This window comes from Mycobacterium mantenii, assembly GCF_001667865.1.
Taxonomy (GTDB): Bacteria; Actinomycetota; Actinomycetes; order Mycobacteriales; family Mycobacteriaceae; genus Mycobacterium; species Mycobacterium mantenii_A.
In genome coordinates this window covers 1-57,671 of the sequence record NZ_LZJP01000046.1, presented here as the reverse complement: position 1 = coordinate 57,671, position 57,671 = coordinate 1, and the positions used below count along the sequence as shown (strand labels likewise).

At 69.1% G+C, this 57,671-nt stretch carries 49 protein-coding genes (1 of these 49 running past the window's edge); 24 read left to right on the top strand and 25 right to left on the bottom strand.

All coding sequences use genetic code 11. The features are described from left to right. Both A5688_RS07970 and pstS (A5688_RS07965) read right to left on the bottom strand, forming a co-directional pair. On the bottom strand, nucleotides 1-1,083 hold the 5' portion of the coding sequence (locus A5688_RS07970) for a serine/threonine-protein kinase PknD (RefSeq protein ID WP_067914299.1). The gene continues 873 nt to the left of window position 1, outside the view; the window shows 1,083 of its 1,956 coding nt (coding positions 1-1,083); it begins with the start codon at nucleotides 1,081-1,083; its stop codon lies off the left edge, out of view. 21 nt (nucleotides 1,084-1,104) lie between these two features. Beyond that, complete coding sequence (gene pstS, locus A5688_RS07965) at nucleotides 1,105-2,145, bottom strand: phosphate ABC transporter substrate-binding protein PstS (RefSeq protein WP_431602696.1); 1,041 nt, start codon at nucleotides 2,143-2,145, stop codon at nucleotides 1,105-1,107. A gap of 291 nt (nucleotides 2,146-2,436) precedes the next feature. On the opposite strand from pstS (A5688_RS07965), the gene A5688_RS07960 reads away from it, so the two are divergent. The 4 genes from A5688_RS07960 to pstA all read left to right on the top strand — a co-directional run bounded on the left by A5688_RS07960 (nucleotide 2,437) and on the right by pstA (nucleotide 6,383). Next, nucleotides 2,437-3,285, top strand: a complete 849-nt coding sequence (locus A5688_RS07960; protein ID WP_120312499.1) for an ATP-binding cassette domain-containing protein — start codon at nucleotides 2,437-2,439, stop codon at nucleotides 3,283-3,285. 85 nt (nucleotides 3,286-3,370) lie between these two features. After that, the gene (gene pstS / locus A5688_RS07955; protein WP_120312505.1) at nucleotides 3,371-4,441 is read left to right on the top strand and encodes a phosphate ABC transporter substrate-binding protein PstS; all 1,071 of its coding nucleotides are present in this window, start codon (nucleotides 3,371-3,373) and stop codon (nucleotides 4,439-4,441) included. A gap of 51 nt (nucleotides 4,442-4,492) precedes the next feature. After that, a complete protein-coding gene (gene pstC / locus A5688_RS07950) occupies nucleotides 4,493-5,521 on the top strand; it encodes a phosphate ABC transporter permease subunit PstC (protein ID WP_082955200.1) in 1,029 nt (342 codons plus the stop codon). 1 nt (nucleotide 5,522) lies between these two features. After that, nucleotides 5,523-6,383: a phosphate ABC transporter permease PstA gene (gene pstA, locus A5688_RS07945; protein ID WP_067914290.1), complete on the top strand. Its 861-nt coding sequence runs from the start codon at nucleotides 5,523-5,525 to the stop codon at nucleotides 6,381-6,383. Here pstA and A5688_RS07940 read toward each other — a convergent pair. The 6 genes from A5688_RS07940 to A5688_RS07915 all read right to left on the bottom strand — a co-directional run bounded on the left by A5688_RS07940 (nucleotide 6,380) and on the right by A5688_RS07915 (nucleotide 12,790). Next, complete coding sequence (locus tag A5688_RS07940) at nucleotides 6,380-6,829, bottom strand: response regulator (protein ID WP_067832923.1); 450 nt, start codon at nucleotides 6,827-6,829, stop codon at nucleotides 6,380-6,382. The genes pstA and A5688_RS07940 overlap by 4 nt on opposite strands. Further along, nucleotides 6,826-8,427 (bottom strand): sensor histidine kinase, encoded by a 1,602-nt coding sequence (locus tag A5688_RS07935; RefSeq protein WP_067914287.1) that lies wholly within the window; start codon nucleotides 8,425-8,427, stop codon nucleotides 6,826-6,828. Before A5688_RS07935 ends, A5688_RS07940 begins: the two co-directional genes overlap by 4 nt. Then, complete coding sequence (locus tag A5688_RS07930; RefSeq protein ID WP_242660390.1) at nucleotides 8,424-9,569, bottom strand: PP2C family protein-serine/threonine phosphatase; 1,146 nt, start codon at nucleotides 9,567-9,569, stop codon at nucleotides 8,424-8,426. Before A5688_RS07930 ends, A5688_RS07935 begins: the two co-directional genes overlap by 4 nt. 244 nt (nucleotides 9,570-9,813) lie before the next feature. Beyond that, nucleotides 9,814-10,983 (bottom strand): acyl-CoA dehydrogenase, encoded by a 1,170-nt coding sequence (locus tag A5688_RS07925; RefSeq protein WP_067914283.1) that lies wholly within the window; start codon nucleotides 10,981-10,983, stop codon nucleotides 9,814-9,816. A 24-nt stretch (nucleotides 10,984-11,007) separates the two neighbouring features. After that, nucleotides 11,008-11,523: a 5-(carboxyamino)imidazole ribonucleotide mutase gene (gene purE / locus A5688_RS07920; RefSeq protein WP_067914281.1), complete on the bottom strand. Its 516-nt coding sequence runs from the start codon at nucleotides 11,521-11,523 to the stop codon at nucleotides 11,008-11,010. Then, nucleotides 11,516-12,790, bottom strand: a complete 1,275-nt coding sequence (locus A5688_RS07915) for a 5-(carboxyamino)imidazole ribonucleotide synthase (protein ID WP_082955198.1) — start codon at nucleotides 12,788-12,790, stop codon at nucleotides 11,516-11,518. Before A5688_RS07915 ends, purE begins: the two co-directional genes overlap by 8 nt. 110 nt (nucleotides 12,791-12,900) lie before the next feature. Between A5688_RS07915 and A5688_RS07910 the strand changes: the two genes are divergently transcribed. After that, the gene (locus A5688_RS07910) at nucleotides 12,901-13,560 is read left to right on the top strand and encodes a GtrA family protein (RefSeq protein WP_067832556.1); all 660 of its coding nucleotides are present in this window, start codon (nucleotides 12,901-12,903) and stop codon (nucleotides 13,558-13,560) included. Here the strand turns inward: A5688_RS07910 and A5688_RS07905 are convergent. The 3 genes from A5688_RS07905 to A5688_RS07895 form a co-directional block, all read right to left on the bottom strand. Then, nucleotides 13,515-14,033 (bottom strand): PH domain-containing protein, encoded by a 519-nt coding sequence (locus A5688_RS07905; protein ID WP_067914318.1) that lies wholly within the window; start codon nucleotides 14,031-14,033, stop codon nucleotides 13,515-13,517. The two genes, A5688_RS07910 and A5688_RS07905, sit on opposite strands and share 46 nt — an antisense overlap. Before the next feature lie 113 nt (nucleotides 14,034-14,146). Further along, entirely contained in the window at nucleotides 14,147-14,959 is an 813-nt protein-coding gene (locus A5688_RS07900) for a biotin--[acetyl-CoA-carboxylase] ligase (RefSeq protein WP_068268113.1), read from the bottom strand. 17 nt (nucleotides 14,960-14,976) lie between these two features. Next, nucleotides 14,977-16,545 carry an FAD-binding protein gene (locus A5688_RS07895; RefSeq protein ID WP_067914272.1) on the bottom strand — a complete coding sequence of 523 codons (1,569 nt, stop codon included), beginning with the start codon at nucleotides 16,543-16,545 and terminating at the stop codon, nucleotides 14,977-14,979. 35 nt (nucleotides 16,546-16,580) lie between these two features. On the opposite strand from A5688_RS07895, the gene A5688_RS07890 reads away from it, so the two are divergent. From A5688_RS07890 to A5688_RS07855, 8 genes are all read left to right on the top strand, one after another. Then, on the top strand, nucleotides 16,581-18,221 hold the full coding sequence (locus tag A5688_RS07890; protein WP_067832536.1) for an acyl-CoA carboxylase subunit beta: 1,641 nt from the start codon (nucleotides 16,581-16,583) through the stop codon (nucleotides 18,219-18,221). Nucleotides 18,222-18,277: 56 nt separating this feature from the next. Continuing rightward, a complete protein-coding gene (locus A5688_RS07885; RefSeq protein ID WP_067832532.1) occupies nucleotides 18,278-18,532 on the top strand; it encodes an acyl-CoA carboxylase subunit epsilon in 255 nt (84 codons plus the stop codon). Beyond that, a complete protein-coding gene (locus tag A5688_RS07880) occupies nucleotides 18,529-19,188 on the top strand; it encodes a Maf family protein (RefSeq protein ID WP_067914269.1) in 660 nt (219 codons plus the stop codon). The genes A5688_RS07885 and A5688_RS07880 overlap by 4 nt, the downstream gene beginning before the upstream one ends. Before the next feature lie 9 nt (nucleotides 19,189-19,197). After that, nucleotides 19,198-19,686 (top strand): pyridoxamine 5'-phosphate oxidase family protein, encoded by a 489-nt coding sequence (locus A5688_RS07875; protein ID WP_067832523.1) that lies wholly within the window; start codon nucleotides 19,198-19,200, stop codon nucleotides 19,684-19,686. Nucleotides 19,687-19,725: 39 nt separating this feature from the next. Next, entirely contained in the window at nucleotides 19,726-20,616 is an 891-nt protein-coding gene (locus A5688_RS07870; RefSeq protein WP_067832518.1) for a sulfurtransferase, read from the top strand. Nucleotides 20,617-20,626: 10 nt separating this feature from the next. Next, nucleotides 20,627-21,049 carry a SufE family protein gene (locus tag A5688_RS07865; RefSeq protein WP_067832512.1) on the top strand — a complete coding sequence of 141 codons (423 nt, stop codon included), beginning with the start codon at nucleotides 20,627-20,629 and terminating at the stop codon, nucleotides 21,047-21,049. A 131-nt stretch (nucleotides 21,050-21,180) separates the two neighbouring features. Continuing rightward, on the top strand, nucleotides 21,181-22,977 hold the full coding sequence (locus tag A5688_RS07860; RefSeq protein WP_067914266.1) for an acetyl/propionyl/methylcrotonyl-CoA carboxylase subunit alpha: 1,797 nt from the start codon (nucleotides 21,181-21,183) through the stop codon (nucleotides 22,975-22,977). A 184-nt stretch (nucleotides 22,978-23,161) separates the two neighbouring features. Beyond that, nucleotides 23,162-23,590 carry an STAS domain-containing protein gene (locus A5688_RS07855; protein ID WP_067914263.1) on the top strand — a complete coding sequence of 143 codons (429 nt, stop codon included), beginning with the start codon at nucleotides 23,162-23,164 and terminating at the stop codon, nucleotides 23,588-23,590. Here the strand turns inward: A5688_RS07855 and A5688_RS07850 are convergent. From A5688_RS07850 to A5688_RS07825, 6 genes are all read right to left on the bottom strand, one after another. Then, nucleotides 23,561-24,349 carry an RNA polymerase sigma factor SigF gene (locus A5688_RS07850; protein WP_067832501.1) on the bottom strand — a complete coding sequence of 263 codons (789 nt, stop codon included), beginning with the start codon at nucleotides 24,347-24,349 and terminating at the stop codon, nucleotides 23,561-23,563. The genes A5688_RS07855 and A5688_RS07850 overlap by 30 nt on opposite strands. Further along, nucleotides 24,346-24,783, bottom strand: coding sequence for an ATP-binding protein (locus tag A5688_RS07845; RefSeq protein ID WP_067914261.1), 438 nt, complete (start codon nucleotides 24,781-24,783; stop codon nucleotides 24,346-24,348). Before A5688_RS07845 ends, A5688_RS07850 begins: the two co-directional genes overlap by 4 nt. A 360-nt stretch (nucleotides 24,784-25,143) precedes the next feature. After that, the gene (gene usfY, locus A5688_RS07840; protein WP_067914258.1) at nucleotides 25,144-25,455 is read right to left on the bottom strand and encodes a protein UsfY; all 312 of its coding nucleotides are present in this window, start codon (nucleotides 25,453-25,455) and stop codon (nucleotides 25,144-25,146) included. Nucleotides 25,456-25,502: 47 nt separating this feature from the next. Then, a complete protein-coding gene (locus A5688_RS07835; RefSeq protein ID WP_067914315.1) occupies nucleotides 25,503-25,886 on the bottom strand; it encodes a hypothetical protein in 384 nt (127 codons plus the stop codon). Between the two features lie 157 nt (nucleotides 25,887-26,043). Beyond that, nucleotides 26,044-27,393 carry an L-lysine 6-transaminase gene (lat, locus tag A5688_RS07830; RefSeq protein WP_067914312.1) on the bottom strand — a complete coding sequence of 450 codons (1,350 nt, stop codon included), beginning with the start codon at nucleotides 27,391-27,393 and terminating at the stop codon, nucleotides 26,044-26,046. A gap of 52 nt (nucleotides 27,394-27,445) precedes the next feature. Then, a complete protein-coding gene (locus A5688_RS07825; RefSeq protein WP_067832494.1) occupies nucleotides 27,446-27,898 on the bottom strand; it encodes an Lrp/AsnC family transcriptional regulator in 453 nt (150 codons plus the stop codon). A 30-nt stretch (nucleotides 27,899-27,928) separates the two neighbouring features. On the opposite strand from A5688_RS07825, the gene hglS reads away from it, so the two are divergent. From hglS to nei2, 5 genes are read left to right on the top strand one after another with little or no spacing between them, the layout of a single operon-like run. After that, nucleotides 27,929-29,179, top strand: coding sequence for a 2-oxoadipate dioxygenase/decarboxylase (gene hglS / locus A5688_RS07820; protein WP_067914256.1), 1,251 nt, complete (start codon nucleotides 27,929-27,931; stop codon nucleotides 29,177-29,179). 56 nt (nucleotides 29,180-29,235) lie between these two features. Then, a complete protein-coding gene (gene amaB, locus A5688_RS07815; RefSeq protein WP_068268120.1) occupies nucleotides 29,236-30,759 on the top strand; it encodes an L-piperidine-6-carboxylate dehydrogenase in 1,524 nt (507 codons plus the stop codon). 46 nt (nucleotides 30,760-30,805) lie between these two features. Beyond that, the gene (locus tag A5688_RS07810; protein WP_067832489.1) at nucleotides 30,806-31,477 is read left to right on the top strand and encodes a TetR/AcrR family transcriptional regulator; all 672 of its coding nucleotides are present in this window, start codon (nucleotides 30,806-30,808) and stop codon (nucleotides 31,475-31,477) included. 37 nt (nucleotides 31,478-31,514) lie between these two features. Then, on the top strand, nucleotides 31,515-36,170 hold the full coding sequence (locus tag A5688_RS07805) for an ATP-dependent helicase (protein ID WP_067910208.1): 4,656 nt from the start codon (nucleotides 31,515-31,517) through the stop codon (nucleotides 36,168-36,170). A 1-nt stretch (nucleotide 36,171) separates the two neighbouring features. After that, complete coding sequence (nei2, locus tag A5688_RS07800; RefSeq protein WP_067910205.1) at nucleotides 36,172-36,927, top strand: endonuclease VIII Nei2; 756 nt, start codon at nucleotides 36,172-36,174, stop codon at nucleotides 36,925-36,927. A gap of 66 nt (nucleotides 36,928-36,993) precedes the next feature. Here the strand turns inward: nei2 and A5688_RS07795 are convergent, their stop codons facing one another. Then, nucleotides 36,994-37,911: an extracellular catalytic domain type 1 short-chain-length polyhydroxyalkanoate depolymerase gene (locus tag A5688_RS07795; RefSeq protein WP_067910202.1), complete on the bottom strand. Its 918-nt coding sequence runs from the start codon at nucleotides 37,909-37,911 to the stop codon at nucleotides 36,994-36,996. A gap of 191 nt (nucleotides 37,912-38,102) precedes the next feature. Here A5688_RS07795 and A5688_RS07790 point away from each other — a divergent pair, with 191 nt between their 5' ends. Next, complete coding sequence (locus A5688_RS07790; RefSeq protein WP_067832480.1) at nucleotides 38,103-38,462, top strand: DUF732 domain-containing protein; 360 nt, start codon at nucleotides 38,103-38,105, stop codon at nucleotides 38,460-38,462. Nucleotides 38,463-38,544: 82 nt separating this feature from the next. Next, entirely contained in the window at nucleotides 38,545-38,757 is a 213-nt protein-coding gene (locus tag A5688_RS26775) for a hypothetical protein (protein WP_082951169.1), read from the top strand. Nucleotides 38,758-38,769: 12 nt separating this feature from the next. Here the strand turns inward: A5688_RS26775 and A5688_RS07785 are convergent, their stop codons facing one another. After that, the gene (locus A5688_RS07785; protein ID WP_068268118.1) at nucleotides 38,770-39,768 is read right to left on the bottom strand and encodes a magnesium transporter CorA family protein; all 999 of its coding nucleotides are present in this window, start codon (nucleotides 39,766-39,768) and stop codon (nucleotides 38,770-38,772) included. Between the two features lie 141 nt (nucleotides 39,769-39,909). On the opposite strand from A5688_RS07785, the gene A5688_RS07780 reads away from it, so the two are divergent. After that, a complete protein-coding gene (locus A5688_RS07780) occupies nucleotides 39,910-40,569 on the top strand; it encodes a DUF5994 family protein (protein WP_082951168.1) in 660 nt (219 codons plus the stop codon). Here A5688_RS07780 and A5688_RS07775 read toward each other — a convergent pair. The 5 genes from A5688_RS07775 to phoU all read right to left on the bottom strand — a co-directional run bounded on the left by A5688_RS07775 (nucleotide 40,500) and on the right by phoU (nucleotide 48,101). After that, complete coding sequence (locus A5688_RS07775; RefSeq protein ID WP_067832475.1) at nucleotides 40,500-41,648, bottom strand: PPE family protein; 1,149 nt, start codon at nucleotides 41,646-41,648, stop codon at nucleotides 40,500-40,502. The two genes, A5688_RS07780 and A5688_RS07775, sit on opposite strands and share 70 nt — an antisense overlap. Nucleotides 41,649-41,816: 168 nt before the next feature. Further along, nucleotides 41,817-42,968, bottom strand: coding sequence for a PPE family protein (locus A5688_RS07770; RefSeq protein ID WP_067910199.1), 1,152 nt, complete (start codon nucleotides 42,966-42,968; stop codon nucleotides 41,817-41,819). 271 nt (nucleotides 42,969-43,239) lie between these two features. Next, on the bottom strand, nucleotides 43,240-44,754 hold the full coding sequence (locus A5688_RS07765; RefSeq protein ID WP_067910196.1) for an HNH endonuclease signature motif containing protein: 1,515 nt from the start codon (nucleotides 44,752-44,754) through the stop codon (nucleotides 43,240-43,242). Between the two features lie 61 nt (nucleotides 44,755-44,815). Then, on the bottom strand, nucleotides 44,816-47,413 hold the full coding sequence (mgtA, locus tag A5688_RS07760) for a magnesium-translocating P-type ATPase (RefSeq protein WP_068268111.1): 2,598 nt from the start codon (nucleotides 47,411-47,413) through the stop codon (nucleotides 44,816-44,818). A 22-nt stretch (nucleotides 47,414-47,435) separates the two neighbouring features. Continuing rightward, on the bottom strand, nucleotides 47,436-48,101 hold the full coding sequence (gene phoU / locus A5688_RS07755) for a phosphate signaling complex protein PhoU (RefSeq protein WP_067910190.1): 666 nt from the start codon (nucleotides 48,099-48,101) through the stop codon (nucleotides 47,436-47,438). A 275-nt stretch (nucleotides 48,102-48,376) separates the two neighbouring features. Between phoU and A5688_RS07750 the strand changes: the two genes are divergently transcribed. The 3 genes from A5688_RS07750 to A5688_RS07740 are packed head-to-tail and all read left to right on the top strand — an operon-like array spanning nucleotide 48,377 to nucleotide 55,980. Beyond that, the gene (locus A5688_RS07750) at nucleotides 48,377-52,735 is read left to right on the top strand and encodes a cation-translocating P-type ATPase (protein WP_242663198.1); all 4,359 of its coding nucleotides are present in this window, start codon (nucleotides 48,377-48,379) and stop codon (nucleotides 52,733-52,735) included. 3 nt (nucleotides 52,736-52,738) lie between these two features. Further along, on the top strand, nucleotides 52,739-53,326 hold the full coding sequence (locus A5688_RS07745) for a DUF5994 family protein (protein WP_120312407.1): 588 nt from the start codon (nucleotides 52,739-52,741) through the stop codon (nucleotides 53,324-53,326). Further along, on the top strand, nucleotides 53,323-55,980 hold the full coding sequence (locus tag A5688_RS07740) for a cation-translocating P-type ATPase (protein ID WP_067832455.1): 2,658 nt from the start codon (nucleotides 53,323-53,325) through the stop codon (nucleotides 55,978-55,980). The genes A5688_RS07745 and A5688_RS07740 overlap by 4 nt, the downstream gene beginning before the upstream one ends. On the opposite strand, the gene A5688_RS07735 is transcribed toward A5688_RS07740, so the two are convergent. After that, on the bottom strand, nucleotides 55,949-57,487 hold the full coding sequence (locus A5688_RS07735; protein WP_067832453.1) for an FMN-binding glutamate synthase family protein: 1,539 nt from the start codon (nucleotides 57,485-57,487) through the stop codon (nucleotides 55,949-55,951). The genes A5688_RS07740 and A5688_RS07735 overlap by 32 nt on opposite strands. Between the last annotated feature and the right edge of the window lie 184 nt (nucleotides 57,488-57,671).

Sequence of the window (57,671 nt, the reverse complement as noted above, 5' to 3'; positions counted from 1 at the left end):
GTCCGGCACAACGGGGCGCCCGAAATCCGGCCCGGGTCTATAGGCCTGGCCGGACGTCGTCGGGGCCGCGCGAATCATCGAAGGTCCCGGGCCCGATCGGTCGCTCCTGCTTGCACCGCCCCCACCCGCGGGCACCGGACCCGCCAGGGTGTCGGCAGCCGGCGACGGGGCCGGAGTTGCGTTCGGATGCATAGTCGCGCTTTCCCCGTCGCGCAGAATCGTGTTGGCCTGCAACTGCTGAGAGCCGGTCAGTGCGTCGTTGGCGGCTGCGGCAAGCTCGCCAGCGCTGCGATAGCGGGCCTCGGGGTTTTTGGCCATGCCCCGGGCTATCACCTCATCCAGCGCCGCCGGAATGCTTCCCGGCCGCAGCTGACTGGGCCGCGGGACGGGTTCCGTCAGATGCGCGGCAACCGCCCGTTCGATGCTGGTGGTCCGATACGGCGGCGACCCGGTCAAACACTCGAGCAACACGCATGTCAGCGAATAGATGTCAGCGCGATAGGTGACGTCGTGGTCGGTGAACCGCTCCGGGGCCATGTAGTGGTAACTGCCCATTGCGACGCCGGTCTGGGTCAGCTGGGGGTCGGCGGCGGCGCGGGCGATACCGAAATCCAGCAGATAGGCGAAATCATCGCGCGTGATGAGAATGTTTTCCGGCTTGACGTCCCGGTGGGTCACCCCGCTGGAGTGGGCAGCGTCCAGCGCGGCGGCGACCTGGCGCACGATGGCCACCGCGCGCGGCGGGCTCAACGCGCCGAAGCGTTTCAGCAGCGTCGACAGGTCGGTTCCGTCGATCAGACGCATGTCCAGATACAGCAGGCCGTCGATCTCGCCGTAGTCGTGGATGGGCACCACATGGGGCTCGGTCAGCCGCCCCGCCGCGTCTGCCTCGCGCTGCATCCTCGCTCGAAATACCGGGTCGCCGGAGAATTGCGCCGAGATGAGCTTCAACGCCACCACCCTGTGTTTTCGGGTGTCCTCCGCCTCGTAGACCTCGCCCATGCCACCGCGGCCCAGCAGCCGCAGCAGCCGATAGGGCCCGAACTGCGACCCCACCCGCGTATCCGACTCGCTTTGCCTCACGGTCGAGCCCCCTTCCCCTGATCAAGCAATCGCGTTCACCGCTGTCGACAGCTTCGATTGGAACGAGCTCGGCAGCGGAATGGATCCGTACTGGTCCAACCCGTCCTGGCCCGGGCCGACCGCGGCCTGCATGAAAGCCTTCACCGCCGCGCCGGTCGCAGAATCCGGGTACTTCGAGCAGACGATCTCGTACGTGGGCTCCACGATCGGGTACGCGCCCGACTGCGTCGGCTTGTAGAACGACGAAGTGTCCAGCACCAAGTCGTTGCCCTGGCCCTTGAACCGGGCCCCGGCGATCGTCTTGCCGACCGAGTCAGTGGTGATCGACACCGGATCCGGACCCGCTGACGTGATGATCTGGGCCATGCTCAACTGTTTGCCCACTGCGAACGACCACTCGTTGTAGGTGATCGACCCGTCGGTACTCTGCACCGCCCCCGACGAGCCCTCGTCCCCGACGGCCCCGTCACCGACACCGCCGTTGAACTTCTCGCCGTCGCCTTTGCCCCAGGCGCCGTTGGAAGCCGCGTCAAGATATTGCTGGAAGTTGGCCGAGTTCGCGGACTTGTCGCTGCGGTAGATGACGTGAATGGGTACTGACGGCAGGTTGACGTTCCCATTGAGCGCCTTGATCGCCGGGTCATCCCATTTGGTGATGCCGCCGTTGAAAATCTTTGCCAGTGTCTGCGCATCGAGCTTCAGCGGATTGACGCCATTGAGGTTGTAGGTGACCGCGATCGGTTCGAACACCGCCGGTAGGTCCCACGCCGGCGAGCCGCAGCGCGCCGTAGCCCGTTCGGGCTCACCCTTCGATGGGTCCAGCGCGACGCCGGATCCCGCGAGATCCGTCACGTTGCTGACGAAATCCTCAACGCCCTTGCCGGAGCCGTTTGCGTTGTAGTCCAGCGTGTAACCCGGGCAGGCGCGGACGTAGGCGTAGACGAATTGCGATACCGCGTTCTCCTGCGCGGTCGCTCCACTGGCGTGCAACAACTTCTTGCCGCCGCACTGCACCGCCGAGGCCGAGGTGTCGGAATCGCCACCGCACCCCGATAGCGCCATTGCGCCCACGGTCAGCAGGCCCAGCAGGCTCACACATCGGTCGAATCTCACGGAACTCCTCTGAAGATTCTCCGGACCCAATATTCACTCTGCCACCGAAGCGACCATCGAGGCGCGTTCCGCCACCCGATGCGTAGCGGTCAGTGAAAGAGTGAACAGAATGTGAATGTACAAACATAGCTGTACAAAATTCTTAGAGCTGAGAGCTCGTTGAGTGGCGCCTTGGAAGATTGACAGAGTCTGAATTGCGCCCGGCCTCGTAAGCCCAGACATCAGTAGCATCGGCTCTAGATGGACCGTTTACAGCTCAAAGCCGAACCCGGTGCCGTGGATGCCGATGTGGCCGCTCCGGTGATCGAGGCGGCGAATCTGACCCTGGGCTTCGGCACCAAAACCGTGCTCGAGAACGTGAGCCTGAAATTTCCGGCGCGCGCGGTGACGTCCCTGCTTGGCCCGACGGGTTCGGGCAAGACGACCTTCCTACGCACCCTGAACCGGATGAACGACAAGGTCTCGGGTTACCGCCATACCGGCGATGTCCGGTTGGGCGGGCGCAGCATCTTCAAAGACCGCGATCTGATGGAATTCCGCCGCAGGGTCGGCATGCTGTTCCAGCGTCCCAATCCGTTTCCGATGTCGATCATCGACAACGTGCTTGCCGGCGTGCGTGCCCACAAATTGGTGCCGCGCAAGGAATTCCGGACGGTCGCCGAGGCCCGGCTCACCGAGGTCGGCCTCTGGGGTGCGGTCAAAGACCGGCTCGGCGATTCTCCGTTCCGGCTCTCCGGCGGTCAGCAGCAGTTGTTGTGCCTGGCCCGCACCCTCGCGGTCAACCCGGAGGTGCTGCTGCTCGACGAGCCCACCTCCTCGCTGGACCCGTCCACGACTGAGAACATCGAAGGGCTCATTCGATCGCTCGCCAGCCGCCTGACCGTGGTCATGGTGACCCATGATCTCGCTCAGGCCGCCCGGATCGGCGACCGGACGGCCTTGTTTTTCGACGGCAGGCTGATCGAGGAGGGGCCCACCGAACAGCTGTTCCTGTCACCGAAGCACGCGGAGACCGTCCGCTACGTGTCCGGACTTTTCGGCGACCGCAGGCTCCTCGGTGTCGTGGTCGGGGCCGACAGCACCACCTGAGGGAGCCAAAAAGAAGAGAAGGGCAAGGACCGTGAGAAATCGTTTGCGAATATTGTTGGCTCTATCCGCCACCGTGCCGCTCGTCATGTTGGCGGCCGCCTGCGCTTCGAACAAACCGGGCGGTCAGTCGAGCCCCGGCGCCAACAACGGCAACCCCGCGACCGCGCCCGCTACCAACAACTTGACGTTGACGGAGACCGGTGCCACCGAGCTGTATCCGCTTATGAATCAATGGGTTTCGGCCTACCACTCGAAATACCCCAACATCACGATCACGACCGGTGCCACCGGCTCGGGCGCCGGCATCTCGCAGGCCGCGGCCCGCGCCGTCGACATTGGCGCCTCGGGCGCTTACCTGTCCGAGGGCGACATGAAGGCACACAAGGGGCTGATGAACATCGCGTTGGCCATTTCGGCCGAGCAGGTCAACTACAACCTGCCGGGTCTTAACGAGCACCTCAAACTGAACGGCAAAATTCTGGGGGCCATGTACCAGGGCAAGATCAAAACGTGGAACGACCCGCAGATCGCCGCGCTGAACCCGGGGGTGAACCTGCCGGCTACCCCGGTGGTTCCGCTGCACCGTTCCGACGGAGCCGGCGACACCTTCGTGTTCACCCAGTACCTGTCGAAGCAGGACCCCGACGGCTGGGGTAAATCGCCTGGCTTCGGCACCACCGTCGACTTCCCCGCGGTGCCGGGCGCCCTGGGCGAGAACGGCGCCGGCGGGATGGTGACCGGCTGCGCCGACACCCCCGGCTGCGTCGCCTACATCGGCAGCAGCTACCTCGACCAGGCCACCCAGAAGGGGCTGGGCGAAGCCCAGTTGGGCAATGCCTCCGGGAACTACCTGCTGCCCGACGCCCACGGCGTTCAGGCCGAAGCCACCGGCTTCGCCGCGCAGACCCCGGCGAACCAGGCGATCTCGCTGATCAACGGCCCGGCCGCGGACGGCTACCCGATCGTCTACTACGAGTACGCCGTCGTCTACAACAACCAGAAGGACGCCGCCACCGCGCAGACGCTGCAGGCGTTCCTGCACTGGGCGGTCACCGACGGGAGCAATGCCTCGTTCCTGAATCCGGTCCACTTCCAGCCGCTGCCGGCTTCGCTGGTCAAGTCGTCCGACGCCCAGATCGCCCAGATCAGCAGCTGAGTCGACGCGGTGACGACGTCCGTGCACCGGCGGGCGCCCGGGCGCCCGGCCATTTTCGCGCGCACCCGGAGCCGGGTCCGTAGCGTCACCCGCGGGGGCCTTGCCGTGCGGTGGGCCGGTGGGATAAGTGCGGTGCTCCCGCTGCTCGCCCTGGTGGCCGTGTTGGCCACGCTCGTCGTCGAGGCGGCGGGTGCGATCAGGGTCAACGGGCTGCACTTCTTGACCGGCACGGAATGGAACCCGGGCAATCTCTACGGCACGAATGCTGTGACCCACGGTGTCTCGCATCCACTCGGCGCCGAATACGGCGCTTTGCCGCTCATCGTCGGCACCCTGGCGAGCTCCGCGATCGCGTTGATCATCGCGGTGCCGGTGTCCATCGGCGCGGCGTTTGCGATCGTGGAAAGGCTCCCGAAACGTCTCGCCGCTACCGTCGGTATGGTGCTCGAATTGCTGGCAGGCATTCCCAGCGTCGTCGTCGGCCTTTGGGGCGCAATGACGTTCGGGCCTTTCATCGCCCACCACGTCGCCCCGGTGATCGCCCGCAACGCTCCAGATGTGCCGGTGCTGAACTACTTTCGCGGCAACACCGGCAACGGCGAGGGCATGCTGGTATCCGGTCTGGTGTTGGCGGTGATGATCATCCCCATCATCGCCAGCACCTGTCGCGACCTGTTCCGGGGAGTTCCGCTGCTGCCCCGCGAGGGCGCCGTCGCGCTGGGGATGTCCGACTGGGAGTGTGCGCGCCGGGTCACCCTGCCGTGGGTGTCCAGCGGCATCATCGGCTCCGTGGTGCTGGGACTCGGGCGCGCGCTCGGGGAGACGATGGCCGTCGCCATGGTGTCCGGCGCGGAGCTGGGTGCAATGCCGCGGAATATCTATTCGACCATGACCACCATCGCTGCTACCGTTGTCTCCCAACTAGATTCGGCGATGACCGACTCCACCAACTTCGCGGTGAAGACGCTTGCCGAGGTTTCCCTGGTGCTCCTGGTGATCACGTTGCTGACCAACGTGGCCGCCCGCGCGCTGGTGCGCCGGGCATCCGGTAGAGCGCTGCCGGTGGGGCGGGGGGTCTGACATGACCCCACTGCGGTCGGTGCGCGTTCGGCGCAAAACCACCAACGCGCTGTTCTGGGCGGCCTGCTTCTGTTGTCTGGCGGTGGTGATCGCCCCGACGTTGTGGATGCTGATCGGAGTCGTCGCCCGCGCGTTGCCGGTGTTCCACTTCAGCGTGCTGGTGCACGATACGCAAGGCAGCGGCGGCGGGCTGCGCAACGCGATCGTCGGGACGGTCGTCCTTTGCCTCGGGGTCACGTTGGTGGGCGGGACCGTGAGCGTGTTGACCGGGATCTATCTATCCGAATTTGCAACTGGCAGAAGGCGGTCGATCCTGCGCGGCGCCTACGAGGTGCTATCCGGCATCCCGTCGATCGTGCTCGGTTACGTCGGCTATCTGGCGCTGGTGGTGAGCTTCGACTGGGGGTTTTCCTTGGCGGCCGGGGTGTTGACGCTGTCGGTCCTGAGCATCCCGTACATCGCCAAGGCCACGGAGTCCGCGCTCGGTCAGGTGCCGACGGCGTACCGGGAAGCCGCGGAGGCACTCGGGCTGCCGGTCAGCTGGACCCTGCGCAAGATCGTGCTGAAGTCGGCGCTGCCTGGGATCGTCACCGGCTTGCTGCTGGCGATCGCGCTGGTGGTCGGTGAGACGGCGCCGATGCTGTACACCGCGGGATGGTCGAATTCCCTTCCGACGGGCCAGATCACCCACTCGCAGGTCGGTTACCTGACCTATCCGATTTGGACGTTCTACAACCTGCCGTCGAAGTCGGCGCAGGACCTGTCGTATGACGCGGCCTTCTTGCTGATCGTGTTCCTGCTGCTGCTGATCATGCTCGGGCGGTTGGTCACCTGGCTATCGGGACGCAAGTCGCGCGGCTAGCCCCCGGCGCCCGGCAGCCGCACCACCTGAACGAAGAACTCGTCGATCTGGCGGACCGCCTTCATGAATTGGTCCAGGTCAACGGGTTTGGTGACGTAGGCATTCGCGTGCAGGTTGTAGCTTCTCAGGATGTCTTCCTCCGCCGAGGAGGTGGTGAGCACCACGACCGGGATGCGGGCCAGGTCGGGGTCGGACTTGACCTTCTCCAGCAGCTGGCGGCCGTCGTATTTGGGCAGGTTCAGGTCGAGCAGGATCAGGTCGGGCCGCGGCGCGTCGGCGAACTTCCCCCGCCGGTAGAGGTAGTCGAGGCCTTCCTCGCCGTCGTGTGCGACGTGGAGCCGGTTCTTGAGCTTGTTGTGCTCGAACGCTTCTCGCGTGATGAGCTCGTCGCCCGGGTCGTCCTCGACGAGGAGGATGTCGATTGCTCTGCTTTCGGGTGTCGTCATTGATGCGCTCCTTCCAAAGCGACCGAGTCTTCTTCGTCGACGGGTCCGGAAATGGGCAAAGTGAATTCGAATCGGGTCCCATCGGTGTAGGACGTGTCGATCCGGACGGTGCCGCCGTGGTGTTCGATGATCTTCTTGACCAGTGCCAGGCCGACTCCGGTTCCGGCGTACACGTCCCGGCCGTGCAGTCGCTGGAAGATGACGAAGACCTTGTCGGAGAATTCCTCCGGGATGCCGATGCCGTTGTCCGCGACGCTCAGCATCCATTCGCCGTCATGCGTGCCGGTGCCCGGCGCGCATTCGACGACGATGCGGGGCCGACGATCCTTGTGCCGGAACTTGATCGCGTTGCCGATCAGGTTCTGCCACAGCATCGTCAGCAGCGTCGGATCCCCGACGATCTGCGGGAGCGGCTGCGCCGGGCGCACGATCTCGGCGTCGGCTTCCTCGATCGCGGCGGCCAGGTTCGACAGGCCGGCATCGAGCGTCGCGTCGAGCTGCACCTCGGTTTCGGTGGTGCCCAGCCGGCCGACCCGCGAGAAGGTGAGCAAGTCGTTGATCAGCGCCTGCATGCGCTTGGCGCCGTCGACCGCGAATCCGATGTACTCGATGCCGCGCTCGTCAAGCTTGTCGCCGTAGCGTTTTTCCAGCAGCTGACAGAAGGACGCGACCTTGCGCAGCGGCTCCTGCAGATCGTGCGATGCGACGTAGGCGAACTGCTCGAGTTCGGCATTGGATCGCCGCAATTCGGCGGCCTGTTCGTCCAGTTGCGCCTGCGCCGACTGCGACACCGCGAGCTCGTCGACGATGCGCTTGCGCATGTTCTCCACGTCGATGGCCATGTTCCGAATGTCCTTGGGCCGCCGGGGAGGTGAGATCGTCTCCTCGAAGTTGCCCTGGGTGATGCTCCGGCAGGCCGCGGCCAGCGCCGCGATCGGCCGGGTGATCGCCGCGCGACTGAGCAGCCCCAACAGCACTGCCGCCCCGATCACGATCAGCACCGTGGTACCCAACACCCAATCGCGCCAGCCGTTGATTTCGTTGAGCTCGTCGATGGCAGCCGTCCTGGCCGCCGACAGGTGCGTGTTCTGCGTGTCGAAAAGCTCACGGAGATGGTCGAATTTGATCTTGCCGATGTCGGCCGTGCGGGGGCTGACGTAGGCCGGCGTCTTGGGGGCGACATTGGCGATCAGTGGCTCGGCATAGGTTGTCCGCCAGTCGGCGGCGGCGGCTTCCACCGCGTCCAAATCGGCCATCAGCTCCGCGCGCCCGCCGACCAGACGCCGAGTCTCCTCGGCCGCAGCCTGTTCGGCGCGCTGCCCGTCGTAATAGGGCGCGAGGAACTGCCGGTCGGCGGCGATCAGGTAGCCGCGCATGCCCGTCTCCTGGTCGCGCAGCGCCGCCTGCAAGTGCGCAGCGGCGACGCGCGCCGGTTGGATGTTGTAGGCCATCTGGCGCGACACCTCGTCGGTGCGATGCAGCAACACCGCACCGACGATCGCCCCGACGAGCACCGTCGCCCCCATGACCCACAGCACCAACGCCAGCCATCCCCGCACGGTGAGCTCGGTGAGCCGAAGCGGGCGCGACGGGTTCACGTGGTGGTCCTCTCGACGCGCAGGACGGCGATGTCATCGGTCAGACCGCCGCGGGGCTGGGCGAGTTCCTGGGCGCCGTTGATCAGCGCGTCGACGAACGCGTGGCCGGGCCGATCCGCGTGCGCGCGGGCCAGGGCAAGCAGGCCGTCCTCGCCGAGGCGCTGCGCGCCCTGCCCCGAATATCCCTCGAAGAGCCCGTCGGTCAGCAAGAGCAGGCCGTGCCCCGCGGGCAGCTCCAGCTCTTCGCGCGGCCAGTCGCCGGCGCGCAGGCCCAGCGCCGGGCCGCCCGACGGTTCGATCCACTCCACGGTTCCCCCGGCCTGCAGCAACATCGGAGGATGGCCGGCGCGGATGACGTTGACCCGCGGGCTGTCGGGCACGATCTCGAGGCTGAGCACGGTCGCGAAGACCCCGGTGTCGGTTCGTTCCGAATACAGGACCCGCTCGAGTTGGCGCATCAGTTCGACGCCGTGCACACCGGCGAAGGTGAGCGCACGAAACGCGATCCTCAATGCCGCGCCCAGCGCCGCCTCGTGCGGACCGTGTCCGGCAACGTCACCGATCAGCACGTGCACGATCCGGTCGGGCGTCTGGACGACGTCATAGAAGTCGCCGCACAGCAACGCGTCTTCGCGGCTCGGCCGGTACCGGGCGACGATGTCGACGCCCGGGTTGTCCAACAGCAGCGGCGAGGGCAGCAGGCCGCGTTCCAGCAGTGCGTTCTCCCGGGCGCGCAGCTGCGTCGCGTGCAGATCGGCGGCGATGAGTTCGGCGCGCTTGCGCTCGATGGCGTACAGCAGCGCGCGGCGCAGCATCTCCGGCTCGACCCGGCCCTTGACCAAGTAGTCCTGGGCGCCGGCGGCGACGGCCGAAGCACCGAAGTACTCGTCGTTCAGTCCGGTCAGCACCACGATCGGGACGGTGCCGTCGACGTTGGCGATGCGGTTCAGCGCGTCGATTCCACTGGCGTCGGGCAGGTGCAGGTCCAGCAGCACGCAGTCGTGCCGGGCGGATTTCAGCTCGCGTTCGGCATCCGCCATCGACTGCGCCCACACCACCCGGATGTCGGTGACCGCATCGGTGATCAGATCTTCCACCAGCACCGCGTCGGCGCGGTCGTCCTCGACCAACAGCAACGACAAGGACTGCCAACTCGCCGTCGGAGTCACCGGGGCGCGCGTCGGAATCAATTCCCGGCCATCTGTAGACGGGCAGGGGCAGTCACGTGTTGCACCGCAGACCCCCTTGCCGCGATAAGACCCTTGCCTCGGCGGTCGGACGTGAGTCGGTGCCTGTTTACCGACCGTCAGTGCGGGCTTCACGCACCGAGTGGAGATCCTAGGCGGTGCGGCTCGGCTTTTCCCAACAGCATCGCCGGAAAGCGTGTCAGCGCAGCAACGCCCGCGACATCACCACGCGCTGAATCTGATTGGTGCCTTCGTAGATCTGAGTGATCTTGGCGTCGCGCATCATCCGCTCGACCGGGAAGTCGATGGTGTAGCCGGCGCCGCCGAACAGCTGCACCGCGTCGGTGGTCACCTCCATCGCGACGTCGGAAGCCAGGCACTTGGATGCCGCGGAGATGAAGCCCAGGTGGGATTCGCCCCGCTCGGCGCGGGCGGCCGCGTGGTACACCATCAGCCGGGCCGACTCCACCTTCATGGCCATGTCGGCGAGCATGAACTGCACACCCTGGTTGTCGCTGACCGGACGGCCGAACTGCTTGCGGTCCTTGGTGTAGGCGATGGCGGCGTCCAACGCGCCCTGGGCGATGCCGACGGCCTGGGCGCCGATGGTGGGCCGGGTGTGGTCCAGCGTGGCGAGCGCGGTCTTGAAGCCGGTGCCCGGCTCGCCGATGATCCGATCGCCCGGAATGCGGCAGTTCTCGAAGTACAGCTCGGTGGTCGGCGAGCCTTTGATGCCGAGCTTCTTCTCCTTCGGACCGACGCTGAAGCCCTCGTCGTCCTTGTGCACCATGAACGACGAGATGCCGTTGGCGCCCTTGTCCGGATCGGTCACGGCCATCACCGTGTACCAGCTCGACTTGCCGCCGTTGGTGATCCAGCACTTGGCGCCGTTGAGGATCCAGTCGTCCCCGTCGGCCTTGGCCCGGGTCCGCATCGACGCCGCGTCGCTGCCGGCCTCGCGCTCGCTCAGCGCGTAGGACGCCATCGCCGAGCCGTCCGCGATCGACGGCAGCACCTGCTTCTTGAGCTCGTCGGAGCCGCGCAGGATCAGCCCCATGGTGCCCAGCTTGTTGACCGCGGGGATCAGCGACGCCGACGTGTCGACGCGGGCGACCTCCTCGATCACGATGCACGCCGCCACCGAGTCCGCACCCTGTCCGCCGTACTCCTCGGGGACATGCACGGCGTTGAACCCGGAGGCGTTCAGCGCCTCCAGCGCCTCGTCGGGGAAGCGGGAATTCTCGTCCACGTCGGCGGCGTGCGGAGCGATCTCCTTCTCCGCCAGCGCGCGGATCGCCGCGCGCAGCTCCTGGTGCTCTGCGGGCAGTTGGAACAGATCGAAGTCGGGGTTTCCGGCCCAGCCAGCCATTGTGAGGGTCTCCTAGTCGTCTTGCTACTCGCCGGTAACTTTACCCTGACGCTGCTGCAGCGCCTCATCCTTGGCCCGCACGCTGCGCGCCAGCTCTTCCTGGAACTCGACGAGTCGCGCGCGCAGCGCCGGGTCCGACGACCCGAGGATGCGCACGGCGAGCAGGCCGGCGTTGCGGGCCCCGCCGATGGAGACCGTGGCCACCGGGACACCGGCGGGCATCTGCACGATCGACAGCAACGAGTCCAGGCCGTCGAGGCGGGCCAGCGGCACCGGCACTCCGATCACCGGCAGCGGCGTCGCGGACGCGACCATTCCGGGCAGGTGCGCGGCTCCCCCGGCCCCGGCGATGATCACCTCGAGGCCGCGCCCGGCCGCATCGCGGGCGTAGTCGAACATCACCTGCGGGGTGCGGTGCGCGGAGACGACCCGGACCTCGGTCGGCACGTCGAACTCGGCCAGCGCCGCCGCCGCGTCCTGCATCACCGACCAGTCGCTGTCGCTGCCCATGATCACCCCAACCCGGGGATTGCTACCCATGCGGATCCCATCCGTCCGTCCACTGCCCGTGTGACAACCAGTGTGCCGCCAGCTCGGCGCGTTCCCGCAGCTTCGTCACGTTTTCGGAATCCGCCGGCCCGGGGCCGACGAAGTTGATGTGCCCGACCTTGCGGCCGGGACGTTCTTCTTTGCCGTAGAGGTGGACCCGGGCGTCGGGCATCCGCGCGAACAGATGATGCAGCCGCTCGTCCACGCTCATCCGCGGGACTTCGGGGGCGCCCAGCACGTTCGCCATCACGGTGAGTGGCGCGAGGGCGTCGGTATCGCCGAGCGGATAGTCCAGCACGGCACGCACATGCTGTTCGAACTGACTGGTGCGCGACCCGTCCATGGTCCAGTGCCCGGAGTTGTGGGGCCGCATCGCCAGCTCGTTGACCAGCAGCGCACCGTCGACCGTTTCGAACAGCTCGACCGCGAGCACCCCGACCACGCCGAGTTCGGCCGCCAACCGCAACGCCAGCCGCTGCGCTCCGGCGGCCCGTTCGCCGGGCAGGTCCGGGGCGGGCGCGATGACCTGCACGCAGATCCCGTCGCGTTGCACCGTCTCGACGACCGGCCACGCCGCGCCCTGTCCGAACGGTGACCGCGCAACCAGTGCCGACAGTTCCCGGCGCAGGTTCACCTGCTCCTCGGCCATCACCGGCACGCCGTCGGCCAGGAACGCGGCCGCGATCTCGCTCGCGTGCGACGGGTCGCGCGCCATCCGCACCCCGCGCCCGTCGTAACCACCGCGCACCGCCTTCACGACCACGGGGCCGCCGATGCGCCGCGCGAAGGCGTCGAGTTCGTCGACGCTCCGGATCTCGGCGTAGCGGGGCACCGGGACCCCGAGGGCCTCGAGCCGCCTTCGCATGACGAGCTTGTCCTGCGCGTGCACCAGGGCCTGCGGCGGCGGCGCCACGTTGACGCCCTCGGCGACCAGCTTCTCCAGCAGTTCGTTCGGCACGTGCTCGTGGTCGAAGGTCAGCACGTCGGCGCCCGCGGCGACCCGGCGCAGGGCCTCGAGGTCGGTGTGTGAGCCGATCAACACGTCGGGTGCGACCAGGGCGGCCGGCTCGTCGGCGGCGGTGGCCAGCACCCGCAGCGTCTGTCCCAGCGCGATCGCCGCCTGGTGGGTCATCCGGGCGAGCTGACCGCCGCCGACCATCGCGACGACGGGGACGGCGCGGGGGACGGCCCGGGTGGCAGCGGGGGGCGTCTCGACGGGGGCGGCGCCCGGCGGGCGTGTACTCGGCACGGCCATCATGGTGTCACGGCGAAACAATGCGGCGCTAAAGGCGTGTTGACCGGGGCCGACACCGAATTGTTATGTAGTATTTTGCGTCGAATTTGTGTCCGTCCGTACACTGACGTGTTGTGTCCTTCGCCGAAGCCACGATCGCGCGTTTACCTAGGGTTATGCAGCCCTATTTGCTGCGCCACCACGAACTGATCAAATTCGCCATCGTCGGCGGAACCACATTCGTCATCGACTCGGCGATTTTCTACACGCTGAAGCTGACAATTCTGGAACCAAAACCGGTGACCGCGAAGGTGATCGCCGGCATTGTGGCGGTCATCGCCTCCTACGTGCTGAACCGGGAATGGAGCTTCCGTAATCGGGGTGGCCGCGAGCGCCACCACGAGGCGCTGCTGTTCTTCGCGTTCAGCGGCGTGGGGGTGCTGCTCTCCATGGCACCGCTGTGGTTCTCCAGCTATGTGTTGCAGCTGCGCGAGCCGACGGTGTCGCTGGCGGTGGAAAACGTCGCCGACTTCATCTCGGCCTACATCATCGGCAACTTGCTGCAGATGGCTTTCCGGTTCTGGGCGTTCCGCCGCTGGGTGTTCCCCGACCAGTTCGCCCGGGACCCCGAGAAGGCCCTGGAATCCGCGCTTACCGCCGGCGGCATCGCCGAAATCTTCGAGGACGAGATCGAGGGCGGCAACGTCACTTTGCTGCGCGCCTGGCGCAACCGGGCCGGCCGGCTGGGTCAGCTGGGCGATTCCTCCGAACCCAGGGTGTCGAAGACTTCGTGATACAGCAGCGCGTGCACCTCGCGCAGCCGCGGAATGTCGGAGAACTCCAACGGATCTTGTGACGCCGATTCGATGATCAGCGTCCCGGTGCGGAACATGCGCTCGATGATCCGGTCGCGGAATTCCACGCTGTTGATCCGGGCCAGCGGGATGTCGATGCCGGTGCGGGTGGCCACCCCGTGCCGAAACATCACCCGCCGGTTGGTCACCACGAAGTGGGTGGTCAGCCAGCGCAGGAACGGCCACAGCGTCAGCCAGCCGACGATCACCAGCCAGATGCCCCAGATCACGCCGTAGATGATGTTCTTGGCGAGCTGCTCCCAGTGCGTCGAATTGAGATATCCCGAGCCGAACGCGGCCAGGCCGGTCACCAGAATGAGCACCAGCACCGGCCAGATCAGCCGCTTCCAGTGCGGGTGGCGGTGCACGATGACGTGTTCACCGGCGGCCAGAACATTATCCGGGTAGCCCATGCCCGCCGACATTAGCTGTGCACCGCCACAATCCGCGGGCAAAAGCGGCGATCGCCACTAGCGCAAATGGTGGCGACCCGCTGCGCCCGGCTTCGCCGCGCTTGCCATCGCCACTAGCGCAAATGCACCACGTCGCCGGCCGCGACGACGACGCTCTGCCCGCCGCTTTCCAGACACAGCCGGCCCTGGTCGTCGATGCCGCTCGCGGTCCCGTCGACCTGTTTGCCGCCGGGCAGGTGCGCGCGCACCCGGGTGCCGATGGTCAGGCTGCGTGCCCGGTAGTCGGCGGCCAGCGCCCAGTCGGCGCCGCGCGCGGCGCGCCAGGCCACGATCCGCCGGCCCAGCTCGCGCAACAGGTCGGACACCAGCCGGGTGCGGTCCGGCGTCGCCACGCCGAGGTCGACCAGCGAGGTCGCATCCTCGATGCCGTCGGGAGCCTCAAACACGTTGAGCCCCAAGCCGATCACCACCACCGGCTTCGCCACCTCGGCGAGGATTCCGGCCAGCTTGCCGGGGGGGTCACCCGCCAGTACGTCGTTGGGCCACTTGAGACCCGCCCGCGCCCCCGTCCCCTCCAGCAGCGGCGTCACGGTGTCGACGACGGCCACGCCGGTGGCCAGCGGCAGCCAGCCCCATCCGGTGGTCGGCACGTCGACGACGCTGACCCCGACCGACATGGTGATCTGGGCCCGCGGCGTGGCCGACCAGCCACGGCCGTGCCGCCCGCGCCCCGCGGTCTGGTGCTCGGCGATCAGCGCCGCACCGGCGACGTCGTCGCCGGACGCCGCGCGCGCCAGCAGGTCGGCGTTGGTGGAGCCGGTCTGCTCGACGACGTCGAGCTTGCGCCAGCCCAGCCCGGTGCCGATCAACTCGGCGCGCAGCGCGCCCTCGTCCAACGGTGCCCGGGGCTGATCTCGTTCCGTCACCGCACCCAGCCTAGAGCTCAGGGCCGACGGTCGCGCATGTCCAGAACGGCCAGATGGCTGAACAGCATGCTGGTTCCGATCGGGTTGCCGCCGCCGGGATACGCGGTGCCGCTGGGCGCGGCCATGGTGTTGCCGGCGGCGTAGAGGCCGGGGATCGGATCGCCGGACGCGTCGAGCACCCGCGCCGCCGAGTCGGTGCGCAGGCCGCCCTTGGTGCCCAGATCGGAGATGCCGAAAGCCGCCGCGTGATACGGCGGGCGGTCGATGGGCACCAGCGGCGAGGCGCCCCCCGAGAACGCGCGGTCGAACGCCTCGTCGCCGCGGCCGAAGTCCTTATCGACGCCGGCGGCGGCGAATTCGTTGAACCGGGCCACCGTTGCGGCCAGCGCAGGCCCCGGCACGCCGATCTTGGCGGCGAGTTCCTCGAGGGTGTCCGCGGTGTGCCAGAGGCCGGCGGCGACGTACTTCTCGGTTTCCACGATGGTGACGTTGGCCGCCTTCACCGGCGGCACCTCGCCCTCTTTGTCGTCGTAGATCATCCAGTACGGCAACGTGATCGACCCGTCGGCCAGCTGCGCGATGATCTCGCGGCCGGCGCGGTCGTAGGCCCGGGACTCGTTGACGAACCGGTTGCCGTCCTGGTTGACGAAGATGCCGCCGGTGAACCACAGCGCGAACGCCGAGCGGCCGTCGGGGTGGGTCATGCCCGGCGACCACCACGCCTGGTCCAGCAGGTCGGTGTCGGCGCCCGCGGCGATGCCGGCCTGCAGCGCCAGGCCGCGACTTCCCGGGCCGCCCATGGTGTCCCGCGACGTTCCCGGCACTCCGTAGCGCCGGCGCAGCTCCTCGTTGGCTTCGAAACCCCCGGCGGCCAGCAGCACCCCCCGGCGGGCGCGGATGGCGCGGCGCTCGCCGGCGGTCTCGACGATCGCGCCCGTCACCCGGCCGTCCGAGACCACCAGGTCGACCAGGGCGGTGTCGCGCCGCAGCGACGCCGTCGGGTACTGCCCGATGGCCTTGAGAAACCGGGCGATCAGCGCGCGGCCCCCGACGTAGTAGTCGGACGGGGGTTCGGCGCCGAGCCGGTCGGCGTCCAGCGGGCCGCGGATCGCCTCGCGGAACTCGGGGGCGGCGGCCACCGCCAGCGGCTTGGCCGCGATGTGGCGCTGACCGTCCAGGCGCGCCTTCGGCGCCGTGCCGTAGTAGTCGGGCCAGGGCAACGGCACGAACTTCAGGTTCGGGTCGGCCTCCAGGTACTCGATCAGCCCGGCGCCGCGGCGCACAAAGGTCTCCTGCAGTTCTCGGGGGGTGCGATCGCCCACCACGGCGCGGTAGTACGTGAGCGCGTCCTCGATGGTGTCGTCGGTGCCGGCGCGGACCAGCACGGGGTTGCACGGGAACCAGACGCCGCCCCCGCCCGAGTAAGCGGTGGTGCCACCGAATTTGGACGTCGCCTCGACCAGCACCACGTCGAGGCCTTCGCGGGCCGCGGTGTACGCACCGGTCACACCGCCGCCGCCCGACCCCGCGACCAGCACCTCGCATTCGGCCGCCCAGTCCGCGGTTCCCAACGGGCGGGCGTCCATCAGCGGAGACTACCTCGCCGCTAAGCTCGACTCCCATGACGAGCGTTACCGACCACACTGCGGAACCCGCCGCCGAGCACACCATCGACATCCACACCACCGCGGGCAAGCTGGCCGAGCTGCACAAGCGCCGGGAAGAGTCGCTGCACCCGGTGGGCGAAGAGGCCGTCGAGAAGGTGCACGCCAAGGGCAAGCTGACCGCCCGCGAGCGCATCCTCGCCCTGCTGGACGAGGACTCGTTCGTGGAGCTCGACGCGCTGGCCCGGCACCGCAGCAAGAACTTCGGCCTGGAGAACAACCGCCCGCTGGGTGACGGCGTGATCACCGGCTACGGCACCATCGACGGCCGCGACGTGTGCATCTTCAGCCAGGACGCCACGGTGTTCGGCGGCAGCCTCGGCGAGGTGTACGGCGAGAAGATCGTCAAGATCCAGGAGCTGGCGATCAAGACCGGCCGCCCGCTGATCGGCATCAACGACGGCGCCGGCGCGCGGATCCAGGAGGGCGTCGTCTCGCTGGGCCTGTACAGCAAGATCTTCCGCAACAACATCCTGGCCTCCGGCGTCATCCCGCAGATTTCGCTGATCATGGGCGCCGCGGCCGGTGGGCACGTGTACTCCCCCGCGCTGACCGACTTCGTGGTGATGGTCGACCAGACCAGCCAGATGTTCATCACCGGACCCGACGTCATCAAGACCGTCACCGGTGAGGACGTCACCATGGAGGAGCTGGGCGGCGCCCACACCCACATGGCCAAGTCGGGCACCCTGCACTATGTCGCCTCCGGCGAGCAGGACGCCTTCGACTGGGTGCGCGACCTGCTGAGCTACCTGCCGCCCAACAACGCCACCGACGCGCCGCGCTACGCCGAGCCGCATCCGCCGGGCGCCATCGAGGACCACCTCACCGAGGAGGACCTCGAGCTGGACACGCTGATCCCGGACTCGCCCAACCAGCCGTACGACATGCACGAGGTGATCACCCGCATCCTCGACGACGACGAGTTCCTGGAGGTCCAGGGCGGTTACGCGCAGAACATCGTCGTCGGGTTCGGCCGCATCGAGGGCCGACCGGTCGGGATCGTGGCCAACCAGCCGACCCAGTTCGCCGGCTGCCTGGACATCAACGCATCGGAGAAGGCGGCCCGGTTCGTGCGGACCTGCGACTGCTTCAACATCCCGATCATCATGCTGGTGGACGTCCCGGGCTTCCTGCCGGGCACCGGCCAGGAGTACAACGGCATCATCCGCCGCGGCGCCAAGCTGCTGTTCGCCTACGGCGAGGCCACCGTCCCGAAGATCACCGTCATCACCCGCAAAGCCTACGGCGGCGCCTACTGCGTCATGGGCTCCAAGGACATGGGCTGCGACGTCAACCTGGCGTGGCCGAGCGCGCAGATCGCCGTGATGGGCGCGTCCGGCGCCGTCGGGTTCGTCTACCGCAAGCAACTGAGCGAGGCCGCCAAGAACGGCGAGGACGTCGACGCGCTGCGGCTGCAACTGCAGCAGGAGTACGAGGACACGCTGGTCAACCCGTACGTCGCCGCCGAACGTGGCTACGTCGACGCGGTGATCCCGCCCTCGCACACCCGCGGTTACATCGGCACGGCGCTGCGCCTGCTGGAACGCAAGATCTCCCACCTGCCCCCCAAGAAGCACGGGAACATTCCGCTATGAGTCGAACGAGCGGAGCGAACGCAGTGAGCGACGGGAGTGAGCCGAACAATCGAGCTATGAGCGACGAAAACGGTTCTGAGCCAACCGAAGCCGCGCCCCAGCCGCACGAGCCGCACATCCAGATCCTCAGGGGCCGACCCACCGTCGAGGAGGTGGCCGCGCTGGTCGCGGTGCTGGGCTGCGCCGGCGGTGCCCCGGAGCCCGACCAGCCCGAGCACACCCGCTGGGGCCTTCCGGTCGACCGGCTGCGTTTCGCGATGACCAACTATCAGCGGCTCACATTCCAGCAAATGACTCACATGAGGCATTGACCCGCCTGGTGCTGGCGTCGGCCTCCTCCGGCCGGCTCAAAGTGCTACGCCAGGCCGGCGTCGATCCGCTGGTCGTGGTGTCCGGCGTCGACGAGGACGCCGTCGCCGCCGCGCTGGGCCCCGATGCGCCGCCAGACGACGTGGTGTGCGCCCTGGCCCGGGCCAAGGCGGAACAGGTGGCCGGCGAACTGGACGGCGACATAGTGGCCGATTGCGTTGTCGTTGGCTGTGATTCGATGCTCTACGTCGGCGACCGGCTGTGCGGGAAGCCCGGCTCGGCCGACGCCGCCGTGAGCCAGTGGCGGCTGATGGGTGGCCGCTCCGGAGTCTTGCACACCGGGCACTGCCTGCTACGGCTGCGCGACGGCGCCATCACCCACCAAGAAGTCGAATCAGTTTGCACCACAGTGCATTTCGCCATCCCATCGGACGCGGACCTGCGGGCTTATGTCGCCCACGGCGAACCGTGGCACGTGGCCGGCGGCTTCACCCTGGACGGCCTGGGCGGCTGGTTCGTCGACGGCATCGACGGCGACCCGTCGAACGTGATCGGCGTCAGCCTGCCGCTGCTGCGGTCGCTGCTGGGGCGGGTCGGGCTGTCGGTGTCCGCGCTGTGGGAGGCTAACGCCGAGCCGGTAAATCGGCGGAGACCCTAGGGTCAAGCCATGACCACGTGGACCGAGTTCACCGCTCAGGCGCCGCGCATCGCCACCATCTTCACCCGTCGTCATCACGCCAGCGGCAACCTGTGCATGCTGGCCACCCTGCGCTCCGACGGGTTCCCCCGGATCAGCCCGATGGAGCCGCGGATCTTCGAGGAACAGCTGTGGCTGCCGGGGATGCCGGCCACCACCAAGTTCCTTGACCTGGCGCGCGACCCGAGGTTCTGTCTGCACACCGCGACCGTCGACACCGAGGTGACCGACGGCGACGCGAAGCTGTGGGGCCTGGCCCGCGTCGTTCCCTACGGCGCAGTGCACCGGCGCTTTGCCGAGACACTGTTCTCCGAGACCGGATTGGACCTGCGCGAGGAGCGATTCGACCTGCTCGGCGCCGAGGTCACCGGGGCATCGGCGGTCGAGGTCCGCGACGGCCACCTGGACATCACCATCTGGAATCCCGGCGGTCCCGAGCGGGTGGTCCGCAAGCACTGACCCGAATAGCCCTTGAGCCCTGGCGGTAGGCTCGGTGGCGTGGCATTACCCCCCGATCCAAGCCCGACATTGTCGGCCTACGCCCACCCCGAGCGACTGGTCACCGCCGACTGGCTGTCCGCCCACCAAGGCACCCCCGGCCTGGCGATCGTCGAATCCGACGAGGACGTTCTGCTCTACGACGTCGGTCATATCCCCGGCGCGGTGAAGGTCGACTGGCACACCGACCTCAACGACCCCCGGGTTCGCGATTACATCGACGGGGCGCAGTTCGCGGAGTTGATGGACCGCAAGGGGATCGCCCGCGACGACACCGTGGTGATCTACGGCGACAAGAGCAACTGGTGGGCGGCGTACGCGCTGTGGGTGTTCACGCTGTTCGGCCACCCCGACGTGCGGCTGCTCAACGGCGGCCGTGACCTGTGGCTGGCCGAGCGCCGGGAGACCACGCTGGACGTCCCCACCAAGACGTCCAGCGGCTACCCCGTCGTCACGCGCAACGACGAACCCATCCGCGCCTTCAAGGACGACGTGCTGGGCATCCTCGGCAGCCAGCCGCTGATCGACGTGCGCTCGCCGGACGAGTACACCGGCAAGCGCACCCACATGCCCGACTACCCCGAGGAAGGCGTGCTGCGCGGCGGCCACATCCCCACCGCGCGGTCGATCCCGTGGGCCAAGGCGGTCGACGACAGCGGCCGGTTCCGCAGGCGCGAGGAGCTCGAGGAGCTCTACGGCTTCATCGAGCCGGACGACAAGACCGTCGTGTACTGCCGCATCGGCGAGCGGTCCAGCCACACCTGGTTCGTGCTGACGCATCTGCTCGGCAAGCCCGGGGTGCGCAACTACGACGGATCGTGGACGGAGTGGGGCAACACCGTGCGCACGCCGATCGTCGCGGGCGAAGAGCCGGGCGCCGTTCCGGCCTGATGGAGCCGCGATGACTCTGCCCGCTCCCCTGGCCGAGGTGGTGTCCGACTTCGCCGAAGTCGAGGGCCAGGACAAGCTCGCCCTGCTGCTGGAATTCGCCAACGAGCTGCCGGCGCTGCCGCCCGACCTCCAAGAGGCGGCCATGGAGCCGGTGCCCGAATGCCAGACCCCGCTGTTTCTGCATGTCGACGCCAGCGACCCCGACCGGGTGCGGCTGCACTTCAGCGCGCCCGCCGAATCGCCGACCACGCGGGGGTTCGCGTCGATCCTGGCCGCCGGCCTCGACGAACAGCCCGCCGCCGACATCCTGGCGGTGCCCGAGGATTTCTACACCGACCTCGGGCTGGCCGCGCTGATCAGCCCGCTGCGGTTGCGCGGCTTGTCGGCGATGCTGGCCCGGATCAAACGGCGGCTGCGAGCTACTGCCGAGTAACCCCCGAATTGCGACACCGCTCGTCGGGCCGAACGGCGCGGCGCTTAGACTTCCCGTGAACTCGTTGTAAGAAATTCTCTTAAAGACGCACGCAGGGAACCTCTCTGCAGATAGGCCAAACAGGAGGCGCAGTGGCCAGTCACGCCAGCTCAAGGATCTCCAAGGTGCTCGTCGCCAACCGCGGCGAAATCGCAGTCCGGGTGATCCGGGCGGCCCGCGACGCGGGCCTGTCCAGCGTGGCGGTCTACGCCGAGCCCGACGCCGACGCGCCGCACGTGCGCCTCGCCGACGAGGCGTTCGCCCTGGGCGGTCAGACGTCGGCGGAGTCGTACCTGGACTTCGGCAAGCTGCTGGACGCGGCGGCCAAGTCCGGCGCCAACGCCGTCCACCCCGGCTACGGCTTCCTGTCGGAGAACGCCGATTTCGCGCAGGCCGTCCTCGACGCCGGCCTGATCTGGATCGGGCCCAGCCCGCAGTCCATCCGCGACCTCGGTGACAAGGTCACCGCCCGCCACATCGCCGCCCGCGCCCAGGCGCCGCTGGTGCCCGGCACCCCCGACCCGGTCAAGGACGCCGACGAGGTGGTGGCGTTCGCCAAGGAGTACGGCGTGCCGATCGCGATCAAGGCGGCGTTCGGCGGCGGCGGGCGCGGCATGAAGGTGGCCCGCACCATCGAGGAGATCCCCGAGCTGTTCGAGTCGGCCACCCGCGAGGCCGTCGCGGCGTTCGGCCGCGGTGAGTGCTTCGTCGAGCGCTACCTTGACAAGCCGCGCCACGTCGAGGCGCAGGTGATCGCCGACCAGCACGGCAACGTCATCGTCGCCGGCACCCGCGACTGCTCGCTGCAGCGCCGCTTCCAGAAGCTGGTCGAAGAGGCCCCCGCGCCGTTCCTGACCGACGCGCAGCGCAAGGAGATCCACGAGTCGGCCAAGCGGATCTGCAAGGAAGCGCACTACTACGGAGCCGGGACCGTCGAGTACCTGGTCGGCCAGGACGGCCTGATCTCCTTCCTGGAGGTCAACACCCGTCTGCAGGTCGAGCACCCGGTCACCGAGGAGACCGCCGGCATCGACCTGGTGCTGCAGCAGTTCAAGATCGCCAACGGCGAGAAGCTGGACCTCACCGAGGATCCGACGCCGCGCGGGCACGCCATCGAATTCCGGATCAACGGCGAGGACGCCGGACGCGGCTTCCTGCCCGCCCCCGGTCCGGTCACCCGCTACGACATCCCGACCGGGCCCGGCGTCCGGCTGGACTCGGGCGTCGAGGCCGGTTCGGTGATCGGCGGCCAGTTCGACTCGATGCTGTCCAAGTTGATCGTGCACGGCGCCACCCGCGAGGAGGCGCTCGCCCGCTCGCGCCGGGCGCTGGACGAATTCCACGTCGAGGGTCTGGCCACGGTCATCCCGTTCCACCGCGCCGTGGTGAGTGACCCGGCGTTCATCGGTGACGACGAAGGCTTCTCGGTGCACACCCGCTGGATCGAGACCGAGTGGAACAACACCATCGAACCGTTCACCGGCGGCGAGCCGCTGGACGAAGAGGACGCCCGGCCGCGCCAGAAGGTGGTCGTGGAGGTCGGCGGGCGCCGGCTCGAGGTGTCGCTGCCCGGCGACCTGGCGCTGTCCAACGGTGGCGCCGCCGACCCGGCCGGTGTCATCCGCAAGAAGCCCAAGGCGCGCAAGCGCGGGTCGCACGCGGGCGCGGCCGCCTCGGGCGATGCGGTCACCGCGCCCATGCAGGGCACCGTGGTCAAGGTCGCCGTCGAGGAAGGCCAGGAGGTCGCCGCGGGCGACCTGGTGGTGGTGCTCGAGGCGATGAAGATGGAGAACCCGGTCACCGCGCACAAGGACGGTGTGATCACCGGGCTTGCGGTCGAGGCCGGTGCGGCCATCACCCAGGGCACGGTGCTCGCCGAGATCAAGTAGCGCGGGCGCACTGATTTCACCGACTACGTTGTAGGGCCCGGCTACCGCGAGTAGGGTTGCGGTCAAGGTTGAGTTCACAGCCGCCCGGGATACGTCTGTGACGTTGGGGGTGGGCGGAATTCCCTCCTTCTCCAGGCTTCTTTCACGTAGCTGACGTATCCGCAGCAGTATTCCCCTGAGTGGGATGGAGTCAGCGATGTCTGTGGCCCAATCCTGGCAGCGAAGCCGCACAGCACAATTCACCGCCCGCTGGGGCCCGACGGGCACCCTGATCACGGTCGATGGTGAACTCGACGCGGCCAACGCCGATCAACTCGCCGCGTACGTGCGGCAGAGCACCAGCCGCTCCAAGCGGTTGATCGTTGACCTACGTGGCCTGAAATTCATTGGTACCGCGGGCTTTTCGGCGTTGCACCGGATCAACGTGGCATGCTCGGGCGCCCAGGTGTCCTGGGCCATGGCGCCGAGCCCGGCCGTGGCCAGGTTGCTGCGTGTCTGCGACCCGGACGCGACCCTGCCGGTGACGACGCCGCAGGCCGAGCCGCTGCTGGAACCGCTCTGGGTCGAAGACGAGCCGCGGCCGCTACTGCAACTGGTCCCGGAGCCGAGTTAGCGACTTCGCCAGCAGCCGCGACACGTGCATCTGGGAGATGCCGACCCGCTCGGCGATCTGGGTCTGCGTCATCGACTCGAAGAACCGCAGCACCAACACAGTCCGTTCCCGCTCGGGCAGCGCCTCGAGCAACGGGCGCAGGGATTCCTGATCCTCGATGCGGTCCAGGCCGGTGTCGACGTCGCCGAGGGTGTCCGCGATCGCGCGGGCTTCCTCTTCCTCGCCACCGCCACCGCTGTCGATGGACAAGGTGTTGTAGGAGCTGCCCGCCACCAGGCCCTCGACGACCTCTTCGCGATCCATGTCGAGCTCCGCGGCCAGTTCGGTCGCGGTCGGCGCCCGGCCCAGCCGTTGCGACAGGTCGGCGGTGGCGGTGCCCAGCCGCAGGTGCAGCTCCTTGAGCCGCCGCGGAACCTTGACCGACCAGCTGTTGTCGCGGAAGTGGCGCCGGACCTCGCCCATGATCGTGGGCACCGCGAACGAGACGAAGTCCGAGCCGGCGTCGACGTCGAAACGGACCACGGCGTTGACCAAGCCGACCCGCGCAACCTGAACCAGGTCGTCCCGCGGTTCGCCGCGTCCCTCGAAGCGGCGCGCGATGTGGTCGGCGAGCGGCAGGCAGCGCTCGACGATTTTGTCCCGTTGACGCTGGAATTCCATGGAGTCGGGTGTGGCACGGGCCAACTCACGGAACATGTCCGGGACATCGGCGTATTCGTTCGGCCGTGAAACCGAACCGCCGGCAGCTCGCGCTGTCACCTGCTGGAGGCCGCCCGTCGCGCCGTCAGCGTGATGCCGAAAACACTGCCGGCTTCGTTGGGTTCGCGACCGTCATGGAAGGTCTGGACGTCGTCGGCCAGCGACGTCAGCACATGCCAGCTGAAGCTGCCGGGCGCCACGACGTCGTGGGTGTCGCACGCCGCGGAGGCTTCCACCACCAATTGATCGTCTTGCGGGTCGACCACGACGATCAACGTCGCGTCGGGGGTGGCCGAACGAATCAACCGGGTGCACACTTCGTCGACCGCGAGCCGCAGGTCCGCCACCGCATCGAAATCCAGATCCTCGAAGGTGCCGATGGCACCGACCAGGGTGCGCAGCATCGCGAGGTTCTCCAGGCGCGCGGCAACGTGAAGCTCGACGGCGCGGTGGCCGCGCGGACGCTTGTCAGCGTGCGATCCAGCATCGTTCATATGGTCTCCCGGCAGTGATTGACTGACACTACTACTGCCTCGCAGTCCGCCGTGGACCTCGCGCTCGAGCCGGTCAGTCATGATCGCCGCCGGGTATTCCGCCCGCCATCGCCGGGGTCACGCTGGTCATATTCATAGTCGTCGCAGTAGGCATCTTTATGTCGCTGTGTTCGTGGTGCTGTGCCCCATGATGGGGTGACCACGCTAACGCAACCGTTCCGGCACTCATCATGGTGCAAACCTGATACCCACAACTTCACGCCGGTAACCTAGCAATTGGCTTTCATGCGCTATTTCACACGCCCGGCGTCGGGGCAGGTCACCCGCCAAAAAGCCGCGCCAGAGATTGGCCGAGGCGGCCTAGCTGGCCGGTCGTTGCCGGTGCACCTCGGGATGTTCGGTGTACCAGCGATCAGCGATCCTGCGAATCCTTCGGTGCTCCACCGCGAGCCAGGCCAGCCCCAGCACCGTGGCGATGGCCGCGACGACGGCCGCGGTCACGCCTTCGTGGTGGTGTCCGCTGGCGAAGGCCGACAGACTGCCGCAGGCGCCGATCACGCCGGCGACGACCAAGAGGTATCCGGGCCACTGCAGGACGTCGATCAGCGACTCGCCGGCGAGCGGTCGCGTTGTCCTCAGATGGTCGACGGGGTCGTGATAGGTGTCTCCCATAGCTGCTCCTAACCGCAATATCAACGTTAGATCGCGGGAGAACAAACCTAAAGAGCCAGTACCGGACCGGCGATCGGGGCGACTCCCATGGCGACCATCAGCGCCATCGCGGTCAGGAGAAACCAGCCCGCGCCGTGCCATCCCCACCAGGTCCCCCGGGCCTTCCACACCAGATAGGTGCGCACGAACGCCCAGATGCCGGCGCCGAGCGCGATGACCGGACCCCCGAACGCCAACAGGGTGCGCTGCGGCGGACCGCACGCCACCGTGTCCACGCTCACCCCCGGGCAGGTACTCACCCACACGGCGGCGACCAACACGAAGCCGACGGCGGCCAGCGTGGCCAGGACGGCAAACCGGACGGCGGCGAGCACCTCGCCGTCCTGCTGGCCCAGGCGGTCACCGCCCGGTCGTTCGTCCGCTTTCTGCATCGTCCCCACAACCCCTCATGGGCACCGTTTCGGGCCCCGCGCTCAATTCATCGCTCGCCACGTCGCATTGGTTACGGCGCCGGTAGCAGCGGAAGAGGCACGAAAACAAATACCCCGTGGCAAACCGCGGTAAACGGGATCGACGTGAGATCAAGTGCTACCTCATATCCCGCAGCGCGGCGCGGATCGCTTGCAGCGCGGCGTCGATCTCCGCGCGCGAGACACTCAGCGCCGGGCGGAACCGGACACCGTCATGACCCGACGGCAGCACGATGACCGCGCGGCGCCATAGCCGGCGGATCAGCTCGTCGCGGTCGGCGGTGGTCGGCAGGCTGAACGCACACATCAGGCCGCGGCCGCGGGGATCGAGCACCATCCCGGGAAATTCGCCGGCGAGCTCCTCGAGGCGGCCGCGCAGGTAGGCACCCTGTTCGGCGGCGTGGTCGAACAGTTCCTCGGCCTCGATCACCTCCAGGATGCGGCGGGCGCGCACCATGTCGGCCAGGTTGCCGCCCCACGTCGAGTTCACCCGCGAGGAGACCGCGAACACGTTGTCGGTGACCTCGTCGACCCGGCGGCCCGCCATGACGCCACACACCTGGGTCTTCTTGCCGAACGCGACGGCGTCCGGCTGCACGCCCAATTGCTGGTAGGCCCACGGTGTTCCGGTCAGGCCGCAGCCCGTCTGCACCTCGTCGAAGATCAGCAAAGCGTCGTATTCGTCGCACAGCGCGCGCATGGCCGCGAAGAACTCGGGCCGGAAGTGCCGGTCGCCGCCCTCGCCCTGAATGGGTTCGGCGATAAAGCAGGCGATGTCGTGCGGGTGGGATTCGAAGGCCGCACGGGCCTGGCACAGCGACTCGGCTTCGGCCGCCGCCATCCCCGCCCCGTCCAGGCCGGGCCGGATGAACGGCGCATCGATGCGTGGCCAGTCGAACTTGGGGAAGCGGGCCACCGTGACCGGCTTGGTGTTGGTCAGCGACAGCGTGTATCCGCTGCGCCCGTGGAACGCGCCGCGCAGGTGCAGCACCCGGGTGCCCAGCGCCGGGTCGATCCCGCGGGCCTCGTTGCGCCGGCTCTTCCAGTCGAACGCCACCTTGAGCGCGTTCTCCACGGCGAGCGTGCCACCGTCGACGAAGAACAGGTGCGGCAGGGCCGGGTCGCCCAGCACCCGGGCGAACGTTTCGACGAAGCCGGCCATCGCCACCGAGTACACGTCGGAGTTGCTGGGCTTGTTGAGCGCGGCCTGCGCCAGCTCCGCACGGAAGTCCGTGTCGCCGGCCAGCGCGGGGTGGTTCATGCCCAGCGCCGACGAGGCGAAGAAGGTGAACATGTCCAGGTATCGCCGGCCGTCGCGGGCGTCGTACAGGTAGGAACCGGTGGAGCGGGCCAGATCGAGCACGAAGTCGAAACCGTCGACCAGAATGCTGCGCGCCAGCACCTCGTGGACCCGGTCGGGCTCGGTGCGCCGACCGGCGCGGGTGAAGCGTTCCACGGCCGCGGTCATGGCGCCCATAGTAGCTGGTTTTTACGGAATCATGAGGAGTACGCCGTATATTTTATGGTATTCGTTGCCTATCAGCGTAAAAAGTATTCAGAATGATGGTGCTTCGCGTCTTGACGTTCGCTGCGGTCCGGATCCGCTGCAGCAGGTCCTCCAGCGCACGGGCGGACTCGACCCGCACCAGCAGGACGTAGCTTTCCTCGCCGGCCACCGAGTGACACGATTCGATCTCCTCGATGTGCTCGAGGCGCGCGGGCGCATCATCGGGTTGAGAGGGATCCAGAGGAGTGATGGCCACGAACGCCGACAGCCGATGCCCGACCGCCTCCGGGTCGATGCGCGCCGAGTATCCCGAGATCACGCCGCGCGCCTCGAGCCTGCGCACCCGCGACTGCACCGCCGAGACCGACAGCCGGGCGCTGGCGGCCAGCTCCGCCAACGTCGCACGGCCGTCGGCGACCAGTTCGCGCACCAGAATCCGGTCGACATCGTCGAGCGTCTCACTCATGGCCGGAGACTATCGCAGGAACGGCCGGCCGTGACCCGCAAGAAATGGCTGCGCACCTGGCAGCTTCGGGAGCGCTTCGCCGCGGGCCTGTCGGCGATGTACGCCGCCGAGGTGCCCGCCTACGGGACCCTGGTCGAGGTCAGCGGGCAGGTCAACGCCGATTACGCGGCGCGTCACGGCAGCGCCGAGCGGTTCGGCTCGCTGCGGCGGGTCACCGCCGAACGCCATGGCGCCATCCGGGTGGGCAGCCCGGCCGAACTGGCCGCCGTCGCCGACCTTTTCGCCGCGTTCGGCATGCTGCCGGTGGGCTACTACGACCTGCGCGGTGCGGCCTCACCCGTTCCGGTGGTGTCGACCGCGTTTCGGCCCATCGACGCAAACGAGTTGTCGCAGAACCCGTTTCGGGTGTTCACGTCGATGCTGGCCACCCGCGACGCGCGCTATTTCGACCGGGACCTGCGCCGCCGCGTCAACGCCTTCCTGGCCCGGCGCCGGCTGTTCGACCCGGCACTGCTGGCCCGGGCGCGGATCATCGCCGCCGACGGCGGATGCCGAGCCGACGCCGCACCCGCGTTCGTCGCGGCAGCGGTGGCGGCATTCGCGTTGTCCCGCGAGCCGATCGAGCGATCCTGGTACGAGGAACTGGCGCGGGTATCCGCGGTGGCCGCCGACATCGCCGGCGTCGGCTCCACCCACATCAACCACCTGACGCCCCGGGTGCTCGACATCGACGATCTGTACCGGCGGATGGCCCGGCGCGGCATCACCATGATCGATGCCATCCAGGGCCCACCCCGCACCGACGGACCCCCGGTGCTGTTGCGCCAGACCTCTTTTCGCGCGCTGGCCGAACCCCGCCGCTTCCGCGACGACGACGGCCGCATCACCGAGGGGACGCTGCGGGTGCGCTTCGGCGAAGTGGAGGCGCGAGGTGTGGCGCTGACACCGAAGGGCCGGGAACGCTACGACGCCGCGATGGCCACCGCCGACCCGGCCGCGGTGTGGGCGGATTACTTCCCGCGCACCGACGCCGAGATGGCCGCCGCGGGGCTGGCCTACTACCGCGGCGGTGACCCGAGCGCACCGATCGTCTACGAGGACTTTCTGCCCGCGTCGGCGGCGGGCATCTTCCGGTCGAACCTGGATTCCGACGCCGGCTTCGAAAACGATTCTGCCGCCGACGATTCCGGCTACGACGCGCTGTGGCTGGCCGGCGCCATCGGCCGCGAGATTCACGACCCGTACCCGCTGTACGAAGCGATGTCCCAGGAGGCACCCTGATGAGCATGCCCACCGCCGGTGACGATGCAGAGCGAAGCGATGGGGAGGAACGGCGCATGCCCACCGCGGACGACTTGCGCGCCCGGGCGCGCGACGCCCTGCGGGCGATGGGATCCGACATCGCACTCGGGGAGCCCGACGCCCACGGGATGGCGGCCAGCACACCGATCACCGGCGAGGTGCTGTTCACCGTCGCGCCCACCACGCCCGAACAGACCGAGCGGGTGATCACCGAAGCCGCCCAAGCGTTTTCGGTGTGGCGGCGCACACCGCCCCCGGTCCGCGGCGCGCTGGTGGCGCGCCTCGGCGAGCTGCTGACCGCACACAAGGACGAGCTGGCCACCCTGGTGACCCTCGAGGTCGGCAAGATCACCTCCGAGGCCGCCGGCGAGGTGCAGGAGATGATCGACATCTGCCAGTTCGCCGTCGGACTGTCGCGCCAGCTCTACGGCCGCACCATCGCCTCGGAACGCCCCGGCCATCGATTGCTGGAGAGCTGGCATCCGCTCGGGGTGGTGGGGGTGATCACCGCGTTCAACTTCCCGGTCGCCGTGTGGGCCTGGAACGCCGCACTGGCCCTGGTGTGCGGCGACCCGGTGGTGTGGAAGCCCTCGGAGCTGACGCCGTTGACGGCCCTGGCCACGCAGTCCCTGATCGCCCGGGCCGCGGCCGATGTCGGCGCGCCCGCCGCGGTGAGCTCCGTGGTGCTCGGGGACCGCGACCTCGGGGAGCTGCTGGTGGACGACCCCCGCATCGCGCTGGTCTCGGCGACCGGTTCGGTCTCGATGGGCCGGGCCGTCGGGCCGCGCGTCGCCGCCCGGTTCGGCCGGGTGCTGCTGGAATTGGGCGGCAACAACGCCGCCATCGTGACGCCGTCGGCCGACCTGGACCTCGCGGTGCGGGCCGTGGTGTTCGCCGCCGCCGGCACCGCCGGTCAACGCTGCACCAGCCTGCGCCGGCTGATCGTGCACCGCTCAATGGCCGACGAGGTCGTCGCGCGCGTCGCGTCCGCCTTCGCCCAACTGCCGATCGGCGACCCGTCCGCGCCGGGCACACTCGTCGGACCGCTGATCCACGAGACCGCCTACCGCGACATGGTGGGGGCGCTGGAACAGGCGCGCGCCGACGGCGGCGAGGTCATCGGCGGCGACCGCGCCCACCCCGGGGTCGTCGAACACCCGAGTTCCTATTACGTCGCGCCGGCCCTGGTGCGCATGCCCGCACAGACCGCCATCGTGACGACCGAAACGTTCGCGCCCATCCTCTATGTGCTGACCTACGACGATCTGGATGACGCGATTGCGCTCAATAATGCGGTGCCACAAGGGCTTTCGTCTTCCATCTTCACCACCGACCTGCGGGAGTCCGAGCGGTTCCTGGCCGAATCCGACTGTGGAATCGCCAATGTCAACATTGGCACGTCCGGTGCGGAGATCGGCGGTGCGTTCGGCGGGGAGAAGGAAACCGGCGGCGGACGCGAATCCGGGACGGACTCATGGAAGGCCTACATGCGCCAAAGTACCAATACCGTCAATTATTCCGGCGAGTTGCCGCTGGCCCAGGGCGTGGAGTTCGGATGAATGCAATGTGGCGGGCGTCTCATGTCGTATGAGTACTATCTGACACATGCCGACAGCCCGCAGGCGCTTGTCCCCCGAGGATCGACGCGCTGAGCTGCTCGCTTTAGGGGCAGAGGTCTTCGGGAAGCGACCCTACGACGAGGTCCGCATCGACGAGATTGCGGAACGCGCCGGGGTGTCGCGGGCCCTGATGTACCACTACTTCCCGGACAAGCGAGCGTTTTTCGCGGCGGTGGTCAAGGACGAGGCCGACCGCTTGTACGAGAACACCAACATGGACGACGCCAGCGGCCTGACCATGTACGAAGAGGTCCGCACCGGTGTGATGGCCTACATGGCCTACCACGAGCAGAACCCCGAGGCCGCGTGGGCCGCCTATGTCGGCCTCGGCCGTTCCGACCCGGTTCTGCTGGGCGTCGACGACGAAGCCAAGAACCGTCAGCTCGAACACATCATGAGCCGGATCACCGACCTCGTGGCCAAGACACCCGCGAGGAAGCTGGAACCCGACGTCGAGCGCGACCTCCGGGTGATCTGTCACGGCTGGCTGGCGTTCACCTTCGAGCTGTGCCGGCAACGCATCATCGACCCCACAACCAATGCCGATCGCCTCGCCGACGCCTGCGCGCACTCACTGTTCGACGCCATCGCCCGGGTCCCCGAGATCCCCGAGGAACTGTCCCACGCGATGTCGACCGCCCGTATCGAGCCGCGCTAGCCGACGCCTTGTCGGTGCCCGTTGGCACCATGGACAGGTGAGCACTCGCGCCGATGCCGGGCCGCCCGGCCGTTCTGACCCGTTGGGCCGGTTCAGCGCGATCACCCGCGAGTGGTTCACCAGTACCTTTGACGCGCCCACCACCGCGCAGGCCGACGCCTGGAACGCCATCGCCGACGGCCACAACACCCTGGTGATCGCCCCCACCGGGTCGGGTAAGACGCTGGCGGCGTTCCTGTGGGCGCTGGACAGCCTGGCCGCGTCGACGGAGCGCCCGCCCGGCACCCGGGTGCTCTACGTGTCCCCACTCAAGGCGCTGGCCGTCGACGTCGAGCGCAACCTGCGCACTCCCCTGGCCGGGCTCACCCGCATCGCCGAACGCCGGGGCCTGCCGGCCCCCGACATCAGCGTGGGGGTGCGCTCTGGCGACACCCCGCCCGCGACTCGCCGCCAACTGATCAACCGGCCGCCCGACGTGCTGATCACCACGCCCGAGTCGCTTTTCTTGATGCTCACCTCGGCCGCCCGCGAGACCCTGGCCGGCGTGCAGACGGTGATCGTCGACGAGATCCACGCCATCGCCGCCGGCAAGCGCGGCGCCCACCTCGCGGTGTCGCTGGAGCGTCTCCAGGACTTGTCACAAGCGCTGCGGGAGGACAAGCCCGCCCAGCGCATCGGGCTGTCGGCGACGGTGCGCCCGCCCGAGGAACTCGCCCGGTTCCTGTCCGGGCAGGCGCCGACCACCATCGTGGCCCCGCCGTCGGCCAAGACGGTCGAGCTCAGCGTGCAGGTGCCGGTGCCCGACATGGCCAATCTGGCGAACAACTCCATCTGGCCCGACGTCGAGAACCGCCTGGTCGACCTGATCGAATCGCACAAGTCGACCATCGTCTTCGCCAATTCACGCCGGCTGGCCGAGCGACTTACCGCCCGCCTCAACGAGATTCACGCCGAACGCGGCGGCGTCGACCTGTCCCCGGATTCAATGGCCGCCAACCCGAAGGTGGCCGGCGGTGCGCCGGCGCACATCATGGGCAGCGGCCAGACCTACGGCGCCGAGCCGATACTGGCCCGCGCGCACCACGGTTCGGTCAGCAAGGAGCAACGCGCTCTGGTCGAGGAAGACCTCAAGCGCGGGCTGCTCAAGGCGGTGGTGGCCACCTCGAGCCTGGAGCTGGGTATCGACATGGGCGCGGTCGATCTGGTGATCCAGGTGGAGGCGCCCCCGTCGGTGGCCAGCGGCCTGCAGCGCATCGGCCGGGCCGGGCATCAGGTCGGCGAGGTCTCGCAGGGCGTCCTGTTCCCCAAACACCGCACCGACCTGATCGGCTGCGCGGTCAGCGTGCAGCGCATGCTGACCGGCCAGATCGAGACGATGCGGGTGCCCGCCAACCCGCTCGACATCCTGGCGCAGCAGACCGTGGCGGCGGCCGCGCTGGAGCCGCTGGACGCCGATCGGTGGTTCGACACGGTACGGCGGGCCGCGCCGTTCGCGACGCTGCCGCGCAGCGTGTACGAGGCCACCCTGGACCTGCTGAGCGGCAAGTACCCGTCCACCGAGTTCGCCGAGCTGCGACCGCGGCTGGTGTATGACCGTGACACCGGCACGTTGACCGCGCGCCCCGGCGCGCAGCGGCTGGCGGTGACCTCCGGCGGCGCGATCCCCGACCGCGGGCTGTTCACCGTCTATCTGGCGAGTGAAGCCGAAAAGCCTTCGCGGGTCGGCGAACTCGAAGAGGAGATGGTCTACGAGTCGCGCCCCGGCGATGTCATCTCGCTGGGCGCCACCAGCTGGCGGATCACCGAGATCACCCACGACCGGGTGCTGGTGATCCCCGCCCCCGGCCAGCCGGCCCGGCTGCCGTTCTGGCGCGGCGACGGCCTGGGCCGCCCAGCCGAGCTGGGCGCAGCGCTCGGCGCCTTCACCGGCGAGCTGGCCAACCTGAAGCGGGATGCGTTCGACAAGCGTTGCGCCGATTTGGGTTTCGACGCGTACGCCACCGACAACCTTCTGCGTCTGCTCGACGAGCAGCGCACCGCCGCCGGGGTGGTGCCCACCGACACCACCCTGCTGGTCGAGCGGTTCCGCGACGAACTGGGCGACTGGCGGGTGATCCTGCACTCGCCGTACGGGCTTGCGGTGAACGGGCCGCTGGCGCTGGCGGTGGCCCGCCGGCTGCGCGAGCGCTACGGCATCGACGAGAAGCCCACCGCCTCCGACGACGGCGTCGTGGTGCGCCTGCCCGACACTTATTCCGATTTCGCGTCCGACGCGGGAACTGATACCCCGCCCGGCGCAGACCTTTTCGTCTTCGACGCCGAGGAGATCGACCCCATCGTCACCGCCGAGGTGGGCGGCTCGGCGCTGTTCGCGTCGCGCTTCCGCGAATGCGCGGCGCGCGCCCTGCTGTTGCCGCGCCGGCATCCCGGCCGGCGCTCGCCGCTGTGGCAACAGCGCCAGCGGGCCGCGCAGTTACTGGAGGTGGCCCGCAAATACCCCGACTTCCCGGTGGTGCTGGAGACCATCCGCGAATGCCTGCAGGACGTCTACGACGTCCCGGCCCTGACCCTGCTGATGACCGGCATCGCCCAGCGGCGGGTGCGGGTGCTCGAGGTCGAGACGCAACGGCCGTCGCCTTTCGCGGCGTCCCTGCTGTTCGGCTACGTCGGCGCGTTCATGTACGAGGGCGACAGCCCGCTGGCCGAGCGCCGGGCCGCCGCGCTCTCGCTGGACAGCACGCTGCTGGCCGAGCTGCTGGGCCGGGTGGAGCTGCGCGACCTGCTCGATCCCGAGATCATCGCCGCCACCGCCCGCCAGCTTCAGCACCTCGCGGCCGACCGCGCCGCCCGCGACGCCGAGGCCGTCGCGGACCTGCTGCGGCTGCTGGGCCCGCTGACCGAGGACGAGGTGGCCGCCCGCACTGACGTCACCGACGGCAAAAACGTTGCCGGCTGGCTGGAGGGCTTGCGTGCGGCCCGCCGCGCGCTCACGGTGTCGTTCGCCGGCCGCAGCTGGTGGGTGGCCATCGAGGACATCGGCCGGCTGCGCGACGGCATCGGCATCGCGGTGCCCCTGGGGGTGCCGGCCGCCTTCACCGAGGAGGTGGCCGACCCGCTGGGCGAGCTGCTGGGCCGCTACGCCCGCACCCACACCCCGTTCACCACGGCCGAGGCCGCCGCCCGGTTCGGGTTGGGGTTGCGGGTGACGGCGGACATCCTGGGCCGGCTGGCCGGTGACGGCCGGCTGGTGCGCGGCGACTTCGTCGCCGCACCCGAACTGCCCGGGGCGCCCGTGGCCGGCGGCGAGCAGTGGTGTGACGCCGACGTGCTGCGCATCCTGCGGCGGCGCTCCCTGGCGGCGTTGCGGGCCCAGGTCGAGCCGGTCAGCACGGCCGCCTACGGCCGGTTCCTGCCGGCCTGGCATCGGGTGGGGACGGCCGAATCATCGCGCTCCCCAGGCTATTCCGGGCTCGACGGGCTGATGTCGGTGATCGATCAGCTGGCCGGGGTGCGGATGCCCGCCTCGGCCATCGAGCCGCTGGTGCTGGCCCCCCGGGTGCGCGACTACTCCCCCGCGATGCTCGACGAACTGCTCGCCACCGGCGAGGTCACCTGGTCGGGCGCCGGGTCGATATCGAGCGGCGACGGCTGGATCGCGTTGCACCCCAGCGAATCCGCGCCGCTGACGCTGGCCGGGCCGGCCGACATCGAATTGGGCGACGCCCACCGCGCCGTGCTGGACACGCTGGCCCCGGGGGGTGCCTACTTCTTCCGCCAACTCACGCAGGGCGGGTTCGGTGAGTCCGAACTCAAAGCCGCGCTGTGGGAACTGATCTGGGCCGGCTGGATCACCGGCGACACGTTCGCCCCGGTGCGGGCCCTGCTCGGCGGCACCGGGACCCGCAAGCGCTCGGCGCCCGCGCACCGGTCGCATCGCCCGCCGCGGCTGAGCCGATACAGCGTCGCGCACCCGCAGTCCCGGCCCGCCGACCCGACCGTGGCGGGCCGGTGGTCGATCCTGCCGGCCCCCGAGCCGGATTCCACGCTGCGTGCCCACTATCAGGCGGAACTCTTGCTGGGCCGCCACGGCGTGCTGACCCGGGGCGCGGTGACCGCCGAGGGCGTGCCCGGCGGGTTCGCCACGCTGTACAAGGTGCTGACCACGTTCGAGGATGCCGGCCGCTGTCAGCGCGGCTACTTCATCGAGTCGCTGGGCGGGGCGCAGTTCGCCGTCGCATCGACCGTCGACCGGCTGCGCGGCTTCTCCGACGGCGTCGACCCGGAACGGCCGGAGTACCGGGCGGTCGCGCTCGCCGCCGCGGATCCGGCGAACCCGTACGGCGCCGCCCTGCCCTGGCCCGCCTCCCGTGGCGACGGCTCGGGGTCTGGGGGGCCGGGGGCTCGGCCGGGCCGCAAGGCCGGTGCGCTGGTGGTGCTGGTCGACGGCGAACTGGCCTGGTTCCTCGAGCGCGGCGGACGGTCGTTGCTGACCTTCACCGACGACCCCGCCGCCCATCACGCCGCCGCGACGGCGCTGGCCGACCTGGTCTCCGCGCGCCGCGTCGCGTCCATCCTGGTCGAACGCATCGACGGGGTGCCGGCGCTGCAACCCCGCGCGGACGGGCCCGGCCCGGTCGACGCGCTCTCCGACGCCGGGTTCGCCCGCACCCCACGCGGAATGCGGCTGCGCTGACATGCCCGAAGGTGACACCGTCTGGCACACCGCCGCCGTGCTGCGCGAGCACTTGCTCGGCGCCACCCTGACCCGCTGCGACATCCGGGTGCCGCGGTTCGCCACCGTCGATCTCACCGGCCAGGTCGTCGACGAGGTGCTCAGCCGCGGAAAGCATTTGTTCATCCGGGTGGGGCCGGCCAGCATCCACTCGCATCTGAAGATGGACGGCAGCTGGCGGGTCGGCAGCCGCCCGGTGCGGGTCGACCACCGGGCGCGCATCATCCTGGAGACCGACAGCGTGCGGGCCGTCGGCGTCGACCTGGGCGTGCTGGAGGTCCTGGAGCGCGAGCGTGACGGCGAGGCCGTCGCGCACCTGGGACCCGATCTGCTGGGCCAGGATTGGGATCCCGCGCTCGCCGCGGCCAACCTGACGGCGGACCCGGACCGGCCGATCGCCGAGGCGCTCCTGGACCAGCGGGTGCTGGCCGGGGTCGGCAACGTCTACAGCAACGAACTGTGCTTTCTTTCCGGGCATCTGCCCACCGCGCCGGTGAGCGACATCGCCGATCCCCATCGGCTGGTTTCACGGGCGCGGGACATGTTGTGGCTCAACCGCCTCCGCTGGAACCGGTGCACCACCGGCGACACCCGCGCCGGGCGGCAGCTGTGGGTCTACGGGCGATCCGGGCAGCCCTGCCGTCGCTGCGGCACCCCTGTCAACTTCGACGACTCCGGAGACCGGGTGACCTACTGGTGCCCGTCCTGCCAGCGCTGAGCGATCGCCGCTAGTCCCGATGGCGGCGACCCGCTGCGCCCGGCTCCGCCGCGCTTGCGATCACAGCTAGTCGCGGGTGTGCGCCAGGAAAAACTGGGCGATGGCCTCGGACCCGTCGAGCGCACGCGTGGTGGGGCCGATGACGGCCGCGGGCAGATACTGTTTGCCGCCCGGCCAGGTGTGCCCGCCGCGGTCGATCTTGTAGAACACCACCTCGGTGTTCGCCGAGCACTGGGTGGACTCGTAGCGGTGCACGACGGTGCCGTCGCGGACGTCGGGCAGCGCCTCCATCGCCGGATCGCCCCGGCACCCATCGGCCGAGCGCCACTTGCCCACCATGGTGTCCACCGAGACGGAGTGGCTGACCCCGCCGCGCCCGCGCACCGCCCCACCCTTGAACGGCACCAAGGGGTCCGCGGTCCCGTGCGCCTCCCAGACCGACACCGGCTTCGACGGATTGCAGGACACGCCCACCCCCAGGGTGCCGGCCACCGGCGCCACCGCGGCGAAGACGTCGGCGCGCTCACACGCCAGCCGGTTGGACATGAAGCCGCCGTTGGACATTCCGGTGACGAAAACGTGCCCAGGCGCGATGCCGTAGTCGTTCTGCAGCTTGCTCACCAGCCCGACCAAAAAGGCCACATCGTCGACATGGCGGCGGTCCGCGGGCGAGGCGCCACGGCCGTCCGCCCAGCTCTTGTCGTAACCGTCGGGGTAGACCACCAACAGGTTGTGGGCATCAGCAACGCTGTCGAAACCCGTCAGGCCGCGCTGCGAGATCCCGGTGCCGCCGCCGCCGTGCAGACTGAGCACCAGCCCGACGGGGTCGCCCGCCGGCACGTGCAACATGTAGGTTCGGTCCATGCCGCCGGATCGAAAGGTGCCGGAAATGTCTCGAGAGCTCGCCGCCGACACGTGCCGCACACCGCAGCCGACCACGCATATCGCCACCACAGCGAACCACCACCACCGCGCGTATGCCATGTCGTCAGATCACCGACGGCGCGTCGACGACGGCTCGCCGGTAACCTGCGTCCGACGGCGGAGCAAACCCTGGTGTGGCACAAACCGCATTATCGGCGATCCGGCACCGGGTGGCACCACGACATGCAAACATTCGAACTAGCCCCGCCTCCAGCAAGCAACGGCACTTCTGTTCCACGGGAGTATCAGAAATGACGAGCACCCAGATTCGCAAGCCCTTCCGGCGGCTGTCGCTGTTGGCGACCGGCGTTACCCCGCTGGCCGGGCTGCTGGGCGTGCTGGCTGCATCCGCGACCGCTCACGCCACAACCGCCGATGACGCATTCCTGGCCGCGCTGAAAGCCAAAGGCATCAACTATGAGTCGCCCGATGCCGCGGTCAACTCGGGGCACACCGTGTGCCACGAGCTCGATATGGGCCAGACACCGGAACAGGTCGCCAACAACGTGCTGTCCAGCAGCACCCTGGACAGCTATCACGCCGGCTACTTCGTCGGGGTCAGCATCAAGGCGTACTGCCCCAAGTACGCGGCGGCGGCGTCTGGCTCCTGAAATTTACAAGCGGTTGACAGCCCCGTGACAGACTCGCGGATAAAATTGAAACATCCGAAACCAGAAGAACCTCAAGGCCAAAATGATCCCGAAACTTTTGGTCGGTGTTGCGGGTGTTGCGATCGCTCTCGGCGCTTCCAGCGGGGCAACGGCATCGGCCGCCATCGACCCTAATCCCTTCAGTATTCTCAGCTGCGCCTGTGCCGATCCGGATCCGCCGGGCAGCCCCGCCCCGCGGGACACGATCAATCAGGGCATCCAGCAAGGACTTTCCGGCGCACCGGTGGTGCAGTAGCCGGATGACGGCCTACAGCCAATCGCGACGCCTGAACATCACGTAGAGCACCACCATCAAGACCGCTATCACGCTGGTGCTGGCCGCGAATCCGGCCGCCGAACCGAAGCCCGGGTAGGGCACGTTTTGCCCGTAAAAACCCGTGATCGCCGTGGGCACGGCGATGATGGCCGCCCACCCGGTCAGCTTCTTCATCACGGTGTTCAACCGAGCGTCCTGCAGCGACAAATTGGTTTCGAAAATGGTCGTGATCATGTCGCGCAACGATTCTGTCCATTCGGACACCCGTAGCACGTGGTCGTACAGATCGGCGTACAGCGGGTCCAGGTGCCGGTCGGAGCCATCCGAAACACGATGGTGCGCAATGGCATTGACGACCTCGCGCATGGGCAGGGCCACCCGCCGCAGGTTCACCAGGTCCCTGCGCAACCGGAAGGTGCGGCGCTGAAAAATCCCCTTGCGCGGCGTGCCGTCGAACAGTTCGTCCTCGATGGCCTCGATGCAGTCATCGAGGGCCTCCACGGCGGTGAAATGACTGTCGACCACCACGTCGAGCAGGCCGTGCACCAGCGCGCCGACCCCGTAGCGCTGGCCGCCGATCTCCTGCCAGCGCCGCGTCACCTGGGCCATGTCGAAGTCGGACGTCAGGCGCACGGTGATCAGCCCCTGCGGCAGCACGAATCCCGAGATGCGCTGCATCGACAGCATGCGCTCGCCCGCGTCGGCGGCATCGGTGGCGACGTCGACGGCGTAGACCGTGAAGAAGGTGTGGGTTTCGTACGCGGTGGCCTTGACCCGCTCGGCTGCCGCCACGGCATCCTCGACCGCCCAACGGTTCAGACCGAGTTCGTCGGCCAGTCCGCACAGGGCGTCGTGGTCCGGTTCGCAAAGATCAACCCACACCAGGGTGTCGGGTTCGGACAGGTAATCGGAGATCTTGCCGAACTCGAAGTCGTCCAGCGGCTTGCCGCCGCGCCACACCTGGCCCTGAATATTCGAAGCGATCTGCACCACCGCATCCTCTCAACCGTTGTTCACGATCGGTAAACCCACCAGCCACTCGCTGGCGCCGCGGTCGCCGATTGCCCGTGATGATCTTGACGTCGGGTCGTGTCAGCCCTTCCGGCGGTGTCGGCGAGCAGGTGGGTGAAAATGGAGCAATCAAACCGGTTGCAGCTCAAGCCTTATCGAGCTGTGTCCGAGCATATCGACGGTGCCTGGTGGCCGCGTTCGACGAACCTGGTCGACGAGCTGCCGTGCCTGGTGGCGTCGTTGTCCGACCGCCTGGGTCAGGTCGTCATGGTGGGCTACCGCCGCAACGGCTGGCACCAGACGCCGGCGCTGGCCGAAATCGACGGGCACACAATCGAATTGCTGGGCTTCACCAGCAACGAGCCGGCCAGCGTCATCGTGATGGCCGAAAACGGCCGCCACATCACCCTGCACGTCATCCGGCCGGACACCGACGAGAACGCCGCCCGCCGGGCACTCGACGCGGTGCGTACGCCCGCCGCCACCCAGGTCTCCCCCGCCGTCCGAGCCACGGTCGGGCGATCGGTGGTAGACGTGGCCGACAAGCTGGCCCGTCACGAGGGGCTGGATGACGAGCGGCGGACCGCCCAGATCCGGCGCTGGTGCGAAGAAACGGCGCAGCGATTCATCGATGCACCGGTGCAGACGTTCGTGCCCATCCTCGTCGAACACATCGTCCGCAACCGCATGATGGAGTCGCCCAAGCAGCGCTATCCCCCCGACGGCGGCTTGTGCATCACGGTCCCCGGCAGCTCCGCGCCGTACTCAATATCGTCGTAGTCGCGTCCCTTGCGCCGCCGATCTTTCGCCGAGCCCCGCACCGGGCGCACCGGAGCCATCGGGAGCAGGGGCGTCTGACCGGCACCCGGCGGCAGCGCGGAGACCGCCGACGTCAACTGCACCGGAGCCGACGAACCCAGCATCCCCACCGTCGCGGGCGGCATGGTCAGGTTGCCGAGCGAAATTCCGATGCCCAGCGTCGCGCGGGGCGCCAACGTCGATCCGACCGCGCCGAGCAGTTGCGCGTCCGCCGCCGACAGGGCGGCCGTTCCCTCGGCGAGGCCGCCGAAGATGTCGGCGCCCACGCCCCCCTGCAGCGCCTGGGCGGCCTGGAGCTGGGCCAGATAGCTGAGCATGTTGACCGGGAATCCGCTCGCGATGAACTGCCATCCCCAAGTGCTGAAGTATCTGAACCAGCCCGAGTCGGGATTCAGCCCGAAGGTGCTGGAGGCGGCGAGGTCTTGACTAGTCCCGGACAGCGTCGCGGCGATCTGCGTCCCGGTACTGCCGGTGTTCGTGGCGGGCAGCAGGGCGGCCTGCGTCGCCACGCCCGACGGGTTGGCCACCTGCGGCGGCGACTCGAAGGTGGGCGGCCTGACGGTGCTCGCAGCGGTCGCGGCGTAGCGCATCATCGCCGCCGAGTTGTTCACCCACATGGTCTGGTACTCGGCCTCGGTTTCGGCGATGGCCGGGTAGTTGATCCCAAAGAAGTTGGTGGCCAACAGCATCGCCAGCCGCGCCCGGTTGGCGGCGACCACCGAGGGATGCACCACCGTCCAGTGCGTCGTCTCGAAGGCCGCGATCATGAGCTCCACCGAGGCGGCGACCTGCTGGCACTGCTGCGCGGTGACGCGCAACCACTCGATGTAGGGCTCGAAGGCCTGGGCCATCGCCAAGGCGGACGGCCCTTGCCAGGTCGTCGACAGCCACAACAACTCCGCGGTGTAGCTGGCGGCAGCCTGCTCGAGCTCCATGCTGAGCTCTTGCCACATGCCGGCGGCTTCGATCCATGACCAGGCGCCGGGTCCGGAGTGGATCAGCGCCGAGGTGACCTCCGGCGGCAGTATCCCAAAATCCATGAACCTTTACCTTGGGGAAGAAGGGGGTGGGGCCAACGCTGCGCGTCGGCCCGTCCGGCAATTCGAGAGTCGATGACAATAGGACTTTTCGGTGTCCCGCTGCTGGTCGCTGTTGACCTACCCGAGGGCGGGATTGGGCGTCCGCTTGCGTAAGGCACCACTTCGGCTTCATCCCGCCGATGGATTTCGAGGCATCACTTTCCCTTTGACCTGCTGGCCGTAGTCGATGTCCTCGTACTTCTGCTGTTTACGTTTTCGCCAGCCGGTGCCCGCTGACGAGCCGGTTCCTGGCGGCACCATCATCGGCATCACCGGGATCCCCGATTCAGCCGCGGGCAGGGGCGAGGCCGCGGATGCGAGCTGCACTCCGGTTTGGGTGCCGGGCAACAGCCCCACCACGGCGGGGGGCGCGGTCAGCTTGCCCAGCGAAACCCCGACGCCCATCGCGCCGCTCGGCGCCATGCCCGCGCCGACATCTTTGACCGCGTTGGACAGGCTCGCCGTGGCCGCTCCGAGGCCCTCCGACAGCCCCGAGCCGATGTCGCCGCCCACGCTTTGCAGCGCGCTGGCCGACGAGTTCTGCGCGAGATAGCTGAGCATGTTGACGGGGAAGCCGGACGAGATGAACTGGTTGCCCCAGGTGCTGAAGTAGCCGAACCACCCACTGTTGGGGTCACCGTTGGCACCGAAGATGCCGCCAAGCGTCGGGTCGGCCGTAAGCAGGTTCTGGCCCACGTTGCCGGCACTCAAAAGCTGTGCTTGGCCCACCGCGACTTGTTGGTTGGCGGTTCCGTTTGGGGTGGTCATGGCGAGCGGCGAGTTGAACTGCGACAGCTGCGTGGTCGCTTGCGACGACGACGCCTGATAGCGGGTCATCGCGGCCGAGTTGTTCGCCCACATGGTCTGGTATTCGTTTTCGGTCTGGGCGATGGCGGCGGTGTTCTGCCCGAACCGGTTGGTGGCGAGCAGTTGCACCAGGCGCGTGCGATTGGCGGTGACGACCGCGGGCGGGACTATCGATGCACGGGCGGCGGTGAAGGCCGACGCGGCGGCGTCGGCCGAGGTGGCCAGCTGCGCGGCTTGCTGCGCGGTCTCACGCAGCCAGAGCAGGTAGGGCTGGACGGACTGCAGCATCGCCATCGCCGAGGGCCCGTCCCAGGACTCGATGAGCGACGACAACGTCGAGGCATACGTGGAGACCGAATTCTCCAGCTCGACAGCCAGCTGCTGCCAGGCACCGGCAGCCTCGATCAGCGAGCCCGCCCCCGGCCCGGTGTGGATGAGCGTCGAGGTCACCTCTGGGGGTGCAAAAAGATCCATCACGTCTCACAATGCCCACGCTGAGAAAGCCTCAGCAAATTTGTGTTAACCAGGCCGCGAAGAACCTTGAAACTCTGCACCTCGAAGCCTGTCACCTGCGGTCGGTACCTCCCAGCTCGACTGCAGCGCGTTAGGACACCCTATACCTTAAGCTGAGAGCGATTTGACATTTGCTGGCCAGGGCCACTTACGCGCTACCGACCGTTTCCTAAACGGTCACCGAGGCGCCGCGGTTCAATGCCACGATCCGGTCCCCCAGGCCTCGGTGCCGCTAGAAGGGCGGCGGGTCGTCGTCGCCGTCGGCCGGTGGAGCGGGACCGAAGTGGGCGGCCACTCGTTCTCGACGTTTCGCTTGCCGGCTTTGGCGGTTCTGCCTGCGCTCGGTGGCCACGCGCGCGGCGCGGTCCTGGGCGCGGGTGCGGCGGCGTTTGGGCATCATGGCCGTGCGGTCACCGCAGTAATCGGGCGCCACGTCGGCCTCGGCGGCCGGCGCCCCGCCAAGGCCGCGGCACAGGCTCGGGAACAGCAGGGCGCTGCCCGGGGTGGTGACATAGGTGCGCCCGGCCGGTGAGGTCAGGATCAGCGTCGCATCCGGCAGCTGCTGTTCGCGCCAGCCCCAGAAAGTCTTCACCAAATGGTGTGTGCGGCAGAGGCATTTGAGGTTCGACGCATGCGTGGGCCCGCCGTCGGCGAACGAAATCGTATGGTCGATGTCGCAGTTGACGGCGGGCTGGTCGCACCCGGGCCAGCGGCACGTCAGGTCGCGGCAGCGCACGAAATCGGTCAGCGCCTTCGACGGCACATAGCCCGGCTCGGGCAGCCCATCCCCCGGGTGGACCAGCGGCGCCAGCCGCGCCGACGCCGCCAGCTCGGCGACCAGGTCCGGTGGGATCAAACCCTCAGCACCCACCTCGAAGGCCGGGGCCCCACCGCGGCCGTCCAGGGACGCGGCCTCGGCGATCACATGGATCACCACCGGTCCCGCGGCGCGCCGCGTACCTGCCGCGCAATCACGACGCCCGCAGCGACATCCCAACCGGTCCGCCCCGCCCGCCAACGCCCCCAGCGCGTCGGCGCGGCGCTGCTCACGGCCGCGCGGATCGTGCTCACACACCGTGGCCGCCAGCGCATCGAGCCGTTTGTCCAGCGCGTGCGCATCCGGGGCGAGCAGGCTGCCCTCGAGGTGTGACAAGCCACCCTCGACATCGACGACCCACACCCGCCGGTCGGCCACCAACTCCTTGCGGCGGCGCACCGCATCCGCGTCGGCCCGCGCCACGATCTTGTCCACCTGCGCGGCCAGCCGACCCCGGGTCATCGACGGCCAGCGCGCCACGTTCACCGCCAGCTCGGCGTCCACCGCCGCCAGCACCTGCGGGTCGTCGATCAAATCGGTGCGGAACACGATCGTCTGGAACATCGAGTAGTCGATATCCCCGTTCGCGAACACCGCGCCGACCTGCGGCAACCGCTCCCGCATCGCCCGGGCATAGCGCACCTTGCTGCCCGCCAGCCCCTGACTGATGCGCAACTCGGCGGCCACCTCCGCGCTCACCGCCGCCTCGGTGTCCACCGCCCAGTCCTCGGTCTCCGAACAGCGCGACAGCCGATGCGCAAACAACTCGCCGATCGCCCTCAACTGCTCAGCCGCCGCGCGGTTCTCCACCCGCGAAAACACACCGACCCGCTCCAGCAGCGCCGCCGACTCCGGCGTCACCGACGGATGGTGCCGCTCGAACAGCTCATCCAGCCGAGCAATCGCCTCTTCGAACACATGTTCGATCATGCCAGCGGGCTACGACAAGTTTCGGCGCAACGGGTGGCCGGCCCGAACGCCGCCGCCGGCGTTACTGGAAACGTGCGGCGCGTCGGCGGATGCGATGCGTGTGTCCGCGCAGCCGGTACGGCTGCGGGACCAGGCGTATCGGCTCGGCGTAGAACATCAGCTTGGCCAACTCGACGAGGACCAGGTAGCTGATGACGAAGGCGCCCAGCACGGCAAAGAATTGCCAGGGCAACAGTGTGAATCCGAGCGTGTGCGCCAGCGGCGAGATGGTGAGCACGACACCGACGGCGACGACGGTGAGGCAGGTCGCCGCCAGCCAAACGCTGGGCCGGCTGCGGAAGAAGGGAACCTTGCGGGTGCGGATCGCAAAGATGATCAGCGTCTGGGTCGCAAGCGATTCCACGAACCACCCGGTGCGGAACTCGATGGCGCCGGCGTGCAGCACGCCCAGCATCAACCCGAAGGTCAAAAAGTCGAACAGCGAACTGATCGGCCCGAAGGTGAGCATGAACCGACGGATGAAGGCGACGTTCCAGTGCGACGGCGCGTGCAATTGCTCCTCGTCGACCCGGTCGGTCGGGATCGCCAATTGCGAAGAGTCGTAGAGCAAGTTGTTCAGCAGGATCTGGCTGGGCAGCATCGGCAGAAAGGGCAGCAACGCCGAGGCGGCGGCGGCGCTGAACATGTTGCCGAAGTTGCTCGACGTACCCATCAGGACGTACTTGATGGTGTTGGCGAAGATCCGCCGCCCCTCGGCCACGCCGGTCGCCAGCACGCTCAGGTCCTTCTCCAACAGCACCACGTCGGCCGCGTCCTTGGCGACGTCGGTGGCGCTGTCGACCGAGATGCCGACGTCCGCCGAATGCAGGGCCAGCGCGTCATTGACGCCGTCACCCAGGAAGCCGATCGATCGCCCGTTGCGCCGCAGCGCGGTGATCAGCCGCGCCTTCTGCTCGGGGGAGATCCGCGCGAAGATGGTGTGGTTTTGTGCGGCGTCGACGAACTCGTCGTCGCCCAACGGGTCGAGCTGCGCGCCGGTGATGGTGCCCTTGGACGCCAAACCCAAGTCTCCGCAGACCTTTTCGGCGACGCGCGGGTTGTCCCCGGTGGCGATCTTCAGCTCGATGCCCAGGTCGGCCAGCTCGGACAGCGATTGCCGCGCAGCGGATTTGGGTTCGTCGGCGAAGACGAGGAATCCCACGAGCGACAAGTCGCATTCGTCGGCCCGGGTGAGCGTCGTCAGCGTCGGCGCGGGTTTGACGGCCACGGCCACCACCCGGCGCCCGGCGGCGAACAACGCCCCGAGGGTTTCGTTCGTCACCGGCGCGACGTTCCGGCACTGGGCCAGCACCTGTTCGGGCGCGCCCTTGACCACCAGCACCCGGCCGCCGTCGTCGTCGACCAGCGCCGAGGTCGCCCGGCGTTCGTGGTCAAACGGCAGCATCGAGACCCGGTGCACGGCGCCGCCCGGCGATTCATGCGCCTGCGAGGCTTCCCACAGCGCGGCGTCGAGCGGATTGGCGCTGGCGCCACCGGTTTCCGGGTCGACGTCGGTGGCGAGCAAGCCGAGGCGCCTTGCCGACTCGCTGTGTGCGCCCGACGCATCGATCGTGTCGACGAGCCGGAGCCGGCCTTCGGTCAGGGTTCCGGTCTTGTCGGTGATCAGGACGTCGATGTCGCCGAGGTCCTCGATGCACACCAGCCGCTTGACGAGCACCTTCACCTTGGCCAGCTGGCGTGACCCGGTTGCCAGCCCGGTGCTGACCACGGCGGGCAGCAGCTGCGGCGTGATGCCGACGGCGATCGCCAGCGAGAACAGCACCGAATCGATGATCGGCTTGCTAAGGAGCAAGTTGCTGGCCAAGATCACCACCATCAGCGCGATGGCGACCTGCAGCAGCAGGTAGGAGAACCGGCGCAGCCCGACCTGGAAGCCGGTTTCCGGCGGGCGCTCATCCAAACCCGATGCGATCCGCCCGAACTCGGCGTTTTTCCCGGTGGCGTACACCACCCCGGTGCCCTCGCCGGCGCTGACGATGGTACCCATGAAGGCCAGGTCGGTCGCGTCGGGCAGGTCGGTTCCGGGCGGCACCGGCTGGGGAGTTTTCTCCGATCCGATCGACTCCCCGGTCAAGATGCCTTCGTCGCACTCCAGACCGCTGACCTCGATGAGCCGGACGTCGGCCGGGACGGCCTCCCCCAGCGACAGCCGAATCACGTCGCCCGGTACCAGCGCGGTGACCGCCAGCGCGACGAACTCCCCGTCGCGGCGCACCACCGCCTTGTGCTGCATGCCCGCGTGCAGCGCAGCGGCGGCCCGCTCGGCGCGATACTCGTTGACGAAGCCCAGCCCGATGCTGGCGGCCAGGATCACGCCGATGATCACCGCCTGCATGCTGTCGCCCAGAAAGTACGAGACGACCGCGGTGCCGGCCAGCAGGATGAGGACCGCGTTGCGCAGTTGACGGCCCAGCACCGCAAGGGGATTGACGCGATGGGTCCGCACCGCGTTGGGGCCGTAGCGCGTCACCCGGGCGGCGGCCTCGGCGCTGGACAGCCCGGCGGGCGAGCTGTCCAGCCAGCGCAGCACCTCGTCGACCGGGGCGGCCGCGATTGTCTTCGTGGTGGTGGCGGCGTCCGGCCGCGTTTGAGTGGTCATGACCGGGCGCAACCAGGGACCCTCAGTAGGTGGATATCTCGTCTTGCGCGGGCAGGTCGCCACTGACCACGAAGATGACGCGGCGGCCGATCTCCACGGCATGGTCGGCAAAGCGCTCGTAGAAGCGGCCCAGTAACGCCGCGTCGACGGCGACCGGAATGTTGTCCGTCCAGTCCTGACCCAACAGGATGCCGAACAAATTCCGGTAGAGCTCGTCCATCGCATCATCTTGTTCACGTAGCCGGGCGGCCTGCCTCGGGTCGCGGGAGATTAGCACCTGCCTTGCGCTGTCGCCCAACGCAATTGCCACTTCGGCCATGTCCGCGAAACACGCGCGGACGTCGTCGGGCAGGACCCGATTCGAGTACTCCCGCCGGGCGATCTTGGCGACGTGCACGGCCAGCGCGCCCATCCGTTCGATGTCGGCGATGATGTGGATGGCGCTGAAAACCGCTCGCAACTCGCCGGCCACCGGTTGTTGCAGCGCCAGCAAATCGAACGCCTCCCGTTCCGCCCGCGACCGCATCACCATCATTCGCTCGTGCTCACCGATGACGCGCTCGGCGGCTTCGAGGTCGGCCTCCAACAGGGCTGCGGTCGCGCGCTTCATGGCTTCGTCGGCCAGGCCGCACATCTCGCCGAGCTGGATGCTCAGATCGGCCAGCTGATGGTGATAAGCGGTTCGCATAGCGCAACCGTGGCCAATGCGAGCGCTTTTCACAAGGGACGAAAGCCCCCCGAAAAGAGCCTGAATGACTTTTTTCATGCCCGTTACCGCCAGTTAAGCTGCCGCTAGCACGACACGAGGACACTCGGACAATCGACCTGAGCCCGGAGAACCCGGTGAGCACACGACACGGCCTGCCCGGCTTGGGCTTGCTGACAGCACCGTTGCGCGTCGCCGCGCTCGGCACCGAGATCGCCGCCGGCACAGCGCTGTTCGGCGGCCAGGTGGCGGCGACCATGGGCCGGTCGCTGGTGCGCGCGACGCCCGACGTTCCGGCGCTGACGCGCGCCGCGGCGGGCGCGGTGCTCGAGGCGGTGGGCGGCCCGCCGGCCCGGCGCGTCAGCGGCAACGGGCCGAGGCACTGGATCGAGGTGCGCGGCCTCGATCGCGACCAGGGTTCGGTGATCGCCGCCGATGTGCTGGCGGCCGTGAGGGCGATGCCCGGCGTGCGGCAGGCCTACCTCAACCTCGCCCTCGCGCGGGTGGTCGCGACCGTGGCCGACGACGGACCGTCGGCGGCCGAGCTGTGCCGCGTGGTCGCCGGCGCCGAACGCGGCGCGGCACGCGCCCCCCGACAGCATTCACCCAGCCTGCCGGGCGACGACGCGCTGCTGATGGGCCGGATGATCGCGGCCACGGCGGCCTCTGTGGGCCTTGGACTTTCACTGACCGGCAGCCTGATGCGGCTGCCCCGACTGCCCGACCTGGTGGCCGTGCCGCCGACGGTGGCCGACCACCTGCCGCGGTTGCGCCGGGAGGTGGAGCGACGCCTCGGGTCCGAGGGCGCCGATCTGTTGTTCGGCGTCGTCAACGCCACCGCCGCGGCGCTGACGCTGTCTCCGACCGCGGCGGCCGCCGAGGCCGCCACCCGCGCCATGCTGGCGGCCGAGGCGTGGAATGGCCGGCTGGCCTGGTTCCGGCATGAACCGGGGCTGGCCGGCGAGCCGGTGCCCGGCGACGCGGCCCCGGCACCCGTGGGCGGCAACCCGGCGCCGCCGGACGGGCCCGCCGAACGCTACGCCAACCGCATCGGCGTCGCCGGCATCGGCGCGGCCGCCGCGGTCGGCCTGCTGACCCGCAATCCGGACGCGGCCGGCGCCGCCGCGCTGGCGGCCGTCCCCAAACCGTTGCGCACCGTACGGGAAGCGTTCGGCTGCACCATGAATCGTGGCCTGTCCACCCGCCACGAGACGCTGGTGCTGCGCCCGCGCGCGTTGCGCACGCTCGACCGGATCGACGCGATCATGATCGACCCGCGAGCGCTGTACACCGACGAATTGACCGTCAGTCGCGTTCTGGGAGTGGACAATTCGGCACGGGCGCACGCCTGGGAAGCGGTTCGGACCGTGCTGGACAACGACGGCCTGGGGCCGGGATGGCACCAGCTGGCCGGGATTCCCGGGGCCGGCGGCGTCGGGGAGGCGCTCATCAGCCCGGTCCGCGATCCTTTTGCGGCGGCGGTGCTCACCGAAGCGCGACGGGCACAGCCACGCGTCTATTCCCTCGACGACGACGGATTACGTTCGCTGGCACAGGGTTTCGATCAACTCTATCCCACGGACGGGTCGACCGACCACGCGGTGGCGGCGGCCATCGCCGAGCTGAAAGCCGCCGGCCACACCGTGGCGCTGCTGACCACGTCGGACATGCGGGCCGCGCACCGGTCCGACGTGACGATCGGCCTGCGGCGGGCCGGACATTCCCCGCCCTGGACCGCCGACGTGATCACGAAAGACCTGACCGGCGCGTGGCGGGTGCTGCACGCGCTGCCCGCCGCGCGCGCCGCCACCGACGGTGCCGTTCGATTGTCGGCGTCGGCATCGGCGGTCGGCGCGTTGATGCTGATTCCCGGTGTGCCCGGGCGCAGTTCGGCGTCGGTCAACGTCGGCATGGTCGCCAGCCTGTGGTTCGGTTACCGGGCGGCCATCAAGACGCTGCGGGATCCGTTGCCGGAGCCGGAAACCAGCCACGACTGGCACGCGTTGCCGGTGGCCGAGGTGCAGCGGCTGTTGCCCCGCCCGGCCGAAGAGAAGCGCGCCAAGGAGATGACCCCGCCATGGCGGCAGGCGCCGCCGCTTCGCGCGCTGCATGGCGCGGCCGTGGCGTCGTGGGGGACGGTCCGCGATTTCGCCGACGAGATGCGCGACAACCTGGCGGACCCCATCACCCCGCTGCTCGCCACCGGCGCGGTCGCCAGCGCCCTGCTCGGCTCGCCGCTGGACGCGGTCCTGGTCGGCAGCGTGCTGTTGGTCAACGCCGCCCTGTCGGCCGAGCAGCAGCTGCACGCCGAGAACACACTGAATCGCTTACTGGCGGTGCAGGATCCGGCCGCCAGGCGCCGGGTAGGCCCGCTGGACGCGCAGCGCCGCGAGAAGGTGCCGACCACGCGGCTGCGGCTGGGCGACATCATCGAAGTCCACGCCGGCGAGGTGGTGCCCGCGGACGCCCGGCTGATGCATGCCTCGAACGTGGAAGCCGACGAGTCGACGCTGACCGGGGAATCGCTTCCGGTGGCCAAACAGACCGAAGCCACGCCGGGCGCCCCGCTGGCCGAGCGGACCTGCATGCTCTACGCCGGCACCACGGTGGTCACGGGCACGGCGGTGGCAGTGGTGACCGCCGTGGGGTCGAGGTCGGAGATGCGCCGCGCGCTGGCGATGGCGCCGAGGAAGCTGCAGGAGATCGGGCTGCAGCGGCAGCTGCGGCACATCACCCGCCGGGCCCTGCCGTTCAGCGTGGCCAGCGGGAGCGTGGTGGGGTTGCTTTCCGTGGCGCGGGGCACCGGGCTGCGCGAGGCGGTGTCCAGCGCGGTCACACTGATCGTCGCCGCCATCCCGGAGGGCTTGCCGCTGGTGGCGACGCTGGCCCAGCTGGCCGCCGCGCGCCGGCTCACCGGCGAAGCGGTGCTGATCCGCAACCCCCACTCGATCGAAGCGCTGGCCCGGCTGGACGTGGTGTGCTTCGACAAAACCGGGACGCTGAGCGAAAACCGGCTGAAGGTCAAGGCGGTGCGCCCGCTGGCGGGCTACACCCCGGCTGCGGTGCTCGACGCGGCGTTGACCACCAGCTACGCCAGGCACAGCCACCGCGTCGACCACGCCACCGACGATGCGATCCACCGCGCCGCCGCCGATCCCGCGATTCGCGGCGACGGCTCCAAGCCGCACCGGCTGACGCGTGACGCGTTCCTGCCGTTCCAGTCCGGCCGCCCGTTCGCGGCCGCGCTCGTCGGCACCCGGCTCACCATCAAGGGTTCACCCGAGGCGCTGTCGTCGGCGCTGCTGCACGACGACCACGCACTGGAGCAACAGGTCGACGAGATGGCGGCCAACGGGTTACGGGTGCTGGCGGTGGCCGAGCGGCAACTCGGCGGCGACGAGGCGGCGGCCGCGGCGGCGGATCCTGACCGGCTGGAGGCCCTGTGCGCCTCCGGGCTCACCCCGATCGGCCTGCTCGGGCTCGCCGACACCCCGCGGCCGGCGGCGCCGCCGCTGCTGGCCGAACTCGCCGCGCGCGACATCGGCGTGCGGCTGATCACCGGCGATCACCCGGCGACCGCGGCGGTGATCGCCCAGGAGCTGGGCATCGACGTCAGCCCCGACCAAGTGATCACCGGCAGCGACTGGGAGGCGCTGTCCGCCGACGGACGGGCCGCGGCGGCGGCGGCGCGGGTGGTCTTCGCGCGGATGACGCCGGAACACAAGATCGACGTGGTGCAGACCCTCGAGCGGGCCGGGCTGGTGACGGCCATGGTCGGCGACGGCGTCAACGACGCCGCCGCGATCCGGGCGGCCAGCGTGGGCATCGGCGTCGCGGCGCGTGGCAGCGATGCGGCCCGCACGGCCGCCGACGTGGTCCTGCTCGACGAACGCATCGAGGCGCTGCTCGACGCCCTCGACGAGGGCCAGCAGCTGTGGCGGCGGGTCCAGTCGGCGGTGTCGATGTTGTTGGGCGGCAACCTCGGTGAGGTCTGCTTCGCGCTGCTCACCACCATCCTGACCGGGCGGTCGGTGCTCAACGCGCGCCAGATGTTGTTGGTCAACATGCTGACCGACGCGCTGCCCGCGGCGGCGCTGGCCGTGAGCCCGCAGATGGGCACCGGGGAGGTCAACCGCGACGAGGCGGCGATGTGGCGGGCGATCGCAATCCGCGGCGCCGCGACCACCATCGGGGCCACGACGGGCTGGACGATGGCGCGCATGACGGGCCCGCCGCGCCGCGCGGCGACGGTCGCGCTGATCGCGTTGGTCGGCGCGCAGCTGACCCAGACACTGGTCGACTCGCGGGCCCCGCTGGTGGTGCTGACGTCGGTCGGCTCGCTGGGCGCGCTCGTGGTGGTGGTCAGCACCCCGGGACTCAGCCAGGTGTTCGGCTGCACGCCCGTGGACCCGCTCGCCTGGGCGCAGGGACTGCTCTCGGCGGCGGCGGCCAGTGGCCTGTCGGCGGCCGCACCCGATCTGCTGCTGCGCGCGTCGCAAAGCGTGCAACGGCGATGGCTCGGCGGCGAGCCGGGGACCGATGGCGAAAGGGCACAAGGTCCCACCCGTTCGGTGCGACCGACCCTGCCGGGTTCGGCAAGCGATGAACACGATTGAGGCGTGCACATGGAAAATCGCTTACAGCTCAAGCCTTATCGGTCCGCGTCGGAGCACATCGACGGCGCCTGGTGGCCGCGGACGACGAACCTGGTCGGCGAATTGCCGGAGTTGCTGACGTCGGTGTCCGAGCGGCTCGGCCCGGTCGCGTTGGTGGGCTACCGCCGCAACGGCTGGGACGAGACGCCGACCTCGACCGAACTCGGCGGCCGAATGGTCGAACTGCTGGGCTTCACCAGCGACGAGCCGGCCAGCGTGATCCTGATCGGTGCGGACGGCCATCACCTCACGCTGCGAGTCATCCGCCCGGACACCGCCGAACTTCTCGCCCGTCAAGCGCTGGAGAAGGCGCGAACGCCCGCCGACGACGGAGCCCCGCGCAGTCGTGCGACGGTGGCGCGGTCGGTGGCCGACGTCGCGGACAAGCTCGCCCGCCATGAAGGGCTCGGCGACGAGCAGCGGACCGCCCAGATCAAGCGCTGGTCCGAGGAGGCCGCCGAGCAGTTCGTCGACGCGCCCGTCCAGACTTTCGTGCCCATCCTCGTCGAACACATCGTGCACAACCGGATGATGGAGTCGCGCGCTCGGTGAACGCCACACTGGTCGACCCCGACCCCGCGCTCCTCGACGCCGCGGCCGTCGTCGGAAAACTCCACACCGACCCGGACCGCGGGCTGACCGCGGCGGAAGCCGCCGACCGGCTCGCCGTGGTGGGCGCGAACGACATCGAGAGCGTGCCGCCGGCGCCGGCCTGGCGAAGGCTGCTGGCGCAATTTCGCAGCCCGCTGATCTACCTGCTGTTCGCCGCGCTGATCGCCTCGCTCGCGGTCTGGGTCGTCGAGGGGGCCGGCGGCTGGCCCGTCGACGCGGTGGTGATCGCCGTCATCCTCGTGCTGAACGCGATCCTGGGTTACGCGCAGGAGGCCCGCGCCGAGCGCGCGGTCGGCGCGCTGGCCCGGATGGCCGCGACCTCGGCGACGGTAGTCCGCGACGGCAGACGGCACACCGTTGCGGCGACCGAGCTGGTGCCCGGCGACGTGCTGCTGCTCACCGAGGGCGATGCCGTCGCGGCCGACGCCAGGCTGCTCTGGGCCGCGGGGCTTCAGGTGTCGGAGGCCGCGCTGACCGGCTTGAGCGAACCCGTGCTCAAAGATGCCCGGACGCTGGCGGAGCCCGCGGCGCTCGGGGACAGGGCGGACATGGTGTTCAAGGGCACCGCGGTCACCCATGGCGCCGGCCGGGCGGTGGTGACCGCCACGGGGATGGCGACCCAGACCGGTCAGATCGCCGGCCTGGTGCGCACCGTCGACCACGAGCCGACGCCGCTGCAGCGCGAGGTGGCCCGGGCCAGCCGGCTGCTGGGCATCGCCGTGCTGGTGATCGCCGTCGTGGTGATCGCGACCATCGTCGGGGTCTTCGGCATTCACAGCGCCCACGACGTGGTCACGGCGGTGCTGCTGGGCGTCTCGCTGGCGGTGGCCGCCGTGCCGGAAGGCCTGCCCGCCATCATGTCGGTCGTGCTCGCCCTGGGGATGCGGCGGATGGCCGGCCGAAACGCCGTCGTCAAGGAGCTGTCGTCCGCCGAGACCCTGGGGTCGGCGTCGGTGGTGTGCTCGGGCAAGACGGGCACGCTGACGACCGGGGAGATGACCATCGTCCGGGTCATCACGCCCCTCGGCGAGGTGAAGGTCACCGGCGCCGGATACCGGCCCGAGGGTCACCTCGAGCGCGGCGGGGCGGCGCTGGACGACGGCGACGAGCTGTGGCGCCAGGCCGCACTGGTGCTCGACGGGGGCGCCGCCGCCGGCGACGCGACGATCGAGGCGCGCGACGGCCGGTGGACGGCGCAGGGCGATCCCGTCGACGCGGCGTTCCTGGTGGCCCGGGGCAAGCTCGGCGACCGGCCGCGCCCCACCCCGGCGGGGGCGATGACGGGCGACCCCGACGAGATGCTCGGCCGGTGCGGGTACCTGTGGGCCGGTAGCCGGCTCGTCCCGCTCGACGACTCGGCGCGGGCGTCGATCCGCGGCGACGCCGCGCGGCTCGCGCTCGACGCGCTGCACGCCGTGGCGGTCGCCGACCGGGTGGACGGGGACCTGGTGTACCTGGGCATGGTCGGCATCACCGACCCGCCCCGGCCGGAGGCGGCGGCGGCGATCGCCGAGGCGCGCCGCGCCGGGGTCAGGGTCGTGATGATCACCGGCGACCATCCGCGGGTGGCGGCGCGCGTCGCCCGCAAGCTGGGCATCGAGGACAGCGAGTCGGCCGTGTCCGGCGCGCAACTGGCCGCCCTGGACGACGAGCAGCTGCGGGAAACGGTGCGCCTGCACTCGCAGTTCACCCAGGTCGAGCCGGCGGACAAACAGCGCATCATCGACGCCCTGCAGGCCGACCACGAGATCGTCGCCGTCACCGGGGAGGGGATCAACGACGCGCCCGCGCTGAAATCGGCCGACATCGGCATCGCCATGGGCCGCAGCGGCACCGACGTCGCCAGGGAGGCGGCGAACATGATCCTGGCCGACGACAACTTCGCGACCATCGTGCAGGCCATCCGCGAGGGCCGGGGCATCTTCGCCAACATCAAGAAGTCGCTGCGCTACCTGCTCTCCTCCAACATGGGGGAAATCCTCACCGTCTTCTTCGGCGTCGTGCTGGCCGGGACGATCGGCCTGACGGAGGGCCATACCGTCGCGCTGCCGCTGCTGGCCACCCAGATTTTGTGGATCAACCTGCTGACCGACGGCGCGCCGGCGCTGGCGCTGGGCGTCGACCCGCAGACCGAAGAGGTGATGAGCCGGCCGCCGCGCTCGGTGTCGGACCGGGTCATCGACGGGCTGATGTGGAACAACATCGTCGTGATCGGCGCGGCCGTGGCGGCGGCCACCCTCGTCACGATCCACCTGTACGCGCCCGGCGGGCCGCTGCCGTCGTCCCTGGACACCGCCCGCACGGCGGGCTTCACCGTGCTGGTGATCGCCCAGCTGATCAACACCATCAACGCCCGCTCGGAGACCCGCTCCGCCTTCCACCGGTTCTTCGCCAACGGCTGGTTGTGGGCGGCGATCGGGTTGTCGGCGCTGCTGCAGGTGGCCGTCGTTCAGCTGCCCGTGCTGAACACGGCCTTCACCACCACGCCGCTGTCGCTGAGCCAGTGGCTGGTGTGCATCGCCGTGGCCAGCACGGTCCTGTGGGTCAGCGAAATCCGGAAACTCATTCTGCGGCACCGGACATCACGGCGGTGATCGCCTCGATGTCGGCGGGGCCGGGCAGGCCCCAGTCGGGCTGGTAACCCAGCAACTCGTCGACTTGCACCGTCTTCATGTCGACGTCGAGAAGTTCGATGGCCGCAGGCGGCACCAGCGCCGGATGGACGTAGCCGCAGGTGCGGGCCAGCTGGAGCAGCTCGAAGCGCAAGGTGGCCAGATAGTTGGCGCAGCGCACCGCCTTCAGGTCGGGGTCGAGGCCGTGCTGCAGCCACGGCGACTGGGTGGCGACGCCCGACGGGCAGCGGCCGGTGTGGCAGCGCTGGGCCTGGATGCAGCCGATCGAGAACATGGCGGTCCGGCCGACGTTGATCATGTCGCAGCCCGCGGCCAGCGCCAGCAGGGCGTTCTCCGGGATGCCCAGCTTGCCCGACCCGACGAACACCACGTCGTGGTGCAGCCCGTGCTCGGCGAAGGCGCGGTAGACCCGCGGCAGCGCCCACTTGAAGGGCAGCGCCACGTGGTCGCTGAAGACCAGCGGGGCCGCGCCGGTGCCGCCCTCGCCGCCGTCGACGGTCACGAAATCGACGCCCGTGCCGGTGCGGGCCATCCGCGCGGCCAGGTCACACCAGAACCGCCCCTCCCCGACCGCCGACTTGATGCCGACCGGCAGACCCGTCTCGGCCGCGATGGACTCCACCAGCTCCAGCAGCCCGTCGACGTCGCCGAACGCGGAGTGCCCGGCGGGGCTCTTGCAGTCCACACCGGGCGGCACGCCGCGGATGGCGGCGATTTCCGGGGTGACCTTGGCCCCCGGCAGCACGCCGCCCAGGCCGGGCTTGGCGCCCTGGCTGAGCTTGATCTCGATGGCGCGGATGGTCGGCGTGGCCGCCACCCGGTCGACCAGCCGGGGCAGGCTGAAGCGGCCGTCGTCGTCGCGGCAACCGAAGTAGCCGGTGCCGATCTGCCAGACCAGGTCGCCGCCATTGTGGTGATACGGCGACACCCCGCCCTCGCCGGTGGTGTGCAGGGCGCCGGCCATCCTGGCGCCCAGGTTCAGCGCGGTGATGGCCGCGCCGCCGAGCGCGCCGAAGCTCATCCCGGAGATGTTGACCACCGACGACGGCCGGAAGGCCTTCGCACGGCCGTGCGCGCCGCCGAGCACCTTGGCGGCCGGCAGCGGCACGGCCGGGTCGGGATGCTCGGGTTCGCCGGCCGGCGAAGCCACGGGGAACGCCGCGTGCTTGATGATCGGATAGTTGTGCACCCGCTCCAGGTCGTTGTCGGTGCCGAAGCCGAAGTACCGGTTGGCCAGCTTCGACGACGTGTACACCCAGCGCCGCTGGTCGCGGCTGAACGGCCGCTCCGCGTCGTTGTCGGTGACGATGTACTGGCGCAGCTCCGGGCCGACGGCTTCCAGCAGGAACCGCAGGTGCCCGATGACCGGGTAGTTGCGCAGGATGGTGTGGCGGCGCTGCACCAGGTCCCAGCCCGTCAGCCCGGCCAGGCCCCCGCCGACCCACGCGGCGACCGCGCGCGGCTTCAACGACCGAGATCCTGCGTGCAGGTGTCACTCACGCCACCATGCTGACCGGAACTCAGCGCCGCCAGCTAGTGACCTGAGTCCTCAATCCGCGTCCATCCGGCCCTAGTTGTACTGACCTGAGAGGTTAGGTACGCGCGTGGCGGGTGGTTGGCCGCCGAGTGCGGTGTGGCCGCGGTGGTGATTG

Bases quoted from the DNA above. Each gene is read 5' to 3' on its own strand.
- pstS (WP_431602696.1), bottom strand. From the start codon at position 2,145: ATGGCGCTATCGGGGTGCGGTGGCGATTCCGACACCTCGGCCTCGGCG.
- A5688_RS07960 (WP_120312499.1), top strand. From the start codon at position 2,437: ATGGACCGTTTACAGCTCAAAGCCGAACCCGGTGCCGTGGATGCCGAT.
- pstS (WP_120312505.1), top strand. From the start codon at position 3,371: ATGTTGGCGGCCGCCTGCGCTTCGAACAAACCGGGCGGTCAGTCGAGC.
- pstA (WP_067914290.1), top strand. From the start codon at position 5,523: ATGACCCCACTGCGGTCGGTGCGCGTTCGGCGCAAAACCACCAACGCG.
- A5688_RS07940 (WP_067832923.1), bottom strand. From the start codon at position 6,829: ATGACGACACCCGAAAGCAGAGCAATCGACATCCTCCTCGTCGAGGAC.
- A5688_RS07925 (WP_067914283.1), bottom strand. From the start codon at position 10,983: ATGGCTGGCTGGGCCGGAAACCCCGACTTCGATCTGTTCCAACTGCCC.
- purE (WP_067914281.1), bottom strand. From the start codon at position 11,523: ATGGGTAGCAATCCCCGGGTTGGGGTGATCATGGGCAGCGACAGCGAC.
- A5688_RS07915 (WP_082955198.1), bottom strand. From the start codon at position 12,790: ATGATGGCCGTGCCGAGTACACGCCCGCCGGGCGCCGCCCCCGTCGAG.
- A5688_RS07905 (WP_067914318.1), bottom strand. From the start codon at position 14,033: ATGGGCTACCCGGATAATGTTCTGGCCGCCGGTGAACACGTCATCGTG.
- A5688_RS07895 (WP_067914272.1), bottom strand. From the start codon at position 16,545: ATGGACGCCCGCCCGTTGGGAACCGCGGACTGGGCGGCCGAATGCGAG.
- A5688_RS07890 (WP_067832536.1), top strand. From the start codon at position 16,581: ATGACGAGCGTTACCGACCACACTGCGGAACCCGCCGCCGAGCACACC.
- A5688_RS07885 (WP_067832532.1), top strand. From the start codon at position 18,278: ATGAGCGACGAAAACGGTTCTGAGCCAACCGAAGCCGCGCCCCAGCCG.
- A5688_RS07875 (WP_067832523.1), top strand. From the start codon at position 19,198: ATGACCACGTGGACCGAGTTCACCGCTCAGGCGCCGCGCATCGCCACC.
- A5688_RS07865 (WP_067832512.1), top strand. From the start codon at position 20,627: ATGACTCTGCCCGCTCCCCTGGCCGAGGTGGTGTCCGACTTCGCCGAA.
- A5688_RS07855 (WP_067914263.1), top strand. From the start codon at position 23,162: ATGGAGTCAGCGATGTCTGTGGCCCAATCCTGGCAGCGAAGCCGCACA.
- A5688_RS07845 (WP_067914261.1), bottom strand. From the start codon at position 24,783: ATGAACGATGCTGGATCGCACGCTGACAAGCGTCCGCGCGGCCACCGC.
- usfY (WP_067914258.1), bottom strand. From the start codon at position 25,455: ATGGGAGACACCTATCACGACCCCGTCGACCATCTGAGGACAACGCGA.
- A5688_RS07835 (WP_067914315.1), bottom strand. From the start codon at position 25,886: ATGCAGAAAGCGGACGAACGACCGGGCGGTGACCGCCTGGGCCAGCAG.
- lat (WP_067914312.1), bottom strand. From the start codon at position 27,393: ATGACCGCGGCCGTGGAACGCTTCACCCGCGCCGGTCGGCGCACCGAG.
- A5688_RS07825 (WP_067832494.1), bottom strand. From the start codon at position 27,898: ATGAGTGAGACGCTCGACGATGTCGACCGGATTCTGGTGCGCGAACTG.
- amaB (WP_068268120.1), top strand. From the start codon at position 29,236: ATGCCCACCGCGGACGACTTGCGCGCCCGGGCGCGCGACGCCCTGCGG.
- A5688_RS07810 (WP_067832489.1), top strand. From the start codon at position 30,806: ATGCCGACAGCCCGCAGGCGCTTGTCCCCCGAGGATCGACGCGCTGAG.
- nei2 (WP_067910205.1), top strand. From the start codon at position 36,172: ATGCCCGAAGGTGACACCGTCTGGCACACCGCCGCCGTGCTGCGCGAG.
- A5688_RS07795 (WP_067910202.1), bottom strand. From the start codon at position 37,911: ATGGCATACGCGCGGTGGTGGTGGTTCGCTGTGGTGGCGATATGCGTG.
- A5688_RS07790 (WP_067832480.1), top strand. From the start codon at position 38,103: ATGACGAGCACCCAGATTCGCAAGCCCTTCCGGCGGCTGTCGCTGTTG.
- A5688_RS26775 (WP_082951169.1), top strand. From the start codon at position 38,545: ATGATCCCGAAACTTTTGGTCGGTGTTGCGGGTGTTGCGATCGCTCTC.
- A5688_RS07780 (WP_082951168.1), top strand. From the start codon at position 39,910: ATGGAGCAATCAAACCGGTTGCAGCTCAAGCCTTATCGAGCTGTGTCC.
- A5688_RS07775 (WP_067832475.1), bottom strand. From the start codon at position 41,648: ATGGATTTTGGGATACTGCCGCCGGAGGTCACCTCGGCGCTGATCCAC.
- A5688_RS07770 (WP_067910199.1), bottom strand. From the start codon at position 42,968: ATGGATCTTTTTGCACCCCCAGAGGTGACCTCGACGCTCATCCACACC.
- A5688_RS07765 (WP_067910196.1), bottom strand. From the start codon at position 44,754: ATGATCGAACATGTGTTCGAAGAGGCGATTGCTCGGCTGGATGAGCTG.
- mgtA (WP_068268111.1), bottom strand. From the start codon at position 47,413: ATGACCACTCAAACGCGGCCGGACGCCGCCACCACCACGAAGACAATC.
- phoU (WP_067910190.1), bottom strand. From the start codon at position 48,101: ATGCGAACCGCTTATCACCATCAGCTGGCCGATCTGAGCATCCAGCTC.
- A5688_RS07750 (WP_242663198.1), top strand. From the start codon at position 48,377: ATGGGCCGGTCGCTGGTGCGCGCGACGCCCGACGTTCCGGCGCTGACG.